The sequence below is a fragment of the Sphingosinicella sp. YJ22 genome, assembly GCF_011320075.1.
Taxonomy (GTDB): Bacteria; Pseudomonadota; Alphaproteobacteria; order Sphingomonadales; family Sphingomonadaceae; genus Allosphingosinicella.
In genome coordinates this window covers 1-47,860 of the sequence record NZ_JAANPA010000022.1, presented here as the reverse complement: position 1 = coordinate 47,860, position 47,860 = coordinate 1, and the positions used below count along the sequence as shown (strand labels likewise).

Genomic DNA, 47,860 nt, shown 5'->3' with positions numbered 1-47,860 from the left:
CGCTCCACGACGTCCGGGTTGGTCATCACGAAATTGGTCGGAGCGACCGCGTTCAGCCAGCTTTCCAGAAGGAAGCCGACCATCGCCTTGTTCGGCCCGTCATGCTCGTCGAGCGCGACCACCGAGCGCATCTGGTCGGAAGCGAGGAGATAGGCGTCGCGGATCGCGCGGTACCAGGGATCCTCCTGCCAGGTCTTGGAGGAGAAGCGACGGTCGCGCTTCTTGGGCGGCTCCGCGGCCGGGTTCATGGCCTTCAACCAGAATTCGCCCCATTGCTGCATCGCCTGGGCCGAGGCGTTGACCACCGCGTCCGGCCGCGCCGCCATCCGGAACGCGAAGTCGTTCATCGCCGCGGCGACCGCGAGCGGGTCGAACGGCTGGCTCTTCGGCGCCGCGGGCAGGGCAAGCGCCTGCTGCATCGCCTTCATCGCTTCGTCCCAGGGAGTCACTGGCGAAGCATGTCCCGCGAGATGATCATTCGCATGACCTGATTGGTGCCTTCCAGGATCGAGTGGACGCGAAGGTCGCGCCAGAAACGCTCGATCGGATAGTCCTGAAGATAGCCGTAGCCGCCGTGGAGCTGCAGCGCGCGGTCGACGACGCTGGAGCCGGTGTCGGTCGCCAGCCGCTTGGCCATTGCCGCGAAGCGGGTCTTGTCCGGCGCGTTCTCGGTGACCTTGACCGCCGCCTGGTAGAGCAGGGTGCGCGACGCCTGGAGCTCGGTCTCCATGTCGGCGAGCATGAACTGGGTGTTCTGGAAGTCGGCGATCGCCTGGCCGAACTGCTTGCGCTCCTTCGTGTAGGACACCGCCTCGTCGAGCGCGCGCTGGGCGCCGCCCAGCGAGCAGGCGCCGATGTTGAGCCGGCCGCCGTCGAGGCCCATCATCGCGATCCGGAAGCCTTCGCCCTCGCCGCCGACGAGGTTCTCGACCGGCACCCGGACCTCGTCGAAATTGACCTGAGCGGTCGGCTGCGAATGCCAGCCGAGCTTCTTCTCCTGGGCGCCGAAGCTGACGCCCTTCATGTCTTTCTCGATGACGAGGCAGCTAATGCCCTTCGGCCCGTCGACCCCGGTGCGGACCATGGTCACATAGATCTCGTTCTCGCCGCCGCCCGAGATGAACGCCTTGGAGCCGCTGACGACATAATGGTCGCCGTCCTTCACCGCCCGGGTCTTCAGCGCCGCCGCGTCCGAGCCCGAGCCCGGCTCGGTCAGGCAGTAGGAGCCGATCCGCTCCATCGTCACCATCGAGGGGAGATACTTCTCCTTGACCGCGGCCGCGCCGAAGCGGTCGATCATCCAGGCGGCCATGTTGTGGATCGAGATGAACGCGCTGGTCGAGGGACAGCCATAGGCCATCGCCTCCATGATCAGCGCCGCCTCGAGCCGGCCAAGGCCGATCCCGCCGCTCTCCTCCGACACGTAGATGCTTCCGAAGCCGAGCTCGGCGGCCGAGCGGATCGTGTCGCGCGGGAAGATGTGCTTCTCGTCCCATTCGCCCGCATGGGGCGTGATCGCGTCGGCGGTGAATTGCTGCGCCATCTCCTGGATCTGGCGCTGCTCGTCGGTGAGGTCGAACTGGCTCATGGCGGCTCCCTTAAGCACCCTCCCGCGGGGAGGGAAGGGGTGCAGCGCGACCCTTGCCTCTCTGTCATCCCCGCGAAAGCGGGGATCCAGCTTCATCTCTTCCTCCGCGCCTTAGCGTCTTCGCGCCTTCGCGTGCAAATATCTCGCACGCGAAGCCGCAAAGGGCGCGAAGAAGGCAGCTGGATTCCCGCTTTCGCGGGAATGACACAGCTTGGGCTCAGTCCTTCGCCGCGTAGTCGTCGGCGCCCAGGAAATGGAGCGATACGTAAGGCTCGTCGCCGACCACCCAGCTGTCGTGACCGGGCGGCACGTAGAAGATGTCGCCGGGCTTCATCTCCACCACATTGCCGTCGTCCATCGCCGCCGTGGCGACGCCCGATACGACCATCCCGACATGCTCGACATGGCAGGACGCCGCGCCCATCGCCGCGCCGACATCCTCCGACCATTTCCAGCCGGGCTCATAGGTCGCCCGGCCGATCGTCATCCCGCCGAGATGGACCAGCTCGAAGCGGCCCTTGGGAAACGTCCGCACCTCGTCGGGCGAGTCGAACCGCTTCAGGACCACCTCGAGGTTCATCGGCTAGCCGAGCTTGGCGATCACGTCGCCGAACAGCTCCTCGTCGCTCGGCAGCTCCTTGGGGGTCTTGAGCGGCTTCGACACCCAGGTCTCGTTAATGAGGTCGCGCCAGTTGATGTTGTTGCTGGTGCCCGTCCCGCCCCACGATCCGCAGCCGAGCGAGAAGGTCTGGCGCATGCCGTTCCACAGGTTTCCGCTGTTCGACGCCGCCTGGGGCTGGTTGACCATCACCCGGCAGGTGCGGGTCGCGTCGGCCAGCTTCATGATATTCTCGTCCGACCGCGAATAGATGCCGCAGCTGTGGCCTTGGCCCTGATAGGCCTGGATCCGGTTGGTCAGCGCGATCGCCTCGTCGATGTCCTTCACCCGGTAGAGCGTCATCGTCACCGTCAGCTTCTCGCCGGAGAAGGGATGGTCCGGCCCCGTTCCGGTCTCGGGCACGATGAAGAATTTGGTGCCCTCGGGAATGTCGAACCCGGCCATTCCGGCGATGGTCTCGGCCGGCTGGGCGACGACCTTGGCGTTGAGCGTGCCGTCGACCCACAGGACCGCCTGGAGCTTCGCTTTCTGCTCCTCGTCGAGGACGAGGCCGCCCTTGGCCTTCAGCTTCTCGAGCATCTCGTCATGGATCGCGTCGACCAGAACCACGCTGTTGTCGGACGAGCAGGATGCCGCGTTGTCGAGCGTCTTGGAGATGCGGATCTTCTCGGCGGCGTCGTCTAGGTCGGCGGTCTCGTCGACGGTGATCACCGCGTTGCCCGCGCCCACGCCGAGCGCCGGGGTGCCGCTCGAATAGGCCGCCTTTACCATCGGATTGCCGCCGGTGGCGAGGATCCGGTCGCACTGCCGCATCAGCTCGTTGGTCTTGTCGAGCGTCGGCGTCTCGATCGCGATGACGAGGTCGGCCGGCGCGCCCAGCTTTTCCAGCGCCTCGCGCATCTTGTCGACGACCGCCTTGTTGGTGAGCTTGGCGCGCGGGTGCGGCGCGATGATGATCGAGTTGCGGCCCTTGACCGCGTTGATCGCCTTGATGACCGGGGTGGCCTCAGGGTTGGTCGAGGGCGACAGGGCGCCGATCACGCCGACCGGCTTGGCGATGACGACGATCTCGCGCTCCGGCATCTCCTCGATCACGCCGACCGACTTGTCGTCGATGATGTCCATCAGCGCCGCGCGGGTCTTGCGGAAGATCTTGAGATATTTGCCGTCGTAATTGCCGAGCTGGGTCTCGTCGACGGTGAGCTGGGCGATCTCCTCGGCCACTCCGGGGCGCGCGACGGACCACACCATCGCGCGGATCAGCTCGTCGACGCGTTCCTGCGATGCGTGCTCGATCTGCTGCTGAGCCGCGCGCGAGCGCTCGACCAGGGCCGCGATCTCGGCCGCCGCCTGCGCCTGCTCGTCGCTGGCGAAAATTCGTTCCTGAACACCCATGATTCACTCCTCGCGGCGCACGCGCCTGATCCGAGGTGCACCTAATCACGCCTCCGCCAAAATGCCAGCCGGCAGGGCGAGCGGCGAGCGAGGAATCTACTCGGCGATATAGCGCCACTGGCCTGTGGCGGAGTCGCGGATCCAGATGGTGAAGAAGGGGATCGACGCGGGTTGGCCGGCGGGCGGGGTGCCGTTGGCCCGGATGGTGCCAACCGACAGGCCGAGGTCACCGCTCGCCGCCGCCCAGGTGCGGTCCGAGGACCAGTTGAGGGGGCTCGTCGTCGCCTCGTCGAAATTGGCGCCGATCGCGGGGAGGCCGACCGCGAAGCCGGTCGGCGTGGCGACGTGGACGGCGCGGGCATGGCCATATTCGAGGAAGGCGGCGCGAAGGCCGACCTGCTGGGCGCGGTCGGAGAAAGCGCGCTCGGCGGTCGCGACAGCGCCGGCATGGTCGCCGCTGTCGATCGCGCGCGGGGCCTCGGGGACCAGCGGCGCGACCGGCGCGATCTCGGCCTCGTCCGGCCGGCGCACGAGCTGGCGCAGCGCCAGCACTCGCCAGCCTTCGGGGCGCCGGATCCAGTAGGCGAGGTAGCGCCGATGGGCGCGGGCCGGGTCGCCGCCGGCGATGTCGAGATAGCCGAAGGTGAAGCCGTGGCTGCCGTCGGCCGACACGCCGCCGCCGATCGATCGCCAGCGCGCGCCGCTGCCCCGGCTCGACGGGTTGGCGGCGAGCGACGCGATGGCGGCTTCGCGGCCGTTGGCGATTCCGTCGCGGGTCGGCAGCTGCACCTCGGCGTCGAACATCGCGGCGATGCCCTCGGCAGGGCAGCGGTTCTCCGCCGCGGCGGAGAAGGCGCGCTCCGCTGCGAGCAGCTCGGCATAGGCCGCGGCCGGGTCGTGATCGGCCTGGTGGGCGGAGGACGGCGTCGAGACGGTCACGGACATCGGGCCAGCCACCAGCAGGAAAGGGATGAGCAGGATCGGATCGATACGCATCGCGCCTTGATGCCGATGCGTCCGCCTTCCTCCGCCGCGCTTCGACGAAGGCGAGGCGCCGTTCGACGAACCCGATCCTCCCCGGAACGGGGAGGGGGACCGCCGCCGCAGGCGGTGGTGGAGGGGGCCCTCCGTCCGTTCGAGCCTCTGGGCCCCCTCCGTCAGCGCTTCGCGCTGCCACCTCCCCGTACCGGGGAGGATCGCAGACGACTTGTCAGCGCCGCGGCGCCGGTCCATCGCTTCGCGCCATGAAGCGCCTCCTCCTCGTGGGCCTCGCCCTCCTCGCCGCCGCTCCCGTCACCGCCCAGCGCCGAGCGCCGGCCCCGCCGCCGCCGCCCGCGACCCTCACCGCCCTCGCCGACGAGGTCAGCGAGTACAGCCTTCGCGGATATGTCGAGCGGCTTGTCGGCTTCGGCACCCGCCACACCTTGTCCGCGCAGGACCATCCGACCCGCGGCATCGGCGCCGCGATGCGCTGGACCGAGGAGGAATTCGGCCGAATCTCCCGCGCCTGCGGCAACTGCCTGACCATCGCCAAGCCCGAGGAGATCGTCACCCGCCCGCCACGAGTCCCCAACCCGACCCGGATCTGGAACGTCGTCGCGATCCAGCGCGGCACCACCGATCCCAACCGGGTCGTCATCATCACCGGCCATATCGACAGCCGCGTCACCGACGTGATGAACGCCACCGCCGACGCGCCCGGCGCCAATGACGACGGCTCCGGCACCGCCGCGGTGATTGAGGCGGCGCGCGTCCTCTCGCGCCATCGCTTCCCCGCCACCATCGTCTATGCGGTGCTGTCCGGCGAGGAGCAGGGCCTCCACGGCGGCCGGATCCTCGCCAATTATGCCCGCGAGCAGGGCTGGCAGGTCGAGGCCAACCTCAACAACGACATCATCGGCAACAGCTGCGGCTCAGACGGCGTGTGCGACTCGTCGAACGTCCGGGTCTTCTCGGAGGGTCTGCGCTGGCAGGGCGGGGTCGAGATTCGCGGCCAGGTGCGCAGCCAGGGCGGCGAGAATGACAGCCCGTCGCGCAACCTCTCCCGCTATCTCGCCGACCTCGCGGGCGATCTCGGCCTCGGCCTCGACGTGCGGCAAATCTGGCGCAACGACCGCTTCGGCCGCGGCGGCGATCATACCGAGTTCCTAAACGCCGGCTTCCCCGCCGTGCGCCTGTCGGTCGCGGTCGAGGATTACGACCACCAGCACCAGGACCTCCGCACCGAGAACGGCACCGTTTACGGCGACACTGTCGACGAAATGGATTTCCCCTATCTGCGCAAGGTGACGGCATTGAATGTCGCCGCGCTCGCCGCGCTCGCTCGCGCTCCGATGCCGCCGGAGCCAACGGTGGAGGGGGCGGTGTCTACAGATACAACAATCACTTGGCGGGGGGTGGTGGGTGCCACTCTCGGGAACGGCCACTACGTTGTTCGGTGGCGGCGCACCAATGCACCGCAATGGGAGCACAGCATCCGCACCGGGCCTGGCGTACCTAATTTTCGCGGTATCCATGCGGCCGGTGTTGTGATTGGTGAAGCCGATCCGCGCGCCGAGGCGGAGCGGTGGAGCTTTTCGATCAGGCTGCCCCACGTCCGCGTCGACGACTGGACATTCGGCGTCTCCTCGGTCGCTGCCGACGGCTCCGAAAGCCCGGTCGCATCGGCACTGCCGGGCGGCGCGTTCCGCCCCTACACCCCGCCGCCGCCCGCTCCGGCACGGCAGTGACCCACCTCTTCGTCATGCTGAACTTGTTTCAGGGTCCATTCTCAAGCGCGCGCCGCGGCTCGGGTGAAAGAATGGACCCTGAAACAAGTTCAGGGTGACGCGTTAGGCTGCACATGGCCAAGAAACCCAAGAAGGGCGAGCTGCCCACCCGCGAGCAGGTCATGGAGTTCATCCAGACCTCGGACCAGGCCGCGGGCAAGCGCGAGATCGCCAAGGCGTTCGGCCTCAAGGGGCCCGACAAGATCGCGCTCAAGAAGCTCCTCAAGGACATGGGCGACGAGGGGCTGATCGACGCCGGTCCGGGCCGCGCCTTCCATCGCATGGGCGGCGTCCCCAAGGTCACCGTTCTTCGAGTCATCAACATCGACGATGCCGGCCGCGCCATGGCGGTTCCGGAGCGCTGGGAAGGGGAGGGCGAGGCGCCGCGCCTCCGCGTCCTCGAGCGGCGGGGCCGGGGCGCGACCGCGCTCGGCGTCGGCGACCGAATCCTGTCGCGCACCGAGGACCGCGGCGACCATTGGGTCGCTCACCCGATGAAGAAGCTGCTGAAAGGCAGCGAGCTCGTTCTCGGCGTCGTCCATAAGGAAGGCGACAACCACTGGCTCCGCCCGGTCGAGAAGAAGGAGCGCCGTGAGCTTCCGATTACCGACCTCGGCCACGCCCAGCCCGGCGACCTCGTCCTCGCCGAGAAGACCGGCCGCCCGCCGCGCATCGGCGCCCGGGTCGACGCCATCCTTGGCGACCCCTTCGCCCCGCGCAGCTTCAGCCTTATCGCCATCCACAAGCACGGCATCCCGCACGAATTCCCCGACGAGGTGCTGGCCGAGGCGGAACGCGTGTCGGAGCTCCCGCTCGGCGAGCGCGAGGACCTCACCCATATCCCGATCGTCGCGATCGACCCGGCCGACGCGCGCGACCATGACGATGCGGTCTGGGCGACGCCCGACGACGATCCCGCCAACGCCGGAGGCTGGAAGGCGATCGTCGCCATCGCCGACGTCAGCTTCTACGTCCGCCCCGGCTCGCAGCTCGACAGGGAGGCCCGCAAGCGCGGCAACAGCGTCTATTTCCCCGATCGAGTCGTCCCGATGCTGCCCGAGATCCTCTCGGCCGAGGTCTGCTCGCTGAAGGAAGGCGAGGACCGCGCCGCGATGGTCTGCCACCTCCAGGTGAGCAAGGACGGCCAGCTCAAGTCCTGGCGCTTCACCCGCGCCCGGGTCCGCATCCACGCCAACATCGCCTACGAGGACGCCCAGGCCGCGATCGACGCCGCCGAAGCAGGCGAGCGGATCGAGGTCGCTTCCTCCCCTTGCTCGATGCCGGAGATCGAGACCGCCCCGCCGGTCGCCCCGGAGATCGTCGATAGCACCCTCAAGCCTTTGTGGGACTGCTGGCGCGCGATGTACGCGGCGCGCACCAAGCGCGGGCCGCTCGAGCTCGACCTGCCCGAGCGCCGTGTCATGCTCGACGAGAAGGGACGCATCACCTCGGTCGCCCCGCGCGAGCGGCTCGACGCCCACAAGCTCATCGAGGACTATATGATCGCGGCCAATGTCGCCGCGGCCAAGGCGCTCGAGGCGAAGAAGACGTCGGTCATGTACCGAGTCCACGAGCCGCCGAGCCGCGAGAAGCTCGTCGCCCTCAAGGAATATCTCAAGACTTTCGAGATCGAGTTCGCGCTCGGCCAGGTCATCCGTCCGGGCACCTTCAACCGAATCATCGAGCGCGTCGGCGAGGCGGACTTCCGCCCGCAGGTGATGGAGCAGATCCTGCGCACCCAGACCCAGGCCTATTACGGCCCCGAGAATCACGGCCATTTCGGCCTCGCGCTCGGTTCCTACGCCCACTTCACCTCGCCGATCCGCCGCTATGCCGACCTCGTCGTCCACCGCGCCCTGGTCCGCGCCTACAGGCTGGAGCCGGAGGGCAGGGCGACCCAGCTCACCGACCAGGAAGAAGCGGCGATGGACGTCACCGGCGAACTCATTTCGCAGCTCGAGCGCCGCGCCATGCAGGCCGAGCGCGAGACGATGGACCGTTACGTCGCCGCCTATCTGTCCGAGCAGGTCGGCGCGCTCGTCGATTGCCGGATCACCGGAGTCCAGCCGTTCGGCTTCTTCGCCACCGTCGAGGGCCTCGGCGGCGACGGCCTCGTGCCCGCGGCGACTCTCGGCCGCGAATATTTCCGCTATGACGAGGGCGCCCAGACCCTGGTCGGCGAGGACAGCGGCGAGACCTTCGAGCCCGGAATGCGCCTCAAGCTCCGTCTCGCCGAGGCCGATCCGGTCAGCGGCTCGCTCCGCTTCGAGCTCCCCGACCAGCCCTCGTCGGGCCCCCGCGAGCGCCGCCGCCCGGTCCGCGACGGCCAGCGAGACGGCCAGCGCGAGCGCGTCCAGGGCCGCCGCGGCCGCCCCTCGAACATCCGCCACCAAGGCCGCCGCCGCTAGCCGAGCGGAATCCTTTCCGCTACGTAACCCACATCAATAGAGGCCAGATCAATCTAGGGAGGCCGTCATTCCCGTCGACTTTTTCGCGCGCTATGCCCCGCAGGCGCTCGGGGTGCTCCGTATCGTCGCCGCCCTGATGTTCCTCCAGCATGGGCTGGTGAAGCTGTTCGGCTTCCCGGAAGGCGCCCAACCTGGGCTTCAGCCGCTCGCCAGCCTGCTCGGAGTCGCCGGGGTGATCGAGATGGTGACCGGGATCCTGCTCCTGCTCGGGCTGTTCACCCGCCCGGCTGCCTTCGTCGCGGCGGGTTTCACCGCGGTCGCCTATTTTTACGCCCACGCGGCGCAGAGCATCTACCCGATCGTCAACCAGGGCGAGCTCGCCGCGCTCTACTGCTTCGTGTTCCTGTACATCTTTTTCGCCGGCCCGGGTGCGTTCAGCATCGACGGCCGGCGCACCCGCATCGGCTGAGCGGAGCGCCGCTCAGATGCCGGTACCCGGATAGGGGAGCTGGTCCGGGGTTTGTGCGCCGGCGGGCGGCCAATGCTTGCGGATTGCGGCGTCGCAGACCGCATAGCCCCAGTTGATCAGCCGCTCCTGAAGGTCGGCCGACAGGCGCTTGAGCCGGGTTGGTGTCTCCGCGATCGCCAACGAGCGGGCATGCGGGACCGGCCAGGCGTCGCCGAGCTCATAATGGGCGATGTCGGTGCGGATCCCCCAATAGGCCCCCGTGCGATGGTTCACGTCGCTCGCCGGCGCCTGGTATGAGGCGATCACCTGCCGCTTGCGGATGTTGCTGACCTGCTCGTGGATGATGTCCAGCACCCGCTTGGCGTGGCGCGGCCAGTCGGCTGCCGGTGTCGGGTCTAACGCGTTCCTGGCGCCGGCGTCCGATACCAGCACGGTCGTATAGTTCTTCCACACCGTCTCGAGCCCGAGATTGTCGTAGACCCCGCCGTCGGTTAGCGAGATCTCCTCGAACAGGCGCGGGTCATTCAAGCCGTCGGGAACCTGCTCGAAATCCTCCCGGTCGGCGTGAAGGACCGAGGGCGACAGCACCGGCGGGAAGGCGGAGGAGGCGGTCACCGCGGCGGCGAGGCTGACCGTCGGGTTCCGCACCAGCCCCAGCCGCCAGTCGGCCATGTAGGGCTTGGAGAAGCGGAACAGCGAGCAGGTCTCGATATTGGTCGCGTTGATGACGAAGCGCGGCTCGTCGGGGAGGTCCTGAAGCGTCGCGGTCCCGAACAGGTGGCGGGCATAGGCCCGCGACACGCGGTCGGCGACGGATCCCGGAAACAGCACCCCGCCGAGGACCGAGGGGGCGTCGACTGTGGTGCCCGCAAGGGTGCGGATCGGCCGCACGACATGCTCGAAGAAGTCGTCCCGGGTCCTGACCTTGTCCCACTCGAGCGCGATCTTGGCCGCGGTGATCGAGCCCCCCGACACGCTGGAGATGCGCTTCAGCTGCGGCAGGATGCCAAGCTCGTGCAGCCGCAGGAACGCGCCGAGGTGGAAGGTCATCGCGCGGTATCCGCCGCCGGAGACCGCAAGCGCGGCGCCCTCTTCCGGGCCCTGCTGCGTCTCCCGGCTCAGTCGAGTGACGGGTGGTACGATTTCGCTCATGCCGAAACCTCCGCTCCCGGGAGGCTATCGGGGAAGTAATGCTACCGCAAGAGATCAAACGGAACCTTGTTCTCCATTTCTGATCTTCGCTACGCTAGTCTCTACAACTTCGGCAGGGTCACTCCGCGCTGGCCCATATATTTGCCGGAGCGGTCGGCGTAGCTCGTCTCGCACGGCCGGTCGCCCTGCAGGAACAGGAACTGGCAGGCGCCTTCGTTGGCGTAGACCTTGGCGGGCAGGGGGGTGGTGTTGCTGAACTCCAGCGTGACATGGCCTTCCCAGCCCGGCTCGAGCGGAGTCACGTTCACGATGATCCCGCAGCGCGCATAGGTCGACTTGCCGAGGCAGATGACGAGCAGGTCGCGCGGGATTCGGAAATATTCGACCGTCCGCGCCAGAGCGAAGCTGTTGGGCGGGATGATGCACACGTCGGTCTGGCGGTCGACGAAGCTGTTCGCGGCGAAGTCCTTGGGGTCGACGGTGGCGCTGTCGACATTGGTGAAGATCTTGAACTCGTCCGCCACCCGCGCGTCATAGCCGTAGGAGGACAGGCCGTAGCTGATGCAGCCCTCCCGCCGCTGCGCCTCGACGAACGGCTCGATCATGCCCTCGTTCTGGGCGCGCTCGCGAATGGATGCGTCGGAAAGTATCACTCAGCTACCTCTCAACCGTTCAGGCTGAGCCTGTCGAAGCCCCGCCTTTCTTCGGCTGTGGTTAGAAGGAAGGACAGCCCTTTGGCCAGTGGTCAAAACTAGCGGCCTCAGGAAGTGATATGCACGGCGAGCCAGACCGTCGGCTCAGCCGGTGTCGTCTAGGTGACGCGATGGCGAAGCCCGGACGGGATCAGCAGATGGTCTCCGCGCCCAAGCTCGACCTCTCCCGTCCCGTCGAGCCACAGTCGCGCCGCGCCCGCCACCACCATCACCCACTCGTCTTCGGCCTGCTGATAGGGCCGGTCGGCCGGCGTGGCGTGCCCGTGAGAGACGATGCGCTCGATCCGAAGCCCCCTCCGCTCGAGGATCGGACTGAAACTCTCCTCCGCGCCGGCCAGGGGCAGGTCCGCGAGCAGGTTTCGCACCATGACGGCCTGGTCATCCTCGCTCACTTCAGCGGACTATCGCAGCAGGCGGCCGCCGCAGCCGTCGAGCATTCGGCCGCTCAGCATGACCCGGACATGGTCCTCATATCGGCGCCCGCTCCGTTCGCAGGCCGCGGTCATCCGCCGCGCCTCGACGGTGATCACCTGGGTGCCGTCGCCCGACTGCCAGCGGGTGAGGTCGCCCTGGGTGACCGGCAGCGTGCGCGGATAGACGATGTCGCGTGCCTCCTGCCCCTCCTGGCCGAGGCGCAGGACGATCCGGTCGTCGCCTATGGTCACCATCCAGAAGGGATCGGTGCCGATCGCCGAGTAGCGGACATTGTCGACCGGGGCGTAAGGCCGGGGCGGGGTCGCGCACGCCGCGAGCAGGAGGAGAGAAAGGAGGGAAAGGCGCGTCCTCATCCCGCACTGGATGCGTGGCTGGGCGCGTGCGAGTCAATCGCCGTCACCGACGCCTTGATGTGGAGCACGCAGATCAGAGTGAACAGCCGCCGGGCGGTGTCGAAATCGACCTCCACGTCGCGCTCGGCGAGGCAGTCCTTGAGCAGCTCGGCCGACTCGTTGTGGATTCCGCGTCGCGCCATGTCGATCGTCTCGATGCCCTTGGGATCGCCCGATCGCACCGCTTTGAAATAGGCGTCGCAGATATGGAAATATTCGCGGATCGGCCGGCGGAAGCGGCCGAGGCCGAGGCGGATCGTGTCGAGCGGCTTCTCTCCATCATCTGCGAGGTCGATGGCGAGCCGGCCTTCCTCGACGCGCAGCTTGACTCGAAACGGCCCCTCTTGCCCGGCGACGTCGAAATGGTTGCCTTCGAGCAGGTCGAACATCGCCACCCGCCGCTCCTGCTCGATGTCCGGATTGCGCCGGAGGATCGATCGTTCGTCGAGGTCGATCGCGATGATGCGGGGCTCGCCCATGGAGTGCAGTTAGCGGGTGCAGCATGAGCTTGCCAGCCCCGCCGGCGCATCGCCTTTCCTACAGGCATTCGTTCTGCTAATGTTCCATAGGGGTCGAGTCGGTCGGTCGCCCGCCAGGTTCTTTGAAATCGCCCGGAATCGCAGTCCGCGAAACGCCCTTGGCCACCGGGAACATTGGTGAACATTCGGCTCGGAGCCGCCGCATCGGAGCTTACATGAAACATCCACAAGTTGGTCCACGCCCGTCGCCTGCCATGGGCTTGAGCCGGTTGAGTCTGTCAGCTTAAGTAGCGCCATGCTTGCCAGTCTGACGCTTGTCGAGCCGCCCCAGGGCGGCGCCCCCATCCTGCCCCACAACGTCGAGGCGGAAGGCGCGCTACTCGGCGCCCTGATGATCGATAACCGCCTCATCGAGGACATCGCGCTCAAGCTTCGCGCGGACCATTTCTACGAGCCGCTTCACGGCCGGATCTTCGAGCAGATCCGCCGCCTCATCGACAAGAACATGCTGGCGACTCCGGTCACTCTGCGCCCGATCTTCGAGGCGGACGAGGAGATGAAGGAACTCGGCGGCCCGGCCTATCTCGCCCAGCTCACCGGCAGCGCCGCGCCGATCATCGGCGCCAAGGATTTCGCCGAGCAGATCTACGACCTCGCCCAGCTTCGCGCCCTGGTCGGGGTCGGGCGCTCGATGGTCGAGCGCGCGCTCGACACCAGCGACGAGGTCGAGCCGAGGAAGCAGATCGAGGAGGCCGAGGCCGCGCTCTACCGGGTCGCCGAGGAGGGCGGCACCGAGAATGGCGTGAAGAGCTTCGCCAGCGCCGCGGTCGAGGCGGTGAAGATGGCCGAGAAGGCGCTGAAGTCGGGCGGCAGCCTCTCCGGCCTCACCACCGGCATTCAGGCCTTGAACGCCAAGACCGGCGGAATGCACAATTCGGATCTCATGATCCTCGCCGGCCGCCCCGGCATGGGCAAGACCTCGCTGGCCACCAACATCGCGTTCAACACCGCGCGCCGCTATGTCGAGGAGATCGCCGAAGGCGTGGCCGAGGGACAGCGCACCGGCGCTCCGGTCGCCTTCTTCAGCCTCGAAATGTCGGCCGACCAACTCGCCACCCGAATCCTCGCCGAGCAGTCGGAGATCAGCTCCGAGGCGTTGCGCATGGGCAAGATCAGCCAGCAGGATTTCCGCAACCTCGCCCGCGCGTCGGCGGCGCTCCACGACCTTCCGCTGTACATCGACGACACGCCCGGCCTCACCATCGCCGCTTTGCGCACCCGCGCGCGGCGACTGAAGCGCCAGCGCGGCATCGGCCTGATCATCGTCGACTATCTCCAACTGCTCACCGGCACCGGCAAGGGCGGCGGCGACCAGAACCGGGTCCAGGAAATCTCCGAGATCAGCCGTGGCCTTAAGACGCTCGCCAAGGAGCTCCACGTACCGGTGATGGCGCTGTCGCAGCTCAGCCGTCAGGTCGAGAATCGCGAGGACAAGCGCCCCCAGCTCTCCGACCTTCGCGAATCCGGCTCGATCGAGCAGGACGCCGACATCGTCATGTTCGTCTATCGCGAGGAATATTATGTCGCGATGAAGGAGCCGCGCGACGGCGCCGAGGACGCCAAGTCGCAGGAAACCTATCACGATTGGCAGAAGCACATGGCCGAGGTCTACGGCCAGGCCGAGGTCATCGTCGGCAAGCAGCGCCACGGCTCGACCGGCAAGGTGAAGCTCAAGTTCGACGCACGCATCACCAAGTTCAGCGATCTCGCCGACAGCCACTATCTGCCGGAGCAGCGCGGCTAGCCGTATTGCCACCGTCACACAGCGTCGTTACCCCTCTGCCCCGACAACGAAACGGAGGGGCGACATGGTTGGCAGAAAGGCGTTCTTGGGCTGTGCGGTGGCGGCTTTGACGGTGACTTCGGCAGTGAATGCTCAATCGAACCAGGCCGCGCCGAACGGCGCCGCGGCCGAGGATTACGAGTTCTCCTATCTCGACGAGATCGAGGGCGCGCGCGCGCTCGCTTGGGCGCGCGCCGAGAATGAGCGCACCCTGGGAGCGCTGACGTCCGACCCGCGCTACCAGCAGATGCACGACCGCGCGCTTCAGATTCTTCAGGCTCGCGACCGCATTCCGAGCGTCAGCTTCCGTCCCGACGGCCTCCACAATTTCTGGCAGGACGAGAACCACGTCCGCGGCATCTGGCGCCGCACCACGATGGAGAGCTACCGCACCGCCACTCCCCAATGGGAGACGATCCTCGACATCGACGCGCTGAGCGCGGCCGAGAACGCCAACTGGGTCTATCGCGGCGCCCAGTGCCTCCCGCCCGAGGAGACCCGCTGCCTCGTCACCCTCTCCGACGGCGGCCGCGACGCGGTCGAGATCCGCGAGTTCGACACGACGACGAAGCAGTTCGTCCCGGGCGGTTTCCGACTGCCGGTCGGCAAGCAGAGCGCCACCTGGGTCGACCGCGACACCATCCTCGTCGCCCGCGAGTGGGGTCCGGGCACGATGACCGCGTCGGGCTATCCCTTCGTGGTCAAGCAGCTACGCCGCGGCCAGAGCCTCGACCAGGCCGAGGAGGTCTATCGCGGCACCGCCCAAGACGTCCAGGCCGGCCCGGTCGTGCTCCGCGACGCCGCGGGCCGAGTCCACGCAATCGGCTTCCGTCGCGGCGTCGACTTCTTCAACGGCGAATATCACGTCCGCGTCGGCGACCGCCTGGTGAAGCTCAACCTGCCGCCCAAGGCCAACCCGGCCGGCATCGTCGACGGCCGACTGCTCGTCCATTCCGACGAGGCGTGGGAGAGCCACGGCACCCGTTTCCCCGCCGACGCCATCGTCAGCTACGATCTCGACGAGTGGAAGCGCGATCCCAACGCTGCGCGCCCGAGCCTGGTGTGGGCGCCGGCCGACCGCCAGACCCTGAGCGGCCTCGCCATCACCCGCGATTCGCTGCTCGTCACCGTCCTCGACAATGTCCGCGGCCGCGCCGTCGCGATGAACTTCGACGATGGCCGCTGGACCTCGCGGCCGATCGCGCTTCCGGCCAACGCCACGATCGGCATCGCCGCCGCCGACGACCAGTCGGACCAGGCGATGTTCAGCGTCGCCGATTACCTGACGCCGAACACGCTGTGGCATTATGACGGCGCCAGCGGACGGATCGAGACGATCAAGACCACCCCCGCGCGCTTCAACTCGGCCAACCACATCGTCGAGCAGCACGAGGCCGTGTCGCGCGACGGCACGCGCGTGCCCTATTTCGTCGTCCGCCCGCGCAACATGCCGATGGACGGCTCAACGCCGACCTTGCTCTATGGCTATGGCGGCTTTCAGGTCAGCCAGGTGCCGTCCTACTCCGGCACGATGGGGGCGCTGTGGCTCGAGCAGGGCAACGCCTATGTCGTCGCCAATTTGCGCGGCGGCGGCGAGTTCGGCCCCGAATGGCACCAGACCGCGCAAGGGGCGAACAAGCAGCGCACCTGGGACGACTATATCGCGGTCGCCGAGGACCTCATCCGCCGCCGGATCACCTCGCCGCGCCACTTGGGCGTGGTCGGCGGGAGCCAGGGCGGGCTCCTCGTCGGAACCGCGATCACCCAGCGGCCGGAGCTGTTCAACGCCGCGATCGTACAGGTGCCGCTGTTCGACATGTTGCGCTATCACACGATGAGCGCCGGAGCGTCCTGGATCGGCGAATATGGCGACCCGCGCATCCCCGAGCAGCGCGCCTGGATCGAGGCTTATTCGCCCTACCAGCGCCTGCAGCCGGGCGTGACCTACCCGACGCCGTTCATCCTCACCTCGACCAAGGACGACCGGGTCCATCCGGGCCACGGCCGCCGCGCCGCGGCCCGGCTCAACCAGCTCGGCCAGCCTTATTATTATTACGAGAATATCGACGGCGGCCACTCGGCCGCGGCCAACCTGCGGGAAAGCGCCCGCCGAATCGCGCTCGAATATATCTACGCCACCAAACGCCTCGTCGACGACGAGGAGGCTCCGCGCCGATCCGGCGAGCGGGGGTAGTCTCGAAAATCCTCCCTGTCGCCGAAGGCGATGGGGAGGGGGACCGCCGAAGGCGGTGGAGGGGCTTGGCGTGAGCCTCGAACAGCCCCTCCACCACTCGCTTCGCGAGCGGTCCCCCTCCCCATGAAGCTCCGCTTCACAGGGAGGATTTAGTCCTCACCCCTCGATTTCGTTGGGGTCCCTGAGGCCCACCCCGATCGACGCCCGCGCGCTTTCGCCTTCGGAGCTGGTCACCGGATAGGCGCAATAATCGGCGGCGTAATAGGCGCTCGGCCGGTGGTTGCCGGACAGGCCGATGCCGCCGAACGGCGCGTTCGAAGGCGCGCCGTTGGTCGGCTTGTTCCAGTTGATAACGCCCGCCCGGACATTGGCCCAGAAGCGGTCGTAAAGCTCCGGGCTTCCCCCGACGAGCGAGGCGGCGAGGCCGTAGCGGGTCGCGTTGGCCTCGGCGAGCGCGCTCTCGAAATCCGGCACCCGGATCACCTGGAGCACCGGCCCGAACAGCTCCGCGTCGGGCCGAAGCTCGACCTCGGTGACGTCGATGATCGCCGGGGTGAGGAAGGGCAGGTCCTCGTTCGGCCGGTCGAGGCGCCGGATGACCCGCCCGCCGCGCCCGCTCAATTCGAGGAACGCGTCCTGAAGCTGGTCGGCGGCTCCATTGTCGATCACCGGCCCCATGAACGGCGCCGGGGTCGCGTGGGGATGGTCGACCACGATCCGGTCGGCGAGCTTGGCGATCGCCTCGACCAGCGGCTCGTGCGCGCCGTCCTTGACGATCAGCCGCCGCGCCGCCGTGCAGCGCTGCCCCGCCGACATGAAGGCCGACTGGACCGCGATGGTCGCGGCGGCGGCGATGTCGCTCGCATCCCACACCACCAGCGGATTGTTGCCGCCCATCTCCAGCGCGAGAATCCGGGTCGGAGTCTCGGCGAACTGACGGTGCAAGGCGAGCCCGGCGCGCGCCGAGCCGGTGAACAAGAGCCCGTCGATGTCGAGATTTGAGGCCAGCGCCTTGCCGACCTCCGGCCCACCCTGAACGCACTGGACGACGTCCTCTGGCACGCCCGCCTCATGATAGAGACGTGTCAGGAACTCGCCGACCGCCGGGGTCTTCTCGCTCGGTTTGAACACGACGGCGTTGCCGGCGATCAGCGCCGGGACGATGTGGCCGTTCGGCAAATGCGCGGGAAAATTGTACGGGCCGAGCACCGCCAGCACGCCGTGCGGCTTGTGGCGGACCGCGACCTTTGAGCCGAGCGCGCCTTCCAGCCGCCGCTGCGACGTCCGCTCGGCATAGGCCGACACCGAAATGTCGACCTTGTTGATCACCGCCTCGGCCTCGGTCCGTGCTTCCCACAGCGGCTTGCCGGTCTCGCGCGCGAGCAGGTCGGCGAAGTCGTCCAGCTTGCCGCGCGCGGCGTTGGCGAAGCGCCGCATCGTCTCGATGCGCACCGCGAGCGGCCTGGCCGCCCAGGCCGGCCACGCGGCGCGCGCCGCGGCGACCGCAGCGTCGACGTCGCCTTCCGTCCCGGTCCACAGCTCGGCGCCGGTCGCCGGCTCGAATGAAGTGAGGCTTCCCGCCATTCCCATTTTTCTCCTGCGCCCCGAGAGCATGTTCGGCGGTTTGACGTCAAGGAGGGGAGAGGTCAGGCGGTCTCCAATGGGACTCGGCGATATGCTTCGCCCATGCGGCGGACGGCGGCGACCTTGGCCTCGAGTGCCGACCAGTCGTCGGCCTCGGCGATCCGCGCCCAGATCGCCTCGACCTCGTCGATGTGCATCGAGCAAGGCGCGTCGTCCGACCAATAGTCGTGGTCCAGCGCGCCCGGTGCGGCCTCATAGGCGCTCAGTTGCCCGGCGAGCGCCGCGAAGGCCTCACCCTCATAGGCCGCGTCGGCAGGGGAGGGCGCGCGCCGACGCCCGCCGCGCCAGTCGAAGAAGAAGCGGTCGATCTCCACCGATCCCTCGACCATCGCCGTCTGGATCGCGACGATCGTCTCCAGGTCGGCCTCCAGATCCCCCGGCACGATTCCGAGCCGCCGGAAGATCGCCGCCCGAAGCGCCTCGTTGAAATGGTCGGGGAAGGCCTCCACCGCCGCCCGAAGCGTCTCCTCGTCGGCGATCAGGCCGAGCGCGCCGTAGAGCTGCACCACGTCCCAGTGGATCGCCTCCGGCTGCCGCCCGAAGGAGTAGAGCCCGGCCTCGTCGAAATAGGCCGCGGTGAAGCCGCCGTCCCAATAGGGCGTCCACCGCCACGGCCCGTAGTCGAAGCTCTCCGCGGTGATGTTGATATTGTCGCTGTTGAGGACGCCATGGACGAAGCCCGCGGCGACATAGGAGGCGGCGAGCCGTGCCGTCCGCCGCGCAACATGGCCGAGAAGCCGCGCCGGCGCGTCCGCGCCGCCCGCCTCCCCGTAATAATGGCGCAGGCAATAGTCGGTCAGCTTCGCCATGTTGTCGGCCTGGCCGAGAAAAGCGAGTCGCTGGAACGTGCCGATGCGGATATGGCCGTGGCTCAGCCGCACCATCACCGCCGAGCGGGTGGGCGAGGGCTCGTCGCCGCGGTGAAGCGCCTCGCCGGTCTCGATCAGGCTGAACGTGCGGCTGGTCTCGACGCCGAGCGCCTCCAGCATCTCGGTCGCCAGGATCTCTCGAACGCCGCCCTTCAGCGTCAGCCGGCCATCGCCGAAGCGGCTCCACGGGGTCTGCCCCGAGCCCTTGGTGCCGAGGTCCATCAGCCGGCCGCCTTCGTCGCGCATTTGCGCGAACAGGAAGCCGCGCCCGTCGCCAAGGTCCGGATTGTACACCCGGAACTGGTGGCCGTGGTAACGCAGCGCCAGCTTGTCCTCGAGATTGCCCGGAAGCGCCTCGAACCGCGCGAAATGCCGCACCCACGCCTCGTCGCTCAGCCCTTCGAGCCCCACTTCCGCCGCCGCGCGGTCGTTGCGGAACCGCAGGACCGCCTGCGGGAAGTCGGCGGGCTCGACCTTGTCGTAAAATTCGTCGCCGAGCTCGACGATGGCGCGTTCGGGGCGGTAGCTGGCGGCTTGGCTCATCCTGCCCTAGTGACGCGATCGCCGATCGGTTCCAAGCGGAGGATGAAAGTGGGCGCGAAGTCGGATGCGATCCTCGCGGAGCTGCGCGCCTGGGGCCTCGCGCTCCCCGGCGCCCATTCCAAGGCGCCCTGGCCCGAGCATGACGATCTTGCGGTCAAGGACAAGACCTTCGCCTATCTGCCGAAGGCGGGCCAGCCGTTCTCGCTGTCGGTGAAGCTTCCCTATACCGGCGCCGCGGTCCTCGACCTGCCTTACGCCACGCCGACCGGCTACGGCCTCGGCAAGAGCGGCTGGGTCAGCCTCGCTCCGGCTGAGGACGCCATCCCGCCCCTCGACCAGCTCAAGGAATGGGTCGAGGAAAGCTACCGCGCCCAGGCGCCGCGCAAGCTCGTCAGGGAGCTCGACGACCGCGCGCGCTGACCGGCTGATCTCCCCGGTCAGCCGATGACTCCCAGCGCCAGGGCGGCGCCGATCACCAGCATCAGCCCGGCAACGCTGTAGCGGACCGTTCCGATCGTGACCTTTTCGAGGTGGCGCGTGGCCACATAGGCCCCGGCGAAGGCGGAAAGCGTGGCCACGGTCACGAGCAGTCCCTCGCGGCCCGCCGGCTCCAGTCCGGCCGCCGTGAACGATGCCGCGTAGGTCGCGAGCCGCGACAGGTCGACGAGGATCGCGATCATCACCCCCGTGGCGATGAAGCGCTCGGCGGTAAGTCCCGAGCGCAGCAGGAAGATGGATCTGAACGCGCCCTGCTGTGCGGTCAGGCCGCCGAAGAAGCCGGTGATCACCCCGCCGACGGGCATGAGCCGGGCCGGCGCCTTCAATTGCTGGAACCAGCGTTGCAGCTCGAGGCCCGCGAACAGGATCATGAGCAGGCCGATCGCCAGCCCGGCGCCGGTCGGGCCGAAGGTCCGGCCCTGGGTGGTCCACTCGAACAGGCGCGCGGTGTCGCCGAGAAGCGCGAGCAGCCACGCCCCGGCGATCGCCGCGGGGATGGCGGGAAGGCCGAAGCGCAGCACCACCGGCCAGTCGGCACGCTTGCCCAGCAGCGTGCCCTTGAAGAGATTGTTGAGGAGGTGGACGACGCCGGTCGCCGCAACCGCCACCGGAGCCGGGAAGAACAAGGCGAAGGCGGGCAGCAGGATCGTCTCCAGGCCAAAGCCGGAATAGAGCGTCAGCGCCGAAGCGAGCGCGGCGACGATGGCGATCAGGGCAATGTCCACGACGGAGCTGTTAGGGCGGGCCGGCCGATGTCCGCAATGGGTGGAAAGCGGACGCTTGGTCGGTCGAAACTTGCGCCCCGGCGAGCGGTTAACCTCATCTCACCACGAACGGAGACGAGCCGTGGAGCAGCAAGATCATATGAAGATGAGCTGGGGGCGCTTCGCCGCCATGATCGCGGCATCAACGGTCATCATGTTCTTTCTGATGTACCACTTGGTCTATTCCGCCGAGCACCTGACGTTCAGTCTCAACCGGCTTCTCTCCGCACTGATCATGGGCGCCGTCATGACGGTCGTTATGCTCGGCTTCATGTGGAAGATGTACGAGGGGCAACGCACCAAGGTCGCCGTTCTGGCCGCGGCTGCCGTGGCGGCCATGGCGTTGCTGGCGACAAACCGCTCCCAGGCCCTCGTCGATGACACCGCCTTCATGAGAGCGATGATCCCGCACCATTCGGTCGCCATCAACAACGCTCGAAAGGCGAGCATCAGCGACCCTCGGGTTCGTGAACTCGCTGACCAGATCATTCGCAGCCAGGTTCGCGAGATTGCCGAGATGAAGGCGCTGATCCGCGACATCGAGACGAACGGCGAGCGCGGCGGACGGCCCCTCCCGGCGATCGAGGCCAGAGTCACGCCGGACATGCTTCCCAAGATCGAGCAGGCCGTGCGCTAATGTCCGCAGCGGGTTGAATGCGCACGCCAACGGCTCAAAATCCCCCGGCCGGAGTTTCGGGGAGGGTTCCCAACCAGCCTGAGGAAAAGATGGCGTCACTGATCGAGCGAATGCCCTGGCTTCGGCGGATCGACAGCCGGATCCTGCTCGTCTTCCTCGTCCTCGTTCCGGCGCTGCTCGCCTTCGGCAAGCTTGCCTCGGAGATGGTGGAGGGCGACACGCTGGCGTTCGACCGCTGGCTTCTGGTCCACCTGCGCACGGCCGCGGACCCTGGCGTGCCGATCGGTCCCGGCTGGCTGCGCGAGGCCATGGTCGATTTCACCGCTCTCGGCGGCGGCGCGGTTCTGACCCTGATCACCCTGCTCGCGGCCGGCTATCTGCTTGCCCGGCGCAAGGCGGCCATGGCGCTGTTCCTTTCGATCGCCATCGCCGGCGGCGCGATCCTCAACACGTTGCTCAAATACGGCTTCGTTCGGGAGCGGCCCGACGTCGTGCCGCATCTCGTCGAGGTGAGCTCGGCGAGCTTTCCGAGCGGCCATGCGATGAACTCGGCGATGGTCTACCTGACCCTCGCGGCCCTGCTCGCCCGAGCCGAGCGCAGCTGGCGCGTGCGGCTGTTCCTGATGGCGGGCGCGATCGTCGTGACGTTGCTGGTCGGTTTCTCGCGCGCCTATCTCGGGGTTCACTGGCCGACCGACGTCATGGCCGGCTGGAGCGTCGGCGCCGCTTGGGCCTGTCTCGCGTCGCTGGTCGCCCTCCAGCTCCAGCGCGCCCGGACCCTGGAAGGTGCGGAACCGGCGACCGACGCCGCCACGGACGAAGCGATCTGACCTCTCGGAGGGTGTCCGGAACGGGTGGAAAGTGGATGCGAAGGAGTTAGCAGAACCTCACGCCTCTGGCCTCTGCCGCCCTCACGCGAGCCACATCGTCAGGGGGGATCATCCGTGAAAAGCCTGCGCCCGGGTAGTCCTGCTCGAACACTCGGACTTGGATGCGATCTGCGCGAATGCCGTGCCTGGAGAGCACCCGTATCACGGCTTCGGCGCGTTGCCTCGCCAATCCTGCATTCTCTTCCAAGCGGGGCACGCTCACCCCGAGGTGGAACCACTCCGCGTCGCGGAAGGTGTAGTCGAGAATAGCGGCCAGGCGCTCTGAACTTGGGCTCGTGATTGAAGAAGTTTCAGGTTCGAACTCGAACTGAATCGGAAAACAGAACGGCTCATAGCCTGCGGGTGCGCGCGGTCCTTCCAGACCGGGAAGTGGCGCGGCTGCCGGCGGCGAGAGGGCCAGCGTTAGCACTAGCAGGAGCAAATGCGACACGACGCGATGATCGCTCAAAGCGCGAACGTCCGCAACGGGTCGGAAGCGGGCGCCGCTCCGACACAATCTCGCAAGCGCGGCCGCCCGCGCTTGCCCCGCGCCGCCTCGCGGTCAATATGGCGGAAGCACAAGCGGAGGACGGCGTGGCGACGGTCTGGACCGACGGTTATTGGTGGTCGAACGACGGCCTGCGCCTCCATTATCGCGACTATCCCGGCGACGATGCGGGCAAGCCGCCGATCATCTGCATCCCCGGCCTCACCCGCAACGCGCGCGACTGGGAAGGGGTGGCCGAGCGGCTCGCCGGCGACTGGCGGGTGATCGCGGTCGACCTGCGCGGGCGCGGCGAGAGCGCCTATGCCAAGGACCCGATGACCTATGTGCCGCTCACCTATCTCCAGGACCTGGAGGCTCTGGTGCGCGAGCTGGCGCTGGACCGTTTCGTCCTGTTCGGGACCTCGCTCGGCGGCCTCCTGTCGATGCTTCTCGGCGCGGCGGAGAGGGACCGGGTCGCGGGCGTCCTGGTCAACGACATCGGCCCCGAGCTCGACGATTCCGGAGTCGCGCGGATCCGCTCCTATGTCGGCCGCCCGTCGACCTGGCCGACCTGGGTTCACGCCGCCCGCGACCTCGCCGAGGTGCAGCGGCCCTGCTATCCCGACTGGCAGCTCGACGACTGGCTGGTCTTCGCCAAGCGAGTCGCCCGGCTCAATTCTTCCGGCCGTATCGTGTTCGACTATGACATGCGCATCGCCGAGCCGTTCAAGCTCCCGGTGACCGCGGGCCTCGACCTGTGGAGCGCCTTCGCCGCGCTCAAGGGCGTTCCCTTCACCGTCGTTCGCGGCGAGACCAGCGACATCCTCTCGCCGGCGACGCTGGAGCGGATGGAGGCCGAGCATCCCGACCTGGAGGCGGTGACGGTGCCGCGCATCGGCCACGCGCCGACGCTCGACGAGCCCGAGGTTCAGGCGGCGGTCGGCCGGCTGCTGAGCCGGGTCGAGGAGCGGCTCGCCCTTGCCTGACGGGCGCCCGGTCCGGATCCTCCACGCCCATTCGACCTTCGCTCTGGGCGGCAAGGAAGCCCGGGCGGTCCGCCTGATGAACGCCTTCGGCGACGCCGCCGAGCATGTCGTCCTCAACGCCACCGACCAGTGGGGCGCGCTCGACGCGGTCGACCCTGGCATCTCGGTCGCGCGCGCCGAAAACGCGCCGTCGCTGACCGGCCGCCCCGGTCTCGGCCGCTACCGCGCGCTTGCCCGCTACATGCGCGGCTTCGACCTCGTCCTCACCTACAATTGGGGCGCGATGGACGCCGTCATGGCGCGCCGTCTGCTCGGCGGACCTCCGCTCGTCCACCATGAGGACGGGTTCAACGAGGACGAGGCGGTCCGCCGCAAGCCGATCCGCAACCGCTTCCGCCGCCTCGCGCTGCCCGCCGCGCACCGCCTGGTCGTCCCGTCCGGGCGGCTGGAGGCGATCGCGACGGCCGAATGGCGCCAGCCCGCGCGCCGCCTCGTCCGGCTCCCCAACGGCATCGACCTCGCCCGCTTCCAGCAGCCGCCGGGCCAACCCATCCCCGGCCTCGACAAGCGGGCAGGGGAGGTGGTGGTCGGCACCGTCGCCGGCCTCCGCGCGGTCAAGAATTTGCCGCGGCTGGTGCGCGTCTTCGCCGCCGCCGCGCCACCCGGGGCGTCTCTGGTGATCGTCGGCGACGGGCCCGAGCGCGCGCGGATCGAGGCCGAGGCGCGCGCCGCCGGAATCGCCGACCGCCTCGTCATGCCCGGCTTCATGGCCGACCCGGCGGCGTGGATCGGCCATTTCGACATCTTCGCCTTGTCGTCGGACAGCGAGCAGCAGCCGATCTCGCTCATCGAGGCGATGGCGGCCGGCCTGCCCGCTATGTCCACCGCGGTCGGCGACGTCGCGGACATGGTCTCGGACGAGAACCGCTTCGCGATCGGCGGCGAGGACGTCCTGCGCTCGGCGCTCGCCCGCTTCATTGACGATCCCGCCTTGCGCGGCCATGTCGGCGCCGCCAATCGCGTAAGGGCGCTCGCCGACTTTGACGAGCGCGACATGATCGCCCGTTATGCGGGACTCTATGGTGAGGCGATTGGCCGCCCTGATGCGTTTGGGCGACCGCGACTATGATTTTACCCAGCGGCGCGAAGCGCCTATAGCGGGTGCCGTTCCGTTACGGAGGTTGAATGTTCAAGGGTATCGCCCCGATCATGTATGGGGGTCGTGAAGTGTTCCCGCTGGTCGAAGGGGGCAAAGGCGTCTCGGCGACCAATCACATGAGCTCGGGCGCCTGGGCCGCCGCGGGCGGCATCGGCACGGTGTCGGCGGTCAACGCCGACAGCTACGATGCCGAGGGCCGCATCATTCCCCAGATCTATCATGCGCTGACCCGCCGCGAGCGGCACGAGGAGCTGATCCGCTACGCCGTCGACGGCGCCGTCGAGCAGGTCCGCCGCGCCTTCGAGATGTCGAACGGCAAGGGCGCGATCAACATCAACGTGCTGTGGGAGATGGGCGGCGCCCAGCGAGTCCTCGAGGGCGTTCTCGAACGGACCAAGGGCATGGTCGCGGGAGTCACCTGCGGCGCCGGCATGCCCTACAAGCTCAGCGAGATCGCCGCGTCGCACGGCGTCAGCTACCTGCCGATCATCAGCTCCGCGCGCGCCTTCCGGGCGCTGTGGAAGCGCGCTTATTCCAAGGCCGCGGAATGGCTCGGTGCGGTGGTCTACGAGGATCCCTGGCTCGCCGGCGGCCATAACGGCCTCAGCAATGCCGAGGACCCGCTGAAGCCCGAAGATCCCTATCCGCGCGTCAAGGCGCTGCGGGAGACGATGCGCGAGGGCGGCATTCCCGACACCGTGCCGATCGTGATGGCCGGCGGCGTCTGGAACCTCAAGGAATGGGAGCATTGGATCGACAATCCCGAGCTCGGCCAGATCGTCTTCCAGTTCGGCACCCGGCCACTGCTCACCAAGGAAAGCCCGATTCCCGACGAGTGGAAGCGCAAGCTGATGGAGCTCGAGGAAGGCGACATCCTCCTTCACCGCTTCTCGCCGACCGGCTTCTATTCCTCGGCGGTGCGCAACCCGTTCCTGCGCAATCTGGAGGCGCGCTCGCACCGCCAGATCGCCTTTACCAAGGAAGAGCTGGGCGACCACCGCTTCCAGCTCGACGTCGGAGTCGCCGGAAAGAAGAATTACTGGGTGACCAAGGGCGATCTGCTCCACGCCCGCGAATGGTTCGCCCAGGGCTATAGCGAAGCGCTCAAGACGCCGGACGAAACGCTCGTCTTCGTGACGCCGGAGGAAAAGACGGTCATCCGCAAGGACCAGGCGGACTGCATGGGCTGCCTCAGCCAATGCCAGTTCTCGTCCTGGGCGGACAATGAGAAGAACACCACCGGCCGCCTCGCCGACCCGCGCAGCTTCTGCATCCAGAAGACTCTGCAGGACATCGCCCATGGCGGACCGGTCGAGCAGAATCTCATGTTCGCCGGCCACTCGGCCTTCCGCTTCAAGAAGGATCCCTTCTACTCGAACGGCTTCGTTCCGACCGTGAAGCAGCTCGTCGACCGGATCCTGACGGGGGACTGAGGCCATGCGCTCGCGCGTCGCCGCCGCCTTCCTGCTGCTCGCGGCCTGGACCGGGATCGTCGGAGTCGGCGCTCCAGGATCTGCGTGGGCGCAGCGCCAGCCGCCTTACTGGGCGTCGATCGCCGCCGGCCGAGCGCTGATGCGCGTCGGCCCGGCCCAGACCTATCCGGCGACCTGGCTCTACATCCGGCCGGATCTGCCGATCCGGGTCGTCGCCATCCAGGGCGACTGGCGGCGGGTCCAGGACCCGGACGGGACCGAGGGCTGGATGCTGGTGCGGCTGCTGTCGGACCAGCGCAGCGGCATCGTCCGCGGCGAGAGCCCGCAGCCGATGCACGAATCGGCGGACGCCGGCTCCGCCGTCCGCTATCGCGCCGAGCCAGGCGTGGTCGGGCGGGTCTCGCGCTGCCGCGGCGGCTGGTGCCTGTTCGACGTCGGCGGGCGCCGCGGCTACATCCGGGTCGACACCCTGTGGGGCGTCGAGGCCACCGAGACGATCGACTGAGCGTGACCGTCCGCAATCTCACCATCGACGATTTCACGTCTTGGCTGGACTGCGCCTGCGAGGTCACCGCGCCGGACGGGACAGTGACGATGACCCTGGTCGGAGTCGCGCCGATCCCGCACGCGCAGCGCGACGGCGGCGGCTTCCGGCTCGAGCTCGAGGGGCCGGCCGAGCCGATCCTCGCGCAATCGATCATGACGGTCAGCGGCCCCGACGGCAGCCACGACATCTTCGTCGTGCCGATCGCCAGCGACGCCCGCGCCACCCGCTACGAGGCGATCTTCTACTAGAGCAAATATCTCTAGGGCCGCCACTCCATCAGGTCGTAGACGCCCTTGTCCTCGATCACTTCGAAGCCGAGCCGCAGGTAGAGATTGCGGGCGCGGTTGTGCTTCTCGACATGGATCGACACCGCTTTGCCGATCCCGCGCGCTTCCTCCTGGATCGCGCCGAGGATGGCGCCGCCGATGCCGCTGCCCCGCGCGTCGGGCACCAGCGAGATGTCGATGATTCGGATCTCGCGCGGCCACACCACCCGGTAGAGCCGGCCGACCGGCGCTCCGCCCTGCTCGATGATCAGCCATTCGGCGCCGTCATAGGTCGCTCGGTAGTAGCTGTGCTGCGCCTCGTGCTGCTGGCGCAGGAAGGCATCCTGCATCTCCTGCGGCCAGCCGGTGTCGGCAAGCTCCTCGCGCCGGGTGGAGGCATAGAGCGAAGCGACGAACGGCAGGTCGCCGTCGGTCATCGGCCGGAAGCTGTAGTCCCGGGGCGTCGGGGGAGCCGCCGGAGCCGGTTCGCTAATTGAACACCGCCTGGGCGAAGGTCGGGTGGGTGGGAGAGGTCACCAGGAACAGATCGAACGCGCCGGCGGTCGGGTGGGTGACCCGGTGGATGGTGTTGCCAACGATCCGGCCGCTGGTCACCGCCTCCAGATTTACCAGGAATGCGCGGCTTCGGATCAGCCCGTCGGTTTCGCCATAGCGGACGAAGGTCTCGACGCTGGCGATGCGCAGGGTCGGACCGTCCTGCACGGTGAGGGTGTTGCCGACCTGCCCGCCCCACGCTTTGTGATCGGCCAGTTCGAGCGAGAAATAGGGGCTTGAGAAGCCGCGGGAGAAGCTGCCGGTGACGCTGTCGGTGAGTCCGCTCTTGGCCGCCGCGGTCACGATCGCGCCGCCGCCGACCACGCCGCCCAGAATCGCGCGCCGGGACAAGCTCTTTCTCGTTTCAGCCATGGCTGGTCATCCTTGAGCTTAGGGGCGCGGCGGGAACACTCCCTGCAGCGCGATGCAGAAATTGAGGGTCAGGTAAGGCATCATATTGTTGTGCGGCAGCCCGCCGCCGGCCGGCGGCAGCGCCTGGAAGGCGAGGTTGGTGAGCGGCGTGGTCGCGGGATTGTAGGCGAAGCCGCCCTTGCTGCGCGCCAGCGTCACCTCGGGGCTCGGCTGCTCGAGGTCGGCCTCGTCCTCATTGTCCGACATCAGGCCATGCGAGTGCACCGGGATCTCCGACGTCAGCAGGGTGACGGTCTCGCTGCCCGACATCTCGCCGAGGAAGCGTTGGCTGAGGCCCTGGCCCTGGCCCTCGCCCAGCGGCACGTTGCCCTGCATGTCCGGGAGCGCGAAGGTGCTCTTGCCGTCGCCGCCATAGGTGGTCCCGAGCAGCGAGAAGAGCGCGGTATTCTGCGAGATCGGCATGATCTGCCCGTTGCAGAACGCCCAGCCCTTGGGCGCGAAATTGAACGGAAAGATGCGGATCTCAGCGACGAACGGATCGGCCATCGGTTGCTCCCCTCAGGTCTGGCTCGGAAAGAGGCCGAACAGCGAGATGATGAAGTTGAGGCACAGGAACGGCTGCATGTTCTCGTGCGGCTGGCTGCCGCCGGCGGGGCCGATGGATTGCGGCGCCATGGCGTTGGACGGCGAGAGGCCGAAGAACATCTGGACCGACGGGCTCGAGCCGACCACCGCATTGCCCGGATTGTTCGACGTTCCGGGCGATTGGGACGCGGTGAACGGATGGGTGTGCGCCGGGATCTGCTGGGTGGTGAGCGTCACGCTCTCGACTCCGGCCATCTCGCCGATCTGATAGTTCACGCCGTCGGGGCCGTTGCCCATGTGCAGCGGAATCCGGCTGCTGAGGTTGGGCAGGTTGAAGGTCGATTCGCCGTCGCCGCCGTAGGTCGTGCCGATCAGCTGGAACAGGACTTCATTCTCGCTGATCGGCAGCGTCTGACCCTGGCAGATCATCCAGCCCGCGGGCGCGAAATTGCCCGCGAACATGCGAATCTCGCCGACATAAGGCTGTGCCATGGTCGTGCCCTCAATTCTGTGACGGGAAGATGCCCTGGAGCGCGATGCAGAAATTGACCACGATATAGGGCTGCTGATTGGTGTGCGCTTGGCTCCCGCCGACATTGGTGACCGTCTGCGGCAACAGCGTCGTGAGGTCGGTCGGCTGGGTGTAGCCGTTGAGATAGGCGCTGAGCAGAGCGCCGTTGGGCTGCGGCGTGGTGCCGTTGTTGGTGTTCGCCATCAGCGGGTGCAGGTGGGTCGGCATCGTCTGCTGGGTGATCGTCACCGCGCTGCTGCCGGCGGCCTCGCCGAGCGTGTGGCCGTTGCCGCTGTGGATTGGCGCCCGCCCCTGCAGGTTGGGCAGCGCGAAGTTGGTCTGGCCGTTGCCGCCATAGGTCGTGCCGAGCAACGAGAACAAAGCCTGGTTCTGGTTGATCGGCAGGAGCTGGCCGTTGCAGAACGCCCAGCCTTTCGGCGGAAAGTTGAACGAGAAAAGCCGGATTTCCGAAAGAAAAGGCTCGGCCATCAGCGCATCCCCCTCCTTGCCCCGGGCCGAACCATACGCCTGCTGCCATGGTTCGCAAATGGTTAATCGCGAATCCTTTCCCATGTTGGGCTGAAAGTGGCGACCGGCTTGAGATTTGCACGAAGACCCGCCAACCGCGGAGCGATGCCTGACTTTCCGACGCCTCCACCCGCCCTGCTCGACGGCGCGGCCCTGTTCCTCGATTTCGACGGCACCCTGACCGAGCTCGCCGAGACGCCCGACGCGATCACGGTCTCTCCACACCTGCCGAAGCTGCTGGAGCGGCTGAGGAGCCGCCTCGACGGGCGGCTCGCACTGGTCAGCGGGCGGTCGATCGCCGATCTCGATCGCCATGTGTCGGTTCCCGGCATCCCCTTTTCGGGGTCGCACGGCCTCGAGCTGCGGCTTGGCGACGGCAGCGTCGCGCCGCTCCATGCGCCCCGCGGGCTGGGCGAGGTGCGCGACCGGGTGCGGCGATTCGCCGACGAGCGCGGCGGCCTGCTGGTCGAGGACAAGCCGGCTGGGATCGCGCTCCATTTCCGCCGCGCCCCCGACGCCGCGCCGGCGGTCGCCGACTTCATGGAGCATCTCGCGCGGGATTCGGGCCTGATCGTCCAGCACGGCAGCATGGTGGTCGAGCTGCGGCCGCCGGGTGCCGACAAGGGCGATGCCGTGCGCGCGCTGATGAAGGACGCGCCTTTCGCCGGGTCCCGGCCGGTCTTCGTGGGTGACGACCTCACCGACGAACATGCTTTCGCCGCGGTCGCGTCGATGGGCGGCGCCGGGGTGCTGGTCGGTCCGTTGCGCGAAACCGCGGCACTTTATCGGCTCCCGTCCGTTGCCGGGGTGGCGGAGTGGCTTACTGAATGCGCGTGAACAACCTGAATCTCTGGCCGATCGGCAATTGCCAGGTCAGTGCCCTGATCGACGAGAATGCCTCCTTCGTGTGGGCGTGCCAGCCGCGGGTGGACGGCGATCCGCTCTTCTCCGCTTTGCTGGAGCCGCGGGACGAGGGTGCGCTCCCGCGCGGCACGTGGCGGATCGAGGTCGATAACCAGGTCTCCTGCACCCAGCTCTACCTGCGCAACACGCCGATCCTGGTCAGCCGGCTGACCGACGCCGACGGCGGCATCGCGGAGATCTACGACTTCTGCCCGCGCTTTCTCCGCCAGGGCCGCATGTACCGTCCGGTCGCTTTCTGCCGCATCGTTCGGCCGATCGCCGGCTCGCCGCGCATCCGGGTGCAGCTCAATCCCAGCACCGATTGGGGCGCCAACGACGCCGAGCGGACGAGCGGCAGCAACCATATCCGCTTCCTCACCGCGCCGCAGCCGCTCCGCCTCACCACCGACGCGCCGGTCAGCAGCCTCCTCGAAGGGCGCTGCTTCCGCCTTGAAAAGTCGCTCCACTTCTTCCTCGGTCCCGACGAGCCGTTCGTCGGCAATGTCGGCCACACGGTCGCGACCATGCTCCACCAGACCTCGGACGAATGGCGCGACTGGGTTCGCGGCCTCGCCATTCCGCTCGAATGGCAGAAAGTGGTGATCCGAGCCGCGATCGCCCTGAAGCTGTGCCAGCACGAGGAGACCGGCGCGATCGTCGCCGCGCTCACCACCTCGATCCCGGAGGCGGCGAATTCGGGCCGCAACTGGGACTATCGCTACTGCTGGATCCGCGACGCCTATTACACCGTTCAGGCGCTCAATCGTCTCGGCGCGCTCGACGTCCTCGAAAACTATCTCTCCTACCTCCGCAACATCGTCGACAACGCGAAGGGCGGCGACATCCAGCCGCTCTACGCCGTGTCGGGCGAGCCCAAGCTGGACGAGGGCGTTGCCGAGGCGCTCGCGGGCTATCGGGGAATGGGCCCGGTTCGGGTCGGCAACGCCGCCTACACCCAGGTCCAATATGATGCCTACGGCCAGATCATTCTGTCCAACGCCCAGGCTTTTTTCGACGAGCGCCTGTTCCGCAAGGCGACGGTCGAGGATTTTCACGCGCTCGAGAAGGTCGGCGACCGCGCGTTCGAGGCGCACGATCAGCCCGACGCCGGCCTCTGGGAGTTTCGCACCCGCACTTCGGTCCATACTTATTCGTCTGTGATGTGCTGGGCGGCCTGCGACCGGCTGTGCAACATCGCCACCGCGCTCGGCCTCGAGGACCGAGCCGAATTCTGGCGGGATCGTGCGAGACGGGTCCGCGAGACGATCGAGAAACAGGCTTGGTACGAGGGGGGCAAGCGCTTCGCCGCGACCTTCGGCGGCGACGAGCTCGACGCGAGCCTGCTCCAGCTCGTCGACATGCGCTTCCTGGAACCCTCCGACCCGCGGTTCCTCGCCACGTTCGAGGCGGTCGAGGCGGGCCTCCGTCGCGGCGAGCACATGCTGCGTTACGCCGACGAGGACGATTTCGGCCTGCCCGAGACCGCCTTCAACTTCTGCACCTTCTGGCTGATCGAGGCCCTCCACCTCGCCGGCCGCCAGGAGGAGGCGCGCGCCCTTTATTCGAAGATGCTTGAACGACTGACCCCCGCCGGCCTCCTCTCCGAGGACACCGATTTCGACACCCACGAGCTGTGGGGCAACTATCCGCAGACTTATTCGCTTGTCGGATTGATCAATTGTGCCGGCTTGCTGTCCAAACCCTGGAGCGCGGTGAGATGAGCCGCCTGATCGTCATTTCAAATCGGGTGTCGGCGCCCAAGGGGCGCTCCCCGGCTGGCGCGCAGGGAGGGCTCGCGGTCGCGCTGGGCGCGATGCTGCGCGAATATCGCGGCCTGTGGTTCGGCTGGTCGGGCGAGAAGACCGACCATTTCACCGGCCAGATCAACATGCACCGCGAGGACGGCATCACCACCGCGACGATCGACCTCGAGGAACAGGACGTCGACGAATATTATAACGGCTACGCCAACCGGACGCTCTGGCCGCTCTTTCACTACCGCATCGACCTCGCCGAATATGACCGCTCGTTCGGCAGCGGCTACGAGCGGGTCAATCATCGCTTCGCCGAGACTGTCGCGCCGCTGATCGAGCCGGACGACATCGTCTGGGTCCACGATTACCATCTCATCCCGCTCGGCACCCAGCTCCGCCAGGCGGGCCTCAAGAACAAGATCGGCTTCTTTCTCCACATCCCGTGGCCGCCGCGGCGCCTGCTCGTGTCGCTGCCGTTCCACGAGCGCCTCGTCCGCTCGATGCTCGACTACGACCTGATCGGCTTCCAGAACGAGGAGTGGCTCGACAGCTTCCGCGACTATGTCCGTCACGAGCTCGGCGGCACGGTCGACGATGATGGCACCATCGTCGTCGGTAAGCGCAAGGTGAAGGCGGGCTGCTACCCGATCGGCGTCGACTTCGAGGAATTCACCGAGGCGGTGAAGAGCGACGAGACCCAGCTTGCCTATGACCGCCTGCTGCAGAGCGCCGAGGACAAGAAAGTCATTATCGGCGTCGATCGGCTCGATTATTCGAAGGGCATCGAGGAGCGCTTCTGGGGCTATCGCCGCTTCCTCGAGGAGCATCCCGACTATCACGGCCAGGTGCTTCTCCTGCAAATCGCGCCGCCGAGCCGCGGCGAGGTCCACACCTACGAAGCGATCCGCGAGCGGCTCGACGAGCTGTCGGGGCGCATCAACGGCGGCTTCGCGGAGGTTGACTGGGTGCCGATCCGCTACGTCAACCGCGGCTATAACCGCGCCGAGCTCGCCGGTTTCTACCGCGCCTCCGACATCGGCCTCATCACTCCTTTGCGTGACGGCATGAACCTGGTCGCCAAGGAATATGTCGCGGCTCAGGACCCGGAGGATCCGGGCGTGCTGATCCTGTCGCGCTTCGCCGGCTCCGCCTCGCAACTGGGCGACGCCTTGCTCGTCAATCCGTACAGCAAGGACGAGATCAGCGACGCCATCCGCCAGGCGCTCGACATGCCGCTCGACGAGCGCAAGCGGCGTTGGCGGTCCATGTATGACAGCGTCGCGAAGGAAGATGTCGTGTGGTGGCGCCAGGGCTTCGTGGAAGCGCTGAAAGGCGTCGAGAAGCGCGCCAACCTGACCATCGCATCCTGATCGGATCCGGAGAATCGGCGGCGCACCGGCGAGGGGCTGGCCGGTGCGCCGTCTAACTCACCAGCATCAGCGGCGGGCGGCGATGGCGATGCCCGTCTGCCGGCCGGCGAGGACGATGTCGCGCTGCCGGGCGGCGTCGGCGGTGAGCACCTCGCGGCAGTCGTCGACCCGGTTCTGGCCGCGCAGGTCCGCCGAGGAGGCGGAGCCGCACACCTCGCGCACCGCCTGGCGCAGGCGGTTGTCGAAGCTGCGCCGGCCGGCCTCGCTGGCGAGGTCGAGATCGGCATAGCCGACCGCGACGGAACGGGTGGGGGCGGCGTCCTGCGCGAGGACAGGGGCGGCGGCGAGGGTCGCCACGAAAGCGGCGGCGAGGGTGGTGATCGTCTTCATGGCTGTCTCCCTTGATTTCCGGACGGACACAGCCAGCGCTGGCTGACACCGATATATTAAGTTGCATAAAGCAACGCAATCAACGATATTGCCGGACGGTTCTGCGAAAGTGCAGAATGACCTTGGATCCGCGACGGAGCAGGGGGCTCCCATGCTCGACTGGAATGACCTTCGCTATTTCCTGGCGGTCGTCGACACCGGAAGCACTCTTGCGGCCGGCAAGAAGCTCAGGGTCAGCCAGACCACGGCGGCGCGGCGCATCGCGGCGCTCGAGGAGGCGGTCGGCCTCACCTTGTTCGAAAGGCGCCAGGCCGGCTACGCGCTGACCCCCGCGGGCGAGGCTCTGGTCGACCAGGCGCGGGCGGTCGAGACTTCGGCGGCCCATTTCACCGACGCTGCGGCGGCTGCTGCGCGCGACGTCAGCGGAACGGTCCGCCTCACCACGTCCGACATCTATGCGGTCACGATGATGTCGCCAATCCTTCGCGACCTTCACGACGTTCACGCCGGCATCCGCATCGAGTTGGTCACCAGCGACTACCCGCTCGATCTCGGTGCCGGCGAGGCCGACATCGCGGTCCGCGCCAGCGTCATGCCGCAGGGCGGCGGGCTCGTCGTCCGGCGCATCGGTCCCGACCCGTGGACGCTCTATTGCAGCCGCGACTATGCCGCTCGCCACGTGAGGCCTAACAACGCCGAGGACCTCCGCCACCACCCGATCATCGGCGGCGGCGGCGAGAAGATCTGGCCGGTCTATCGCGCCTGGCTCCAGCGCTTCGATCTGGAAGACGCCGTGGTTATGGAGCACGGCTCGGCGACCGGGCTCCTGGCCGCCGTGCGCGCCGGCGCCGGGATGGCGGTCCTGCCGAGCTTCATGGCCGATCGCGATCCCGACCTGGTTCAGGTCCTGCCGCCGATGAAGCGGGACGACCTGGCGCTCTGGCTGATGACCCACGAGCGGCTCCGGCGCACCCCCCGGGTGCGGGCGGTCATGGATTTTCTCGGCCAACGCCTCGCGCAGCTCGCCAAGGCAGATTCCGCTTCGAGCGGCGACTCTCCTTGGCTGGGGGACGGCGAAAAGCCGCGCCCGGCGATCGCTTCACCGTAAAGTTGAAATCCGGTTCAGGTTTGCTTGACCCCCGCCCCGGCCCGGCGCTATCGCCGCGGCGAACGAGGGACGGAGGGCCGACGTGAAGAAGATCTATCCCGATGCCGGCGCGGCGCTCGAGGGGCTGCTGTTCGACGGAATGACCATTTGCGCGGGCGGGTTCGGCCTGTGCGGCATTCCGGAGCGGCTGATCGACGCGATCCGCGACAGCGGCGTCAACGACCTCACCGTCGTGTCCAACAATGCCGGCATCGACAATGAGGGGCTCGGCAAGCTCCTGCGCACCCGCCAGATCAAGAAGATGATCAGCTCCTATGTTGGCGAGAACAAGGAATTCGAGCGGCAATATCTCGCCGGCGAGCTCGAGGTCGAATTCTGCCCGCAGGGCACGCTGGCCGAGCGCTGCCGCGCCGGCGGCGCCGGAATCCCCGGCTTCTACACCAAGACCGGAGTCGGCACGAAGGTCGCCGAGGGCAAGGAAGTGAAGAGCTTCGACGGCGAGGACTATATCCTCGAGCGCGGCATCCGCGCCGACCTCGCGATCATCAAGGGCTGGCGCGCTGATGAGACCGGCAATCTCCAGTTCCGCAAGACCGCGCGCAACTTCAACCAGCCGATGGCGACCGCGGGCAAGATCTGCGTCGCCGAGGTCGAGGAAGTGGTGCCGGTCGGCTCGATCGACGCCGACTGCATCCACCTGCCGTCGATCTACGTGAAGCGCATGATCGTCGGCGCCCCCTACGACAAGAAGATCGAGTTCCGCACCACCCGCCAGCGGGAAGCGGCGTAATGTTCGGGTTCCCCGGCACGGGCCGGGGTCCAGTTCTGGCCCTCGCAGGGGCGCTACTGCTCGCCGGATGCGTGACGACCGGCGCCGCGCCCCAGCCTGCGCCTCCCGCCGCCGCGCCGACCACGCCGCCGCCGGCGATGCAGTGGCTCTACGGCTCGGGCGAGGCGGGGGCCCTGTCGATCCAGGTCTTTCACGCCTTTCGCGACCACGCGCTCGCCGCGGCGCGCAGCCGCCCGCGCGACAGCGTCGTGCTGGCGCAAGGAGCGACGCCCGCGGCGCCGCGCTGGGTGCCGTGCGGGGACAAGCCGCCCGCAGTGGTCCTCGATGCCGACGAGACCGTGCTGCTCAACCTCGGCTACGAATATGACGAGGCGCTCACCGGGCGGACCCACAACCGCGCCCGCCGCGACCGCTACGAGCGGACCGGCGTCGAGAGCGTCGCCCCGGTGCCCGGCGCGGTCACCGCGCTGAGGGCGCTGCGCGAAGCCGGGATCACCGTCGTCTTCAACACCAACCGAATGGCCGCCAACGCCGCCGAGACGGCGCGGTCGCTCGACTTTGCGGGCCTCGGGCCGGCGCGCCTCGGCGAGACCCTGTTCCTCGCCGACGACCGGTCGGGATCGGGCAAGGACGGCCGCCGCGCCCTGATCGCCGATCGCTTCTGCGTCGTCGCGATGGCCGGCGACCAGCTCGGCGACTTCTCCGACGCGTTCAACGCGCGCGATCTCACGGTCTCGGAGCGCCGCCGCCTCGCCACCAGCGGCGACATCGCCGGCCTGTGGGGCAATGGCTGGTTCCTGCTGCCCAACCCGGTCTACGGCCCGGGCCTGCGCGGCACGTTCGACGAAGTGTTTCCGCAGGACCGGCGCTGGACCGATGTGGAGGGGGGAGAATGAGGAATCTGACCGTTGCTCTCGTTGCCGGGCTGACGCTGGCTGCCGCGCCCGCCGCCGCGCAGCAGCAGCCGAACCTGTTCGTCGTCGTCACGCAAGGCGCGGTTCCGGCCAATCCGGCCGACGTCGCAAGCATCGATGCGATCATGGCGGCTGTCTACGACGTCATCTCCGGCCCGGCCGGCGAGCGCCGCGACTGGAACCGCATGCGCTCGCTGTTCACCGCCAACGGCCGCCTGATGCCGAAGGGCGGCTCGGGCCTGCGCAGCGGCAGTGTCGAGGACTATATCAGCTCGAACGGCCCGCTCCTTGAGGAGCGCGGCTTCTTCGAGCGCGAGGTCGCCCGCCGCGTCGAGCAATATGGCGACATCGCCCACGTCTTCTCGACCTACGAGGCGCGGCAGAGCGAGAACGGCCCCGTCATCATGCGCGGAATCAACAGCTTCCAGCTGGTCCGTCACGGCGGCCGCTGGTGGGTCGTCTCGATCATGTGGCAGGCCGAGAGCCCGCAGAATCCGATTCCGGCCGGATATCTCGCCAGTCCGTCTTCTGGCGAGCGGGGCTGAGCCGATGCGGCGCAATCCCTGGCTGATCTGCGGAGGCTGGCTCAGCCTCGCCGCGGCGGCGCTCCACATCGCATGCATCTTCGGCGGCCCCGACTGGTACCGTTTCTTCGGCGCAGGGGAGCCGATCGCCCAGGTGGCCGAGCGCGGTTCATGGATCCCGCCGCTCATAACTCTCGCAATCGCCGCGGTGCTTGCGATCTGGGCCGCCTATGCCTTCGCCGGCGTGGGCCTCATCCGTCGGTTGCCGCTGATGCGCACCGCCCTCGTCGGAATCAGCGCCATCTATCTCGCGCGCGGGCTGCTCGTCGTCAGCCCGGCCTCGTTCAACCGCCCCGATCTGTCCGCAGACTTCATGCTGTGGTCGTCGCTGATCGTGCTCGTCTATGGCATCGTCCATGCGATCGGCACGTGGCGCGCGTGGGGCTATCTCAGCCGAAGAGAGGTATCGCATGCCCTGGGATCGTAATCAGATGGCCGCCCGCGCCGCGCAGGAGCTGCGCGACGGCTATTATGTCAATCTCGGCATCGGCATCCCGACGCTGGTCGCCAACAACATTCCCGCCGGCATGGAGGTCACCCTCCAGTCCGAGAACGGAATGCTCGGCATCGGCCCGTTCCCTTATGATGACGAGGTCGATCCGGACCTGATCAACGCCGGCAAGCAGACCGTCAGCCAGCTTCCGCAGACCAGCTTCTTCGACAGCGCGACCAGCTTCGGGATGATCCGCGGCGGTCATATCGACCTCGCCGTGCTCGGCGCGATGGAGATCGCCGAGAATGGCGACATCGCCAACTGGATGATCCCCGGCAAGATGGTGAAGGGGATGGGCGGCGCGATGGACCTCGTCGCCGGCGTCAAGAAGATCATCGTGGTGATGGAGCACACGTCCAAGAACGGCGACCCCAAGTTCATCCCGTCCTGCACCCTGCCGCTCACCGGCAAGAACGTCGTCGACATGATCATCACGGACCTCTGCGTGTTCCAGCGTCCCGACCATGACAGCCCGTTCAGGCTGATCGAGCTGGCGCCGGGCGTGACCGCGGAAGAGGTGCGGGCGAAGACCACGGCGCGGTACGAAGAGGCCGTCGCCGCCTAAGTGCGGATCCTGCTCACCGGTTCGACGGGCTGGCTCGGCCGCTATCTGGCGCCACGCCTGTCCGCGGCCGGCCATGACGTGGTCGGGCTCGATCCGGCGCCCGGCGCGCACACGCGCATCGTCGGCTCCGTCGCCGACCGCGCGCTGGTCGATAGGGTCTTCGCCGAGCACGCCATCGAGGCGGTCGTCCATGCCGGCGCGCTGCACAAGCCGGACATCGCCCGCTACCCCGCCCAGGCCTTTGTCGACGTCAACGTCACCGGCACCCTGAACCTGCTCGAGGCGGCGGTGGCGGCGGGGCACGACCGCTTCGTCTTCACCTCCACGACCTCGCTGATGATCACCGAAGCGATCCGCGCGGGGCGGGCAGGGGGCGCCGCCAAGGCCGCCTGGCTCGACGAGAGCTTCGGCCCGCTCGAGCCGCGCAATATCTACGGGGTCACCAAGCGCTCGGCCGAGCAGCTCTGCCACCTCTACCACTCGCTGCACGGCCTCGCGGTGATGGTCCTGCGCACCGGGCGCTTCTTCCCCGAGGAGGACGACACCCACCGCCACCTCGACGGGCCAAATATCAAGGCCAACGAATTCCTCGGCCGCCGGCTCACCGTCGAGGACGCCGCCGACGCCCATGTCGTCGCGCTCGCTCGGGCGCTCGAGATCGGCTTCGGCACGTTCATCCTCGCCGCGCCCACGACTTTCGCGCCCGAGGAGGCGGAGGAGCTGCTGCGCGACGCACCGGCGGTCATCGCCCGCCATTTCCCGGATGCGGCCGAGCTCTACGCCCGCGCCGGCTGGACCCTCCCAGACCATATCGACCGGATCTACGATTCAAGCCACGCCGAGCGCGTCCTCGGCCTCCGCTGCCGCACCGATTTCGCCGCCGTGCTCGAAGCGATGCGCAGCGGCGCCGAGCTGCCCTTCGAGCATGACCCCCACTATGTCTCGCCGCTGATCGAAAAGTAGCGCGGCATCGTCGAAGCGCCGACGACCGGCGGACCGACCTCGCGCGAACGAGGCGCCCATGAAGAAATTGCTCCTCGTCACCGTGCTCGTCGGAAGCGCGACCCAGGCCCAGCCCGCGTCCCGCCTCGATGCGACCGCCTCTCAGGCCATCGTTCAGGGCTGCGTCACCCATTCGACCGCCCGAGGCCAGAGCCATGCCATCGTCGTGGTCGACAGCGGCGGCCATGTAATCGCCTCGCTCAGGATGGACGGCAACGGCTACGGCGTCATGGACTTCGCGCTCGCCAAAGCGCGCGCCTCAGCCGCCTGGGGCGTCGCCACCGCACGGGGGAACACGCCCGGCTTCGCCAACGCGCCCCACGTCGTGACAGTGCCCGGGGGCGTGCCCGTCTTCTCCGCGGACGGGCGAACGCGGCTCGGCGCCGTCGGCGTGTCCGGCGAGCCGCCGCCCGACGACGTCGCCTGCGCCGAGGTCGGCATCGCTGCGGCGGGCCTTCGCTCGGCCCCGGCGCCGCGCTAAGCCCGCACTAGCTCCGCCAGCGGCGCGGGACTACCACGTGACTCGTCAGGGGCCGTCACCGGGGGAGATCCTATGTTCAAACGCGTTATGGCCGCCGCGCTGCTGGCAGTCGTGCTCATTTCCCCGCCAGCTATGGCTCAGCCGGCCCAGGCGCAGGCACAGGCACAGGCGCCACTCCAGCTCTGGCGCCTCGACTGCGGCGAGTTCGTGATCAAGCAATACGGCGCCTTCTTCTCCGACACGTTCCAATATCCGGCCGGGCCGAAGGACATCGTCGGCAGCTGCTACCTGATCCGCCACGGCGACCGTTACATGCTGTGGGACACCGGCCTCACCGACGCGCTGGTCGGCAACCCGATCGAGAACGCGGCGCAGCGGCTCAGCCTCCGGCGTAGCATCATCGACCAGCTGCGCGAGCTGAACGTCCGCCCGGAGCAGATCGAGTATATCGGCATCAGTCACTGGCACTTCGACCACACCGGGCAGGCAGCCCGTTTTCCGCAGGCGCGGCTGCTGATCGGGCGAAGCGACCTGGAGCACCTTCGCGATTGGGGCCCAGGAGTGAACGACGCTGCCGTGGCTGCGATGTCGCACTGGCTGACCGGCGGCGGCCAGGTGGAGCCGCTTGACGGCGACAAGGACGTGTTTGGAGACGGTCGCGTGGTCATGCTCGACCTTCCCGGCCACACGCCGGGGCACAACGCCTTGCTCGTGCGGCTTGCGTCCGGGCCGGTGCTGCTGACTGGCGACCTCTATCATTTCACCGAGCAGGTCGCGAACCGCGGCGTCCCGCCGTTCAACCACGACCGCGCCGACACGCTCGCCTCGATGGACCGGTTCGACCGGATCGCCCGCAATCTCGGCGCCCGGGTCATCATCCAGCACGAGCCCGCCGACATCGCCAGGCTGCCCGCTTTCCCGGAGGCGGCGCAGTGAAGGCGCTGCTGTCCACCGCTCCGGGCGGGCCGGATACGTTGGAGCTTCGCGACCTGCCCGATCCCGTCGCCGGCCCGGGCCAGCTGCTCGTCCGCGTGAAGGCGTGCGCGATCAATTATCCCGACGTGCTGATCATCGAGGACAATTATCAGTTCAAGCCGGAGCGCCCGTTCGCTCCGGGCGGTGAGATCGCCGGAATCGTCGAGGCGGTCGGCGAGGGCGTTGCCGGCTGGTCGCCGGGCGACCGATTGATCGCGATGATCGGCCATGGCGGGCTTGCCGAGAAGGTCGTGGTCCCGACCGCGATGGCGGTGCCGCTGCCCGAGGGCCGCAGCTTCGCCGAGGGATCTGCGCTGATCCTCACCTATGCGACCACGATCCATGCGCTTCTGGACCGCGGCAAGCTCAGGGAAGGCGAGACCCTGCTCGTCCTCGGCGCGGCCGGCGGAGTCGGGCTCGCCGCGGTCGAGCTCGGCAAGGCCTATGGCGCGCGGGTGGTCGGCGCTGTCTCGTCCGCGGAGAAAGCCGAGGCGGCGCGCGCCGCCGGCGCCGACGCCACGCTGGTCTATCCGCGCGGCCCGTTCGACAGGGACTCGTCCAAGGCGCTGGCGGCGCAGTTCAAGGACTTGGTCGGGCCGAACGGCGCCGACCTCATCTACGATCCGGTCGGCGGCGACTATGCCGAGCCGGCTTTGCGCTCGATCGCCTGGGAGGGCCGCTACCTGGTGATCGGCTTCCCGGCCGGAATCCCGAAGCTGCCGCTCAACCTCACCCTGCTCAAGAGCTGCGACGTGCGCGGCGTGTTCTGGGGCGCCTTCGCGGCGCGCGACCCCAAGGCCAACGCGGCACACCTCCAGACGCTATTCCGTCTCTGGGAGGAAGGCAGGATCGCGCCGCGCGTCACCCGCACCTGGCCGCTGGCGCAGGGCGGCGAGGCCATCGCCCACATGGCGGCGCGGCAGGCGGTGGGGAAGCTCGTCGTCACGATGGACGACTGAGCCTCCCCCCGATTCCTACTGAGCGGGCGCCTGGGCCGGGGCGGCGCGCTGGCGGCGGATGGCGCCGGCGACGTCGGCCTCGATGCCGCCGAGCTCGGCGCGCATCTGGGTTAGCGCCTGGCTGCGCTGCGCCTCCGGCAGGGTGTTGATGAACGCTTCGGCCGCCTGAACCAGAGCGTCGCGCTGAGCGGTGCAGGCTCCGACGATGCCCGCAGCGCCGGCTTCCGGAGTGTCCGTGGCGGCAAGGCCGCGCATGCCGCCGCCGATGCACTCGCCGAGGGCCTGACCGGCCTGCTGGATGGCGGGCGGCGGACCGGCAGGCGCCGCGGGCGCCGGCGCCGGCTGCGCGAAGGCGGGAAGGGCGGCGACGAGCAGGGCGGCGGACAGGCCGTACTTCAGCATGACTTTGATTCTCCTAAGGGAAGTGCAGTGGTGGCAGATTCCGCGGGGCGCACAAGCGGCTTTCGCCAGGCCGAGCGCCGTTGCGCCATACGCCCGCGCCGCCTATCTCGGCTGCGAACCGCATCAGCCCCAACCAACAGCAGGCGAGCCCAATGACCACTTTCGACGAACGCGAGCGCGCCTTCGAGGCCAAGTTCGCCCGCGACCAGGAGATGCAGTTCCGCATCCACGCCCGCCGCGACCGCCTTCTCGGCCTGTGGGCGGCGGAGCGGATGGGCCTGACCGACGCCGAGGCGGAGACCTATGCGCGCGACCTCATCCGCTCGGATTTCGAGACGATCGGCGACGACGACGTCGTCCGCCGCCTGACCGGCGACTTCACCGCCGCGGGGATCGACGTGGACGAGGCCGAGATTCGCGCCCGAATCGAGGAGAAGACGATCGCCGCCCGCCGCCAGCTCATCGAGTCGATGGAGTAGCCGCACGTGCCGATGACCGCGGACGAGATCGAGGCGATGATCGCCGCCGCCATTCCCGGCGCGACGGTCGAGATCACCGACCTTGCCGGCGACGGCGACCATTATTCGGCGCGGGTCGTCGCCGAGGCGTTCCGCGGCAAGTCCCGGCCGCAGCAGCACCGCATGGTTTACGAGGCGCTCGGCGGGCGCATGGGCGGCGTCCTCCACGCCCTCCAGCTCTCCACCGCCGCGCCGGAATGAGGAAAGAGTTATGAGCGACACCAACGCCCGCATCGGCGAGATCGTCAATTCCGCCGACGTCGTCCTGTTCATGAAGGGCAGCGCGCTGTTCCCGCAATGCGGCTTCTCCAGCCGCGCAGTGGCGATCCTCGACCATCTGGGAGTCCAGTTCACCACCGTCGACGTGCTCCAGGACGCGGAGGTCCGCCAGGGCATCAAGGCATTTTCCGACTGGCCGACCATCCCGCAGCTCTACGTCAAGGGCGAGTTCGTGGGCGGCAGCGACATCATGATGGAGATGTTCGAGGCCGGCGAGCTCCAGCAGCTGTTCACCGGCAAGCAGGTCGCAAAGGCCGACTGACGCCGAGCGGGGGGCCGGGATGAACAGCGCGCGTCGCCTAACTCCCAGCTCGGGCTGGCCCGGCTTCGACGAGCTGCTCGACGGCTCGGGCCCTGTGGACGAGCTTCTCGAACGCGTCGGCGACCGCGAGGAGCTCCTGCTCCAGGCGCTGCGCATCGCCGGGGTCGGCGGCTGGGAGCTCGATATCGCGAGCGGCACGCTGAGCTGGTCGGAGGAGACCTACCGCATCTTCGGCGTCGATCCGCAGGATGAGAAGCCGAGCGCCGAGCTGTTCTACAGCCTCGTCCACCCCGAGGACCGGGCGCGCGTCCTCGACAACCAGTCCTGGTCCTACGAGACCGGCGACATCTTCGACCAGGAATATCGGATCGTCCGCCGCGACGGTGAGGTGCGTTACCTCAACAGCCGGGCCCAGATCCTGCCGCGCGGCCGCACCCGCGACAACCGCTTCCTCGGCATCGTTCGGGACATTACCGAGCGGCGGCTGTTCGAGCAGCAACTCGAGGCCGAGCGCGCCAGGGCGGCCAGGCTTCAGTCCGAGCTCATCCACATCTCCCGAAACAGCGCGATGGAGACGATGGCCGCCGCCATCGCCCACGAGCTCAATCAGCCGCTCACCGCCGTCGCGAACTTCTCCGCCGCCGCGCGCGCGTTGCACGCGAGGGACCCGCTTTCGGAGCAGCTCGAGGAGGCCTGCCGGCAGATCGAGAGCAACGCCCACAAGGCCGCCGAGATCGTCCGCGGGCTCCGCGCGATGACCAAGCCCGGGAACGGCCATCGCACGACAGTTTCCCTGGCCGACACGATCCGGGACGCGGCCGCCCTGGCGCTCGTCGGCGCCGACGTCACCATCAGCTACGACCTCGCGCCGGATCTCCGAGTCCATGTCGACCGCGTCCAGATCCAGCAGGTGATCGTGAACCTGGTCCGCAATGCCTGCGAGGCCGTGGAGAGCGCGGCGAACAAGGACATCGCGGTCGCCGCGCGGCGTCAGGGCGATTGCGCCTGCATCGCCGTCACCGACCGGGGCGTCGGCATCGCGGAGGACCTGCTCCCCACCATCTTCGACTCGTTCGTGTCGACCAAGGAGGACGGCATGGGCATCGGCCTGTCGATCAGCCGGAGGATCGTGGAAGCGCATGGCGGACGGATCGGGGTGACCTCGAAGCCCGGCGAGGGCGCGTCCTTCTGGCTGACCCTGCCGCTGGCAGCCTGAGGGCGCCCACCGTAGGGACAGCCATAGCAAGTATGCGGTCGCGAGATGGGAACCTTTGACCCGGTCGACACGCTCCCTCATCCGAGCCGGGGGAACCTCTCGATCGGTCGGAGATGGTGCCTGGTGGCGAAGAGGAGCTGAGGCCTTCCCGATGTCCGAAGAAACCATCGAAAATATGCGCGAGCGGATCCAGCGGTGCCGCCGGCTGGCCAAGGCGACGACCGACGAGCGCACCGCCGAGGCGCTCTTACAGATCGCGGACGAGATCGAGGCCGATGTCAGGCAACTGGAGGCCCGCGGCGGCTTCTAGCGGTCCTGCAAGGCGGAGCGACCGCTCTCCACCCGTTGCGGACAATCGGGGGCGTGCCGACAGCCGCCCCTTGAAGGCCGGCATTGCTTCCTTCAAGACAGGTGCGGCAGGAGGCGCATGGCCGACATCTTTCTCAGCTATGCGCGTGAAGACGTCGATGCGGCCCGGGCGCTGGCTGCTGGCCTCGAAGGCCTGGGCTGCTCGGTCTGGTGGGATCGAAAAATTCGCGGAGGGACTGAGTTCTCAAGCGAGATTGAAGAAGCGCTCGGTGCCGCCGGTGCAATCATCGTCTTGTGGTCGAAGAGCTCGCTCCGGTCTCACTGGGTGCGCGACGAGGCGGCGTTCGGACGCGACACCGGCAAGCTCATCCCGGTGACGATCGACAGAAGCGACCCACCCTTGGGATTCCGCCAATTCCACACCCTGAACCTTACCACGCTGAACGGAGTCGATGGCGCGGACCTGCCATCGGAGCTCAAGGCCGCGATCGATCTCAAGCTTGGCAGGGCGGGACAATCTTCCGTCATCGGTCGCGCGCCGGAGCTGGACCAGGAGATCCGATTCTGCACCGCGTCCGACGGCACCGGTCTGGCGTACAGCGTGATCGGCGAGGGGCCGCCGCTGGTAAAGTCGGCCAACTGGATGAACCACCTCGAGTTCGAGTGGGGGAGCCCAATATGGAGCCACTGGATCCGCGAGCTTGCCCGCGGGCGCACGCTCCTGCGCTACGACGAGCGCGGCAACGGCATGTCCGACCGCAATCCGGCCTCGCTAACCTTCGATGACTTTGTCGAGGATCTTGAGACCGTCACCGATGCGGCCGGGATGGAGCAGTTCGACCTCCTCGGCATCTCTCAAGGAGCCTCGGTCGCGGTCGCTTATGCGGTGCGGCATCCCGATCGCGTGAAGCGGCTTATCCTTTATTCGGGGTTCCCGGTGGGTGCCTTCGCGTCCGGAGACGAGGACAGGCGCGCCCAGGAGCAAGCCATGATCACGCTGGTGAGCTCAGGCTGGGGCGGAGAGGGTCCGGCCTTCCGGCAGCTTTTCACGAACATCTTCTTCCCGCACGGCACGGCCGAGGAGATTGCCTGGTTCAACGAGCTGCAGAAGGTGTCCGCCACCGCGGCTCAGGCGCAGCGGATCATGGAGGTGATAGCGACGATCGACGTTCGCGATCTCCTACCGATGGTTTCCGTGCCGACGCTGGTCGTGCACGGGCGAGAGGATCAGGCGGTCCCGGTCGAGATCGCCCATAAGATGGCAGCGAGTATACCAGACGCCCGGTTCGCGACGCTGGAGACCAAGAACCATATCCTGACCGAGCATGAGCCGGCATGGGGCAAGTTTCAGCAACAGCTTCGAGCGTTTCTGACCAATGATGGTGTGACGGGAGGCTGACCGGCTGCGCCGCGATCGTGAACTTCACGACTCTCGGACCTTCCGGCGGCAGGTCGACGCCTCGCTTCGCCGCCGCTAAGGCCGCGCGGATGTCCGCTCCCCGTTTCGACTTCACCATCCACGCCACCGACGGCGCAGCCCGCGCCGGCACCATCGCGATGAAGCGCGGCGAGATCCGCACCCCCGCCTTCATGCCGGTCGGAACCGCGGCGACGGTCAAGGCGATGAAGCCGGCGGACGTGCGCGCGCTCGGCGCCGACATCATCCTCGGCAACACCTATCACCTCATGCTCCGCCCCGGCGCCGAGCGGGTCGCGAGGCTCGGCGGGCTCCACGGCTTCATGGGCTGGGAGCGGCCGATCCTCACCGACAGCGGCGGCTATCAGGTGATGAGCCTCGCCGATCTCACCAAGCGAAGCGAGGAGGGCGTCGCCTTCGCCTCGCACCTCGACGGCAAACGCCACATGATCAGCCCGGAGCGCTCGACCGAGATCCAGCGGCTGCTCGACTCCGACATCGTCATGGCGTTCGACGAGTTGGTCCCCACCACCTCGACCCGCAAGGTTCAGGCCGGGGCGATGGAGCGCTCGATGCGCTGGGCGCGGCGCTCGCGCGACGCCTTCCTCGGCGGCGGCGAGCATGCGACACGCGCGGCCCAGTTCGGCATCCAGCAGGGCGCGCTCGACGAGGGCCTGCGCAAGGCCTCCGCTGACGCCCTGATCGACATCGGCTTCGACGGTTATGCGGTCGGCGGCCTCGCGGTCGGCGAGGGGCAGGAGGCGATGTTCGCCGTGCTCGACTATGCGCCGGGCCAGCTTCCCGCCGACCGGCCGCGCTATTTGATGGGCGTCGGCAAGCCCGACGACATCGTCGGCGCGGTCGAGCGCGGCATCGACATGTTCGACTGCGTGCTTCCGACCCGCTCGGGCCGCAACGGCCAGGCTTTCACCTGGTCCGGACCGATCAACCTGCGCAACGCGAAGTTCGCCGAGGACAAGGGGCCGATCGACCCCGATTGTTCGTGCCAGGTCTGCGCGACCTGGAGCCGCGCTTATGTCCACCACCTCATCCGCGCCGGCGAGATTTTGGGCGCGATGTTGATGACCGAGCACAATCTCAGCTTCTACCAGCAGCTGATGGCGGGCCTGCGCGCGGCGATCGCCGAGCAGCGGCTGACCAGCTTCGCCAGCGATTTCAGGGCGCGCTACGCACGCGCAGCCAAGGAAGCTTAGCCGCCGAAGCCCTGGCTGAGGAAGCCGGGGACCGGACCGTTCCAGCCTTCGTCGCCGGCGGTCTCGAGCTCGCGCTCCTGGCGGGGCTGGCGGCGCGGCGCCGGCTGCTCCTCGCGGCGCGGCTTGTCCTCGGTTCGCGGCTTGTCCTCCGCGCGCGGCTTCTCGGCGCGGGGCTTGTCCTCCGCGCGCGGCTTCTCCTCGCGCGGCGTCTCGGCCTTGGCGCCGCGGCGGCCGCGGCTCCTGCGCG

General features: G+C 68.0%; 52 protein-coding genes and 2 pseudogenes. 33 read left to right on the top strand and 21 right to left on the bottom strand.

From position 1 onward, the window contains the following. The 5 genes and pseudogenes from G7B71_RS09295 to G7B71_RS09275 form a co-directional block, all read right to left on the bottom strand. Positions 1–449: pseudogene (locus tag G7B71_RS09295) on the bottom strand (hypothetical protein); the annotation flags it as partial. Then, positions 446–1,588, bottom strand: a complete 1,143-nt coding sequence (locus tag G7B71_RS09290) for an acyl-CoA dehydrogenase family protein (RefSeq protein ID WP_166040137.1) — start codon at positions 1,586–1,588, stop codon at positions 446–448. The gene G7B71_RS09290 and the pseudogene G7B71_RS09295, both read right to left, overlap by 4 nt. Before the next feature lie 217 nt (positions 1,589–1,805). Continuing rightward, positions 1,806–2,168, bottom strand: coding sequence for a cupin domain-containing protein (locus tag G7B71_RS09285; protein WP_166040135.1), 363 nt, complete (start codon positions 2,166–2,168; stop codon positions 1,806–1,808). A gap of 3 nt (positions 2,169–2,171) precedes the next feature. Beyond that, positions 2,172–3,602, bottom strand: a complete 1,431-nt coding sequence (locus G7B71_RS09280) for an aldehyde dehydrogenase family protein (RefSeq protein WP_166040133.1) — start codon at positions 3,600–3,602, stop codon at positions 2,172–2,174. Between the two features lie 96 nt (positions 3,603–3,698). Then, complete coding sequence (locus G7B71_RS09275; protein ID WP_166040131.1) at positions 3,699–4,598, bottom strand: hypothetical protein; 900 nt, start codon at positions 4,596–4,598, stop codon at positions 3,699–3,701. 248 nt (positions 4,599–4,846) lie between these two features. Between G7B71_RS09275 and G7B71_RS09270 the strand changes: the two genes are divergently transcribed. The 3 genes from G7B71_RS09270 (at position 4,847) to G7B71_RS09260 (ending at position 9,247) form a co-directional block, all read left to right on the top strand. Then, positions 4,847–6,331 (top strand): M28 family peptidase, encoded by a 1,485-nt coding sequence (locus tag G7B71_RS09270; RefSeq protein ID WP_166040129.1) that lies wholly within the window; start codon positions 4,847–4,849, stop codon positions 6,329–6,331. Between the two features lie 113 nt (positions 6,332–6,444). After that, on the top strand, positions 6,445–8,778 hold the full coding sequence (locus G7B71_RS09265; protein ID WP_166040127.1) for a VacB/RNase II family 3'-5' exoribonuclease: 2,334 nt from the start codon (positions 6,445–6,447) through the stop codon (positions 8,776–8,778). A 112-nt stretch (positions 8,779–8,890) separates the two neighbouring features. Continuing rightward, complete coding sequence (locus G7B71_RS09260) at positions 8,891–9,247, top strand: DoxX family protein (RefSeq protein ID WP_279338401.1); 357 nt, start codon at positions 8,891–8,893, stop codon at positions 9,245–9,247. A 12-nt stretch (positions 9,248–9,259) separates the two neighbouring features. Here the strand turns inward: G7B71_RS09260 and G7B71_RS09255 are convergent, their stop codons facing one another. The 5 genes from G7B71_RS09255 to G7B71_RS09235 all read right to left on the bottom strand — a co-directional run bounded on the left by G7B71_RS09255 (position 9,260) and on the right by G7B71_RS09235 (position 12,418). Beyond that, positions 9,260–10,399, bottom strand: coding sequence for a patatin-like phospholipase family protein (locus G7B71_RS09255; RefSeq protein WP_166040126.1), 1,140 nt, complete (start codon positions 10,397–10,399; stop codon positions 9,260–9,262). A 101-nt stretch (positions 10,400–10,500) separates the two neighbouring features. Then, positions 10,501–11,052 carry a dCTP deaminase gene (gene dcd / locus G7B71_RS09250; protein WP_279338400.1) on the bottom strand — a complete coding sequence of 184 codons (552 nt, stop codon included), beginning with the start codon at positions 11,050–11,052 and terminating at the stop codon, positions 10,501–10,503. 158 nt (positions 11,053–11,210) lie between these two features. Beyond that, positions 11,211–11,504 (bottom strand): cupin domain-containing protein, encoded by a 294-nt coding sequence (locus G7B71_RS09245; protein ID WP_243406184.1) that lies wholly within the window; start codon positions 11,502–11,504, stop codon positions 11,211–11,213. A gap of 9 nt (positions 11,505–11,513) precedes the next feature. Continuing rightward, a complete protein-coding gene (locus tag G7B71_RS09240) occupies positions 11,514–11,900 on the bottom strand; it encodes a hypothetical protein (protein WP_166040124.1) in 387 nt (128 codons plus the stop codon). Next, the gene (locus tag G7B71_RS09235) at positions 11,897–12,418 is read right to left on the bottom strand and encodes a UPF0262 family protein (RefSeq protein WP_166040122.1); all 522 of its coding nucleotides are present in this window, start codon (positions 12,416–12,418) and stop codon (positions 11,897–11,899) included. The genes G7B71_RS09240 and G7B71_RS09235 overlap by 4 nt, the downstream gene beginning before the upstream one ends. A 295-nt stretch (positions 12,419–12,713) precedes the next feature. On the opposite strand from G7B71_RS09235, the gene G7B71_RS09230 reads away from it, so the two are divergent. Further along, on the top strand, positions 12,714–14,222 hold the full coding sequence (locus tag G7B71_RS09230; RefSeq protein WP_166040121.1) for a replicative DNA helicase: 1,509 nt from the start codon (positions 12,714–12,716) through the stop codon (positions 14,220–14,222). A 124-nt stretch (positions 14,223–14,346) separates the two neighbouring features. Next, on the top strand, positions 14,347–16,455 hold the full coding sequence (locus tag G7B71_RS09225; protein ID WP_207774758.1) for a prolyl oligopeptidase family serine peptidase: 2,109 nt from the start codon (positions 14,347–14,349) through the stop codon (positions 16,453–16,455). A gap of 156 nt (positions 16,456–16,611) precedes the next feature. Here the strand turns inward: G7B71_RS09225 and astD are convergent, their stop codons facing one another. Together astD and G7B71_RS09215 are read right to left on the bottom strand one after the other, a co-directional pair. Beyond that, the gene (astD, locus tag G7B71_RS09220; RefSeq protein ID WP_166040117.1) at positions 16,612–18,039 is read right to left on the bottom strand and encodes a succinylglutamate-semialdehyde dehydrogenase; all 1,428 of its coding nucleotides are present in this window, start codon (positions 18,037–18,039) and stop codon (positions 16,612–16,614) included. Positions 18,040–18,101: 62 nt separating this feature from the next. After that, positions 18,102–19,511 (bottom strand): protein adenylyltransferase SelO family protein, encoded by a 1,410-nt coding sequence (locus tag G7B71_RS09215; protein ID WP_166040115.1) that lies wholly within the window; start codon positions 19,509–19,511, stop codon positions 18,102–18,104. A gap of 48 nt (positions 19,512–19,559) precedes the next feature. On the opposite strand from G7B71_RS09215, the gene G7B71_RS09210 reads away from it, so the two are divergent. Next, the gene (locus tag G7B71_RS09210) at positions 19,560–19,931 is read left to right on the top strand and encodes an MmcQ/YjbR family DNA-binding protein (RefSeq protein ID WP_166040113.1); all 372 of its coding nucleotides are present in this window, start codon (positions 19,560–19,562) and stop codon (positions 19,929–19,931) included. Between the two features lie 17 nt (positions 19,932–19,948). On the opposite strand, the gene G7B71_RS09205 is transcribed toward G7B71_RS09210, so the two are convergent. Continuing rightward, positions 19,949–20,734: a TSUP family transporter gene (locus G7B71_RS09205; RefSeq protein WP_166040111.1), complete on the bottom strand. Its 786-nt coding sequence runs from the start codon at positions 20,732–20,734 to the stop codon at positions 19,949–19,951. Between the two features lie 121 nt (positions 20,735–20,855). On the opposite strand from G7B71_RS09205, the gene G7B71_RS09200 reads away from it, so the two are divergent. The 7 genes from G7B71_RS09200 to G7B71_RS09170 all read left to right on the top strand — a co-directional run bounded on the left by G7B71_RS09200 (position 20,856) and on the right by G7B71_RS09170 (position 27,139). Next, positions 20,856–21,410 carry a DUF305 domain-containing protein gene (locus tag G7B71_RS09200; protein WP_243406183.1) on the top strand — a complete coding sequence of 185 codons (555 nt, stop codon included), beginning with the start codon at positions 20,856–20,858 and terminating at the stop codon, positions 21,408–21,410. 89 nt (positions 21,411–21,499) lie between these two features. Then, entirely contained in the window at positions 21,500–22,240 is a 741-nt protein-coding gene (locus tag G7B71_RS09195) for a phosphatase PAP2 family protein (protein ID WP_243406182.1), read from the top strand. Between the two features lie 633 nt (positions 22,241–22,873). Then, the gene (locus tag G7B71_RS09190) at positions 22,874–23,752 is read left to right on the top strand and encodes an alpha/beta hydrolase (RefSeq protein WP_243406181.1); all 879 of its coding nucleotides are present in this window, start codon (positions 22,874–22,876) and stop codon (positions 23,750–23,752) included. Further along, positions 23,745–24,881, top strand: a complete 1,137-nt coding sequence (locus tag G7B71_RS09185; RefSeq protein ID WP_243406180.1) for a glycosyltransferase family 4 protein — start codon at positions 23,745–23,747, stop codon at positions 24,879–24,881. Before G7B71_RS09190 ends, G7B71_RS09185 begins: the two co-directional genes overlap by 8 nt. A gap of 56 nt (positions 24,882–24,937) precedes the next feature. After that, entirely contained in the window at positions 24,938–26,344 is a 1,407-nt protein-coding gene (locus G7B71_RS09180; RefSeq protein ID WP_166040108.1) for a nitronate monooxygenase, read from the top strand. Between the two features lie 4 nt (positions 26,345–26,348). Continuing rightward, the gene (locus G7B71_RS09175) at positions 26,349–26,849 is read left to right on the top strand and encodes an SH3 domain-containing protein (protein WP_166040107.1); all 501 of its coding nucleotides are present in this window, start codon (positions 26,349–26,351) and stop codon (positions 26,847–26,849) included. Positions 26,850–26,851: 2 nt separating this feature from the next. After that, a complete protein-coding gene (locus G7B71_RS09170) occupies positions 26,852–27,139 on the top strand; it encodes a hypothetical protein (protein ID WP_166040106.1) in 288 nt (95 codons plus the stop codon). 11 nt (positions 27,140–27,150) lie between these two features. Here G7B71_RS09170 and G7B71_RS09165 read toward each other — a convergent pair whose 3' ends face one another. From G7B71_RS09165 to G7B71_RS09145, 5 genes are read right to left on the bottom strand one after another with little or no spacing between them, the layout of a single operon-like run. After that, positions 27,151–27,594 carry a GNAT family N-acetyltransferase gene (locus G7B71_RS09165; RefSeq protein ID WP_166040105.1) on the bottom strand — a complete coding sequence of 148 codons (444 nt, stop codon included), beginning with the start codon at positions 27,592–27,594 and terminating at the stop codon, positions 27,151–27,153. Positions 27,595–27,646: 52 nt separating this feature from the next. Beyond that, on the bottom strand, positions 27,647–28,084 hold the full coding sequence (locus G7B71_RS09160) for a hypothetical protein (protein ID WP_166040104.1): 438 nt from the start codon (positions 28,082–28,084) through the stop codon (positions 27,647–27,649). 18 nt (positions 28,085–28,102) lie between these two features. Further along, complete coding sequence (locus tag G7B71_RS09155; RefSeq protein WP_166040103.1) at positions 28,103–28,630, bottom strand: tail fiber protein; 528 nt, start codon at positions 28,628–28,630, stop codon at positions 28,103–28,105. A gap of 12 nt (positions 28,631–28,642) precedes the next feature. Continuing rightward, on the bottom strand, positions 28,643–29,161 hold the full coding sequence (locus tag G7B71_RS09150) for a tail fiber protein (RefSeq protein WP_166040102.1): 519 nt from the start codon (positions 29,159–29,161) through the stop codon (positions 28,643–28,645). A gap of 10 nt (positions 29,162–29,171) precedes the next feature. Next, positions 29,172–29,669, bottom strand: coding sequence for a tail fiber protein (locus G7B71_RS09145; RefSeq protein WP_166040101.1), 498 nt, complete (start codon positions 29,667–29,669; stop codon positions 29,172–29,174). Between the two features lie 144 nt (positions 29,670–29,813). On the opposite strand from G7B71_RS09145, the gene otsB reads away from it, so the two are divergent. The 3 genes from otsB to otsA are packed head-to-tail and all read left to right on the top strand — an operon-like array spanning position 29,814 to position 33,735. After that, complete coding sequence (gene otsB, locus G7B71_RS09140) at positions 29,814–30,545, top strand: trehalose-phosphatase (protein WP_166040100.1); 732 nt, start codon at positions 29,814–29,816, stop codon at positions 30,543–30,545. After that, complete coding sequence (locus G7B71_RS09135) at positions 30,536–32,332, top strand: glycoside hydrolase family 15 protein (RefSeq protein ID WP_207774757.1); 1,797 nt, start codon at positions 30,536–30,538, stop codon at positions 32,330–32,332. The genes otsB and G7B71_RS09135 overlap by 10 nt, the downstream gene beginning before the upstream one ends. Beyond that, on the top strand, positions 32,329–33,735 hold the full coding sequence (otsA, locus tag G7B71_RS09130) for an alpha,alpha-trehalose-phosphate synthase (UDP-forming) (protein ID WP_166040099.1): 1,407 nt from the start codon (positions 32,329–32,331) through the stop codon (positions 33,733–33,735). The genes G7B71_RS09135 and otsA overlap by 4 nt, the downstream gene beginning before the upstream one ends. 66 nt (positions 33,736–33,801) lie before the next feature. On the opposite strand, the gene G7B71_RS09125 is transcribed toward otsA, so the two are convergent. After that, entirely contained in the window at positions 33,802–34,125 is a 324-nt protein-coding gene (locus tag G7B71_RS09125; RefSeq protein WP_166040098.1) for a UrcA family protein, read from the bottom strand. Between the two features lie 151 nt (positions 34,126–34,276). Here G7B71_RS09125 and G7B71_RS09120 point away from each other — a divergent pair, with 151 nt between their 5' ends. The 10 genes from G7B71_RS09120 (at position 34,277) to G7B71_RS09075 (ending at position 41,996) form a co-directional block, all read left to right on the top strand. Beyond that, the gene (locus G7B71_RS09120) at positions 34,277–35,233 is read left to right on the top strand and encodes a LysR family transcriptional regulator (RefSeq protein WP_166040097.1); all 957 of its coding nucleotides are present in this window, start codon (positions 34,277–34,279) and stop codon (positions 35,231–35,233) included. Between the two features lie 82 nt (positions 35,234–35,315). Further along, positions 35,316–36,023, top strand: coding sequence for a CoA transferase subunit A (locus G7B71_RS09115; RefSeq protein WP_166040096.1), 708 nt, complete (start codon positions 35,316–35,318; stop codon positions 36,021–36,023). Further along, entirely contained in the window at positions 36,023–36,919 is an 897-nt protein-coding gene (locus G7B71_RS09110; protein ID WP_166040095.1) for an HAD family acid phosphatase, read from the top strand. Before G7B71_RS09115 ends, G7B71_RS09110 begins: the two co-directional genes overlap by 1 nt. Continuing rightward, a complete protein-coding gene (locus G7B71_RS15575; RefSeq protein ID WP_207774756.1) occupies positions 36,916–37,482 on the top strand; it encodes a hypothetical protein in 567 nt (188 codons plus the stop codon). The genes G7B71_RS09110 and G7B71_RS15575 overlap by 4 nt, the downstream gene beginning before the upstream one ends. Before the next feature lie 4 nt (positions 37,483–37,486). Next, entirely contained in the window at positions 37,487–37,948 is a 462-nt protein-coding gene (locus tag G7B71_RS09100; RefSeq protein WP_166040094.1) for a hypothetical protein, read from the top strand. After that, positions 37,932–38,579, top strand: a complete 648-nt coding sequence (locus G7B71_RS09095; protein WP_166040093.1) for a CoA transferase subunit B — start codon at positions 37,932–37,934, stop codon at positions 38,577–38,579. The genes G7B71_RS09100 and G7B71_RS09095 overlap by 17 nt, the downstream gene beginning before the upstream one ends. Further along, the gene (locus G7B71_RS09090; RefSeq protein ID WP_166040092.1) at positions 38,580–39,542 is read left to right on the top strand and encodes an NAD(P)-dependent oxidoreductase; all 963 of its coding nucleotides are present in this window, start codon (positions 38,580–38,582) and stop codon (positions 39,540–39,542) included. 58 nt (positions 39,543–39,600) lie between these two features. Continuing rightward, positions 39,601–40,062: a heme-binding protein gene (locus tag G7B71_RS09085; protein ID WP_166040091.1), complete on the top strand. Its 462-nt coding sequence runs from the start codon at positions 39,601–39,603 to the stop codon at positions 40,060–40,062. Between the two features lie 72 nt (positions 40,063–40,134). Further along, positions 40,135–40,998, top strand: coding sequence for an N-acyl homoserine lactonase family protein (locus G7B71_RS09080; RefSeq protein ID WP_243406179.1), 864 nt, complete (start codon positions 40,135–40,137; stop codon positions 40,996–40,998). Then, positions 40,995–41,996 carry an NADPH:quinone oxidoreductase family protein gene (locus G7B71_RS09075; protein ID WP_207774755.1) on the top strand — a complete coding sequence of 334 codons (1,002 nt, stop codon included), beginning with the start codon at positions 40,995–40,997 and terminating at the stop codon, positions 41,994–41,996. The genes G7B71_RS09080 and G7B71_RS09075 overlap by 4 nt, the downstream gene beginning before the upstream one ends. Before the next feature lie 15 nt (positions 41,997–42,011). On the opposite strand, the gene G7B71_RS09070 is transcribed toward G7B71_RS09075, so the two are convergent. Continuing rightward, complete coding sequence (locus G7B71_RS09070; protein ID WP_166040090.1) at positions 42,012–42,398, bottom strand: hypothetical protein; 387 nt, start codon at positions 42,396–42,398, stop codon at positions 42,012–42,014. A gap of 152 nt (positions 42,399–42,550) precedes the next feature. On the opposite strand from G7B71_RS09070, the gene G7B71_RS09065 reads away from it, so the two are divergent. From G7B71_RS09065 to tgt, 7 genes are all read left to right on the top strand, one after another. Continuing rightward, positions 42,551–42,877, top strand: a complete 327-nt coding sequence (locus G7B71_RS09065) for a DUF1476 domain-containing protein (RefSeq protein ID WP_166040089.1) — start codon at positions 42,551–42,553, stop codon at positions 42,875–42,877. A gap of 6 nt (positions 42,878–42,883) precedes the next feature. Continuing rightward, positions 42,884–43,117: a BolA family transcriptional regulator gene (locus tag G7B71_RS09060; RefSeq protein ID WP_166040088.1), complete on the top strand. Its 234-nt coding sequence runs from the start codon at positions 42,884–42,886 to the stop codon at positions 43,115–43,117. A 10-nt stretch (positions 43,118–43,127) separates the two neighbouring features. After that, entirely contained in the window at positions 43,128–43,457 is a 330-nt protein-coding gene (grxD, locus tag G7B71_RS09055) for a Grx4 family monothiol glutaredoxin (RefSeq protein WP_166040086.1), read from the top strand. 19 nt (positions 43,458–43,476) lie between these two features. Continuing rightward, positions 43,477–44,673 (top strand): ATP-binding protein, encoded by a 1,197-nt coding sequence (locus tag G7B71_RS09050; protein WP_166040084.1) that lies wholly within the window; start codon positions 43,477–43,479, stop codon positions 44,671–44,673. 151 nt (positions 44,674–44,824) lie between these two features. Next, complete coding sequence (locus G7B71_RS09045) at positions 44,825–44,983, top strand: hypothetical protein (RefSeq protein ID WP_166040082.1); 159 nt, start codon at positions 44,825–44,827, stop codon at positions 44,981–44,983. A 117-nt stretch (positions 44,984–45,100) separates the two neighbouring features. Continuing rightward, positions 45,101–46,381 carry an alpha/beta fold hydrolase gene (locus G7B71_RS09040; RefSeq protein ID WP_166040080.1) on the top strand — a complete coding sequence of 427 codons (1,281 nt, stop codon included), beginning with the start codon at positions 45,101–45,103 and terminating at the stop codon, positions 46,379–46,381. A gap of 89 nt (positions 46,382–46,470) precedes the next feature. Further along, on the top strand, positions 46,471–47,613 hold the full coding sequence (gene tgt / locus G7B71_RS09035; protein WP_166040078.1) for a tRNA guanosine(34) transglycosylase Tgt: 1,143 nt from the start codon (positions 46,471–46,473) through the stop codon (positions 47,611–47,613). Here the strand turns inward: tgt and G7B71_RS09030 are convergent. Then, positions 47,610–47,860: pseudogene (locus tag G7B71_RS09030) on the bottom strand (ATP-dependent helicase); the annotation flags it as partial. The gene tgt and the pseudogene G7B71_RS09030 sit on opposite strands and share 4 nt — an antisense overlap.

Bases quoted from the DNA above. Each gene is read 5' to 3' on its own strand.
- G7B71_RS09070 (WP_166040090.1), bottom strand. From the start codon at position 42,398: ATGCTGAAGTACGGCCTGTCCGCCGCCCTGCTCGTCGCCGCCCTTCCC.
- G7B71_RS09150 (WP_166040102.1), bottom strand. From the start codon at position 29,161: ATGGCACAGCCTTATGTCGGCGAGATTCGCATGTTCGCGGGCAATTTC.
- G7B71_RS09080 (WP_243406179.1), top strand. From the start codon at position 40,135: ATGTTCAAACGCGTTATGGCCGCCGCGCTGCTGGCAGTCGTGCTCATT.
- G7B71_RS09155 (WP_166040103.1), bottom strand. From the start codon at position 28,630: ATGGCCGATCCGTTCGTCGCTGAGATCCGCATCTTTCCGTTCAATTTC.
- G7B71_RS09065 (WP_166040089.1), top strand. From the start codon at position 42,551: ATGACCACTTTCGACGAACGCGAGCGCGCCTTCGAGGCCAAGTTCGCC.
- G7B71_RS09280 (WP_166040133.1), bottom strand. From the start codon at position 3,602: ATGGGTGTTCAGGAACGAATTTTCGCCAGCGACGAGCAGGCGCAGGCG.
- G7B71_RS09040 (WP_166040080.1), top strand. From the start codon at position 45,101: ATGGCCGACATCTTTCTCAGCTATGCGCGTGAAGACGTCGATGCGGCC.
- G7B71_RS09135 (WP_207774757.1), top strand. From the start codon at position 30,536: ATGCGCGTGAACAACCTGAATCTCTGGCCGATCGGCAATTGCCAGGTC.
- G7B71_RS09100 (WP_166040094.1), top strand. From the start codon at position 37,487: ATGCGGCGCAATCCCTGGCTGATCTGCGGAGGCTGGCTCAGCCTCGCC.
- G7B71_RS09045 (WP_166040082.1), top strand. From the start codon at position 44,825: ATGTCCGAAGAAACCATCGAAAATATGCGCGAGCGGATCCAGCGGTGC.
- otsB (WP_166040100.1), top strand. From the start codon at position 29,814: ATGCCTGACTTTCCGACGCCTCCACCCGCCCTGCTCGACGGCGCGGCC.
- G7B71_RS09290 (WP_166040137.1), bottom strand. From the start codon at position 1,588: ATGAGCCAGTTCGACCTCACCGACGAGCAGCGCCAGATCCAGGAGATG.
- G7B71_RS09175 (WP_166040107.1), top strand. From the start codon at position 26,349: ATGCGCTCGCGCGTCGCCGCCGCCTTCCTGCTGCTCGCGGCCTGGACC.
- G7B71_RS09285 (WP_166040135.1), bottom strand. From the start codon at position 2,168: ATGAACCTCGAGGTGGTCCTGAAGCGGTTCGACTCGCCCGACGAGGTG.
- G7B71_RS09235 (WP_166040122.1), bottom strand. From the start codon at position 12,418: ATGGGCGAGCCCCGCATCATCGCGATCGACCTCGACGAACGATCGATC.
- otsA (WP_166040099.1), top strand. From the start codon at position 32,329: ATGAGCCGCCTGATCGTCATTTCAAATCGGGTGTCGGCGCCCAAGGGG.
- G7B71_RS09095 (WP_166040093.1), top strand. From the start codon at position 37,932: ATGCCCTGGGATCGTAATCAGATGGCCGCCCGCGCCGCGCAGGAGCTG.
- G7B71_RS09255 (WP_166040126.1), bottom strand. From the start codon at position 10,399: ATGAGCGAAATCGTACCACCCGTCACTCGACTGAGCCGGGAGACGCAG.
- G7B71_RS09195 (WP_243406182.1), top strand. From the start codon at position 21,500: ATGGCGTCACTGATCGAGCGAATGCCCTGGCTTCGGCGGATCGACAGC.
- G7B71_RS09240 (WP_166040124.1), bottom strand. From the start codon at position 11,900: ATGAGGACGCGCCTTTCCCTCCTTTCTCTCCTCCTGCTCGCGGCGTGC.
- grxD (WP_166040086.1), top strand. From the start codon at position 43,128: ATGAGCGACACCAACGCCCGCATCGGCGAGATCGTCAATTCCGCCGAC.
- tgt (WP_166040078.1), top strand. From the start codon at position 46,471: ATGTCCGCTCCCCGTTTCGACTTCACCATCCACGCCACCGACGGCGCA.
- G7B71_RS09085 (WP_166040091.1), top strand. From the start codon at position 39,601: ATGAAGAAATTGCTCCTCGTCACCGTGCTCGTCGGAAGCGCGACCCAG.
- G7B71_RS09180 (WP_166040108.1), top strand. From the start codon at position 24,938: ATGTTCAAGGGTATCGCCCCGATCATGTATGGGGGTCGTGAAGTGTTC.
- G7B71_RS09145 (WP_166040101.1), bottom strand. From the start codon at position 29,669: ATGGCCGAGCCTTTTCTTTCGGAAATCCGGCTTTTCTCGTTCAACTTT.
- G7B71_RS09275 (WP_166040131.1), bottom strand. From the start codon at position 4,598: ATGCGTATCGATCCGATCCTGCTCATCCCTTTCCTGCTGGTGGCTGGC.
- G7B71_RS09215 (WP_166040115.1), bottom strand. From the start codon at position 19,511: ATGAGCCAAGCCGCCAGCTACCGCCCCGAACGCGCCATCGTCGAGCTC.
- G7B71_RS09125 (WP_166040098.1), bottom strand. From the start codon at position 34,125: ATGAAGACGATCACCACCCTCGCCGCCGCTTTCGTGGCGACCCTCGCC.
- G7B71_RS09270 (WP_166040129.1), top strand. From the start codon at position 4,847: ATGAAGCGCCTCCTCCTCGTGGGCCTCGCCCTCCTCGCCGCCGCTCCC.
- G7B71_RS09050 (WP_166040084.1), top strand. From the start codon at position 43,477: ATGAACAGCGCGCGTCGCCTAACTCCCAGCTCGGGCTGGCCCGGCTTC.
- G7B71_RS09265 (WP_166040127.1), top strand. From the start codon at position 6,445: ATGGCCAAGAAACCCAAGAAGGGCGAGCTGCCCACCCGCGAGCAGGTC.
- G7B71_RS09160 (WP_166040104.1), bottom strand. From the start codon at position 28,084: ATGGCTGAAACGAGAAAGAGCTTGTCCCGGCGCGCGATTCTGGGCGGC.
- G7B71_RS09230 (WP_166040121.1), top strand. From the start codon at position 12,714: ATGCTTGCCAGTCTGACGCTTGTCGAGCCGCCCCAGGGCGGCGCCCCC.
- G7B71_RS09110 (WP_166040095.1), top strand. From the start codon at position 36,023: ATGTTCGGGTTCCCCGGCACGGGCCGGGGTCCAGTTCTGGCCCTCGCA.
- G7B71_RS09165 (WP_166040105.1), bottom strand. From the start codon at position 27,594: ATGACCGACGGCGACCTGCCGTTCGTCGCTTCGCTCTATGCCTCCACC.
- G7B71_RS15575 (WP_207774756.1), top strand. From the start codon at position 36,916: ATGAGGAATCTGACCGTTGCTCTCGTTGCCGGGCTGACGCTGGCTGCC.
- G7B71_RS09120 (WP_166040097.1), top strand. From the start codon at position 34,277: ATGCTCGACTGGAATGACCTTCGCTATTTCCTGGCGGTCGTCGACACC.
- astD (WP_166040117.1), bottom strand. From the start codon at position 18,039: ATGGCGGGAAGCCTCACTTCATTCGAGCCGGCGACCGGCGCCGAGCTG.